Origin of the sequence: Paenibacillus chungangensis (assembly GCF_042675905.1) — a bacterium.
In the GTDB taxonomy this organism is placed as follows: Bacteria; Bacillota; Bacilli; order Paenibacillales; family Paenibacillaceae; genus Pristimantibacillus; species Pristimantibacillus chungangensis.
Window position 1 is genome coordinate 1 of sequence record NZ_JBHTJZ010000034.1, and the last position, 52,509, is coordinate 52,509.

43 protein-coding genes are annotated in these 52,509 nt (G+C 53.0%); 34 read left to right on the forward strand and 9 right to left on the reverse strand.

Annotation, left to right across the window (positions count from 1 at the left end; all coding sequences use genetic code 11):
• Positions 1-288: 288 nt before the first annotated feature.
• Both ACFQ2I_RS18270 and ACFQ2I_RS18275 read left to right on the forward strand, forming a co-directional pair.
• Positions 289-2,973: an Ig-like domain-containing protein gene (locus ACFQ2I_RS18270; protein ID WP_377566741.1), complete on the forward strand. Its 2,685-nt coding sequence runs from the start codon at positions 289-291 to the stop codon at positions 2,971-2,973.
• 42 nt (positions 2,974-3,015) lie between these two features.
• Positions 3,016-4,362, forward strand: coding sequence for an S-layer homology domain-containing protein (locus ACFQ2I_RS18275; protein ID WP_377566743.1), 1,347 nt, complete (start codon positions 3,016-3,018; stop codon positions 4,360-4,362).
• A 332-nt stretch (positions 4,363-4,694) separates the two neighbouring features.
• Here ACFQ2I_RS18275 and ACFQ2I_RS18280 read toward each other — a convergent pair whose 3' ends face one another.
• Positions 4,695-5,141, reverse strand: coding sequence for a Dps family protein (locus tag ACFQ2I_RS18280; RefSeq protein ID WP_377566745.1), 447 nt, complete (start codon positions 5,139-5,141; stop codon positions 4,695-4,697).
• Between the two features lie 689 nt (positions 5,142-5,830).
• Between ACFQ2I_RS18280 and ACFQ2I_RS18285 the strand changes: the two genes are divergently transcribed.
• The 5 genes from ACFQ2I_RS18285 (at position 5,831) to ACFQ2I_RS18305 (ending at position 12,078) form a co-directional block, all read left to right on the forward strand.
• Positions 5,831-7,513, forward strand: a complete 1,683-nt coding sequence (locus ACFQ2I_RS18285) for a ribulokinase (RefSeq protein WP_377566747.1) — start codon at positions 5,831-5,833, stop codon at positions 7,511-7,513.
• 161 nt (positions 7,514-7,674) lie between these two features.
• A complete protein-coding gene (locus ACFQ2I_RS18290; protein ID WP_377566749.1) occupies positions 7,675-9,033 on the forward strand; it encodes an FxLYD domain-containing protein in 1,359 nt (452 codons plus the stop codon).
• An 11-nt stretch (positions 9,034-9,044) separates the two neighbouring features.
• Positions 9,045-10,157, forward strand: a complete 1,113-nt coding sequence (locus ACFQ2I_RS18295; protein WP_377566751.1) for a S1C family serine protease — start codon at positions 9,045-9,047, stop codon at positions 10,155-10,157.
• Positions 10,158-10,570: 413 nt separating this feature from the next.
• On the forward strand, positions 10,571-10,708 hold the full coding sequence (locus ACFQ2I_RS18300) for a hypothetical protein (RefSeq protein WP_377566753.1): 138 nt from the start codon (positions 10,571-10,573) through the stop codon (positions 10,706-10,708).
• A gap of 965 nt (positions 10,709-11,673) precedes the next feature.
• Positions 11,674-12,078, forward strand: coding sequence for a hypothetical protein (locus ACFQ2I_RS18305; RefSeq protein WP_377566755.1), 405 nt, complete (start codon positions 11,674-11,676; stop codon positions 12,076-12,078).
• A gap of 32 nt (positions 12,079-12,110) precedes the next feature.
• Here the strand turns inward: ACFQ2I_RS18305 and ACFQ2I_RS18310 are convergent, their stop codons facing one another.
• A complete protein-coding gene (locus ACFQ2I_RS18310) occupies positions 12,111-12,722 on the reverse strand; it encodes a superoxide dismutase (protein ID WP_377566757.1) in 612 nt (203 codons plus the stop codon).
• A gap of 377 nt (positions 12,723-13,099) precedes the next feature.
• Here ACFQ2I_RS18310 and ACFQ2I_RS18315 point away from each other — a divergent pair, with 377 nt between their 5' ends.
• From ACFQ2I_RS18315 to folE, 6 genes are all read left to right on the forward strand, one after another.
• Positions 13,100-13,522: a GNAT family N-acetyltransferase gene (locus ACFQ2I_RS18315; RefSeq protein WP_377566759.1), complete on the forward strand. Its 423-nt coding sequence runs from the start codon at positions 13,100-13,102 to the stop codon at positions 13,520-13,522.
• 101 nt (positions 13,523-13,623) lie between these two features.
• The gene (locus ACFQ2I_RS18320) at positions 13,624-14,178 is read left to right on the forward strand and encodes a DUF402 domain-containing protein (protein WP_377566761.1); all 555 of its coding nucleotides are present in this window, start codon (positions 13,624-13,626) and stop codon (positions 14,176-14,178) included.
• A 16-nt stretch (positions 14,179-14,194) separates the two neighbouring features.
• Positions 14,195-14,629 (forward strand): ribonuclease HI, encoded by a 435-nt coding sequence (rnhA, locus tag ACFQ2I_RS18325; RefSeq protein ID WP_377566763.1) that lies wholly within the window; start codon positions 14,195-14,197, stop codon positions 14,627-14,629.
• A 3-nt stretch (positions 14,630-14,632) separates the two neighbouring features.
• Complete coding sequence (gene queG / locus ACFQ2I_RS18330; RefSeq protein WP_377566765.1) at positions 14,633-15,778, forward strand: tRNA epoxyqueuosine(34) reductase QueG; 1,146 nt, start codon at positions 14,633-14,635, stop codon at positions 15,776-15,778.
• Between the two features lie 87 nt (positions 15,779-15,865).
• Positions 15,866-16,087 (forward strand): YneF family protein, encoded by a 222-nt coding sequence (locus tag ACFQ2I_RS18335; protein WP_377566767.1) that lies wholly within the window; start codon positions 15,866-15,868, stop codon positions 16,085-16,087.
• A 41-nt stretch (positions 16,088-16,128) separates the two neighbouring features.
• The gene (gene folE / locus ACFQ2I_RS18340; protein ID WP_377566769.1) at positions 16,129-16,722 is read left to right on the forward strand and encodes a GTP cyclohydrolase I FolE; all 594 of its coding nucleotides are present in this window, start codon (positions 16,129-16,131) and stop codon (positions 16,720-16,722) included.
• A 127-nt stretch (positions 16,723-16,849) separates the two neighbouring features.
• Here the strand turns inward: folE and ACFQ2I_RS18345 are convergent, their stop codons facing one another.
• Positions 16,850-17,905: an alpha/beta hydrolase gene (locus ACFQ2I_RS18345; RefSeq protein WP_377566771.1), complete on the reverse strand. Its 1,056-nt coding sequence runs from the start codon at positions 17,903-17,905 to the stop codon at positions 16,850-16,852.
• Positions 17,906-18,234: 329 nt separating this feature from the next.
• On the opposite strand from ACFQ2I_RS18345, the gene ACFQ2I_RS18350 reads away from it, so the two are divergent.
• A complete protein-coding gene (locus tag ACFQ2I_RS18350; RefSeq protein WP_377566773.1) occupies positions 18,235-18,978 on the forward strand; it encodes an IclR family transcriptional regulator in 744 nt (247 codons plus the stop codon).
• An 82-nt stretch (positions 18,979-19,060) separates the two neighbouring features.
• Here ACFQ2I_RS18350 and acnA read toward each other — a convergent pair whose 3' ends face one another.
• Positions 19,061-21,772 (reverse strand): aconitate hydratase AcnA, encoded by a 2,712-nt coding sequence (acnA, locus tag ACFQ2I_RS18355; RefSeq protein WP_377566775.1) that lies wholly within the window; start codon positions 21,770-21,772, stop codon positions 19,061-19,063.
• Positions 21,773-22,063: 291 nt separating this feature from the next.
• Between acnA and ACFQ2I_RS18360 the strand changes: the two genes are divergently transcribed.
• From ACFQ2I_RS18360 to ACFQ2I_RS18395, 8 genes are all read left to right on the forward strand, one after another.
• Positions 22,064-23,320, forward strand: coding sequence for an amidase domain-containing protein (locus tag ACFQ2I_RS18360; protein ID WP_377566777.1), 1,257 nt, complete (start codon positions 22,064-22,066; stop codon positions 23,318-23,320).
• A 44-nt stretch (positions 23,321-23,364) separates the two neighbouring features.
• A complete protein-coding gene (locus tag ACFQ2I_RS18365) occupies positions 23,365-24,519 on the forward strand; it encodes a D-alanine--D-alanine ligase (RefSeq protein WP_377566779.1) in 1,155 nt (384 codons plus the stop codon).
• Positions 24,520-24,565: 46 nt separating this feature from the next.
• Positions 24,566-24,889, forward strand: a complete 324-nt coding sequence (locus tag ACFQ2I_RS18370) for a hypothetical protein (protein ID WP_377566781.1) — start codon at positions 24,566-24,568, stop codon at positions 24,887-24,889.
• Positions 24,886-25,908, forward strand: coding sequence for a UV DNA damage repair endonuclease UvsE (gene uvsE, locus ACFQ2I_RS18375; protein ID WP_377566783.1), 1,023 nt, complete (start codon positions 24,886-24,888; stop codon positions 25,906-25,908). The genes ACFQ2I_RS18370 and uvsE overlap by 4 nt, the downstream gene beginning before the upstream one ends.
• 46 nt (positions 25,909-25,954) lie before the next feature.
• Positions 25,955-26,773 (forward strand): sulfite exporter TauE/SafE family protein, encoded by an 819-nt coding sequence (locus tag ACFQ2I_RS18380; RefSeq protein WP_377566785.1) that lies wholly within the window; start codon positions 25,955-25,957, stop codon positions 26,771-26,773.
• 93 nt (positions 26,774-26,866) lie between these two features.
• Positions 26,867-27,724, forward strand: a complete 858-nt coding sequence (locus ACFQ2I_RS18385; RefSeq protein WP_377566787.1) for an inositol monophosphatase family protein — start codon at positions 26,867-26,869, stop codon at positions 27,722-27,724.
• A gap of 75 nt (positions 27,725-27,799) precedes the next feature.
• Positions 27,800-28,993 (forward strand): PQQ-dependent sugar dehydrogenase, encoded by a 1,194-nt coding sequence (locus ACFQ2I_RS18390; protein WP_377566789.1) that lies wholly within the window; start codon positions 27,800-27,802, stop codon positions 28,991-28,993.
• A gap of 114 nt (positions 28,994-29,107) precedes the next feature.
• Entirely contained in the window at positions 29,108-30,382 is a 1,275-nt protein-coding gene (locus ACFQ2I_RS18395) for a methyl-accepting chemotaxis protein (RefSeq protein ID WP_377566791.1), read from the forward strand.
• Positions 30,383-30,538: 156 nt separating this feature from the next.
• Here the strand turns inward: ACFQ2I_RS18395 and ACFQ2I_RS18400 are convergent, their stop codons facing one another.
• Positions 30,539-31,240 (reverse strand): FadR/GntR family transcriptional regulator, encoded by a 702-nt coding sequence (locus tag ACFQ2I_RS18400; RefSeq protein ID WP_377566793.1) that lies wholly within the window; start codon positions 31,238-31,240, stop codon positions 30,539-30,541.
• Between the two features lie 23 nt (positions 31,241-31,263).
• Positions 31,264-31,938, reverse strand: a complete 675-nt coding sequence (locus ACFQ2I_RS18405) for a FadR/GntR family transcriptional regulator (protein ID WP_377566795.1) — start codon at positions 31,936-31,938, stop codon at positions 31,264-31,266.
• A 319-nt stretch (positions 31,939-32,257) separates the two neighbouring features.
• Between ACFQ2I_RS18405 and ACFQ2I_RS18410 the strand changes: the two genes are divergently transcribed.
• The 5 genes from ACFQ2I_RS18410 (at position 32,258) to ACFQ2I_RS18430 (ending at position 38,158) form a co-directional block, all read left to right on the forward strand.
• Complete coding sequence (locus ACFQ2I_RS18410) at positions 32,258-33,190, forward strand: dihydrodipicolinate synthase family protein (protein WP_377566797.1); 933 nt, start codon at positions 32,258-32,260, stop codon at positions 33,188-33,190.
• 51 nt (positions 33,191-33,241) lie between these two features.
• Positions 33,242-34,171, forward strand: coding sequence for an ABC transporter permease (locus tag ACFQ2I_RS18415; protein WP_377566799.1), 930 nt, complete (start codon positions 33,242-33,244; stop codon positions 34,169-34,171).
• Between the two features lie 222 nt (positions 34,172-34,393).
• The gene (locus ACFQ2I_RS18420) at positions 34,394-35,074 is read left to right on the forward strand and encodes a carbohydrate ABC transporter permease (protein ID WP_377566801.1); all 681 of its coding nucleotides are present in this window, start codon (positions 34,394-34,396) and stop codon (positions 35,072-35,074) included.
• A gap of 21 nt (positions 35,075-35,095) precedes the next feature.
• The gene (locus tag ACFQ2I_RS18425) at positions 35,096-36,793 is read left to right on the forward strand and encodes an ABC transporter substrate-binding protein (RefSeq protein ID WP_377566803.1); all 1,698 of its coding nucleotides are present in this window, start codon (positions 35,096-35,098) and stop codon (positions 36,791-36,793) included.
• 24 nt (positions 36,794-36,817) lie between these two features.
• Positions 36,818-38,158, forward strand: coding sequence for a sialidase family protein (locus tag ACFQ2I_RS18430; RefSeq protein WP_377566805.1), 1,341 nt, complete (start codon positions 36,818-36,820; stop codon positions 38,156-38,158).
• A gap of 90 nt (positions 38,159-38,248) precedes the next feature.
• Here ACFQ2I_RS18430 and ACFQ2I_RS18435 read toward each other — a convergent pair whose 3' ends face one another.
• Positions 38,249-39,556, reverse strand: coding sequence for a glutamate-1-semialdehyde 2,1-aminomutase (locus tag ACFQ2I_RS18435; RefSeq protein ID WP_377566823.1), 1,308 nt, complete (start codon positions 39,554-39,556; stop codon positions 38,249-38,251).
• 39 nt (positions 39,557-39,595) lie between these two features.
• Positions 39,596-40,651 (reverse strand): LCP family protein, encoded by a 1,056-nt coding sequence (locus tag ACFQ2I_RS18440; RefSeq protein WP_377566807.1) that lies wholly within the window; start codon positions 40,649-40,651, stop codon positions 39,596-39,598.
• 360 nt (positions 40,652-41,011) lie between these two features.
• Here ACFQ2I_RS18440 and ACFQ2I_RS18445 point away from each other — a divergent pair, with 360 nt between their 5' ends.
• The 4 genes from ACFQ2I_RS18445 to bcp all read left to right on the forward strand — a co-directional run bounded on the left by ACFQ2I_RS18445 (position 41,012) and on the right by bcp (position 44,238).
• The gene (locus ACFQ2I_RS18445; RefSeq protein ID WP_377566809.1) at positions 41,012-42,085 is read left to right on the forward strand and encodes an ABC transporter ATP-binding protein; all 1,074 of its coding nucleotides are present in this window, start codon (positions 41,012-41,014) and stop codon (positions 42,083-42,085) included.
• Positions 42,082-42,876: an ABC transporter permease gene (locus ACFQ2I_RS18450; protein ID WP_377566810.1), complete on the forward strand. Its 795-nt coding sequence runs from the start codon at positions 42,082-42,084 to the stop codon at positions 42,874-42,876. Before ACFQ2I_RS18445 ends, ACFQ2I_RS18450 begins: the two co-directional genes overlap by 4 nt.
• Before the next feature lie 5 nt (positions 42,877-42,881).
• Entirely contained in the window at positions 42,882-43,673 is a 792-nt protein-coding gene (locus ACFQ2I_RS18455) for an ABC transporter permease (RefSeq protein ID WP_377566812.1), read from the forward strand.
• A 94-nt stretch (positions 43,674-43,767) separates the two neighbouring features.
• A complete protein-coding gene (bcp, locus tag ACFQ2I_RS18460; RefSeq protein ID WP_377566813.1) occupies positions 43,768-44,238 on the forward strand; it encodes a thioredoxin-dependent thiol peroxidase in 471 nt (156 codons plus the stop codon).
• A gap of 694 nt (positions 44,239-44,932) precedes the next feature.
• Here bcp and ACFQ2I_RS18465 read toward each other — a convergent pair.
• Positions 44,933-45,592 (reverse strand): hypothetical protein, encoded by a 660-nt coding sequence (locus ACFQ2I_RS18465; RefSeq protein ID WP_377566815.1) that lies wholly within the window; start codon positions 45,590-45,592, stop codon positions 44,933-44,935.
• 381 nt (positions 45,593-45,973) lie between these two features.
• Here ACFQ2I_RS18465 and ACFQ2I_RS18470 point away from each other — a divergent pair, with 381 nt between their 5' ends.
• From ACFQ2I_RS18470 to ACFQ2I_RS18480, 3 genes are read left to right on the forward strand one after another with little or no spacing between them, the layout of a single operon-like run.
• On the forward strand, positions 45,974-47,047 hold the full coding sequence (locus ACFQ2I_RS18470) for an AAA family ATPase (RefSeq protein ID WP_377566817.1): 1,074 nt from the start codon (positions 45,974-45,976) through the stop codon (positions 47,045-47,047).
• The gene (locus ACFQ2I_RS18475; RefSeq protein ID WP_377566819.1) at positions 47,044-48,438 is read left to right on the forward strand and encodes a DUF58 domain-containing protein; all 1,395 of its coding nucleotides are present in this window, start codon (positions 47,044-47,046) and stop codon (positions 48,436-48,438) included. The genes ACFQ2I_RS18470 and ACFQ2I_RS18475 overlap by 4 nt, the downstream gene beginning before the upstream one ends.
• Positions 48,425-51,544, forward strand: coding sequence for a transglutaminase-like domain-containing protein (locus ACFQ2I_RS18480; RefSeq protein WP_377566821.1), 3,120 nt, complete (start codon positions 48,425-48,427; stop codon positions 51,542-51,544). The genes ACFQ2I_RS18475 and ACFQ2I_RS18480 overlap by 14 nt, the downstream gene beginning before the upstream one ends.
• Positions 51,545-52,509 lie beyond the last annotated feature (965 nt).

The following is a 52,509-nucleotide window of genomic DNA, read 5'->3' on the forward strand; positions in this document are numbered from 1 at the left end:
TTTCGGCTTATTGGCCGCCCCAGCTCTTAATGACCTGGTGGCCGGTTTATTCAAGCATAGATTCTCACAATTACCAGTTAATCTCGTGAACTGCATAAGTCATGGTCTGAATTAGGAGTTTACACAATTTATTTTACAGTCCAAATATATGTCAAATTGTCATATGACAATTTGATGACAGCAGTCACTATGAAAAAGAGTAGGCATTTAGTAGGATTAGTAGGATTAAAAGTATAAAGTAAAATCGTTCGGTGGCAAATAATGCCGGACTACATTATGAGAGTGGGAGTGAAGAAGTTGGTTTACAATCGATCTTTAACCAAGTTTACGGCCTTGCTGTTGGCTATCGTGCTGATCTGCGGATCGGTAGCGTTCTTGCAGCCGCTTAAGGCGAATGGGGCTGCCAATTCCGCTGAGCCTCTGACGCTGGTATCGGGCACGGTGAATTACGGCAACACTGTTGTGACGCTGGACTTTAATGCCTCGGTATCGGATAGCGTGTACGGCATCGGTGGGGCGTATAACGGTATTGAAATTAAGCGTACGGGGGCTGCCTCTTATCTGCCGATTAGCAGCCAAGGTATGGTCTCCTTCGCGGACGGCGAAATCGTTCTGAATCTGAGCTCTCCTCTGCAGGGAGCCGATAACCTCATCCGCGTTGCCGCTTATTCCGTTGCAGCCGGCGTCGATAATCCGCTCAAGACAACGCAGACCGTAACAGTCGCAGCGACGGCTGCGCTTAACGTCGTCAGCACCGTGAGCGATTCGGAAGGCAAGACGTTCACGATTACGTTCGACCAAGAGGTGTCGAGCGCTGTAGAAGATGTTAAGGATTCGATCTCCATCAATGATGATAGTCTTGTGGATGAAGACAGCATTGAGCTGATTGGCGATCAACTGATTATTCGCTTGAACACCGCAATGGAAGGTTCGTTCACGATTGGAATCTCCAGAGGGGCATTGGTTTACGGCAATGAACTTCTTAACAAAGGTTTATACATCGATGTCGATACCGATTTTTCGTGGTACGATGCCTACTTTGATAATGGGGAGCCTATCGCATTCGAATTTAATGATCATGTGACCTCATTAGTAACGTTGGACGAATTGAAGAATGCCATTGTCGTCACGAGAGACGGCGATGCGGTTCCCGTCGGATCTGTTACAATTGAGAATGATGGCGATTGGACGTACCTCTACGTCAGCGTCGACAACGTCGATTCCGGCACTTATGTTGTGACGATTCCGGAAGGTCTGCTGCGGAGCAGCAACGGAATTCTGAATTCGGAGATATTGGAGACGTTCTCATTGGATTCGCAAGCTCCGAAGCTGGTTAGTACCGACAGCGTCTACGATTCCGAAACGGATAGGACGACCGTGACGTTGACTTTCGATCAATTGATTTATTGCAATAATCACTGTTCTGGCAATACCTATTACTGGATGTATAATTTCCAATATATCCGTAATAATCAAAATAATTGGTGGGAAACTCTTAACAACGCTAGCGCAAGCATAAACGGAAATGAACTAATTATTGTCATTAATTCAAATGTTCTTGATAATGGCATCAATGAACTTCAACTGAGAATTAGCGGTTCTGCCATTAAAAGCTCCAGCAATAACAGCCTACCTGAATTTTACTACCCTTCTATCGTCGAAATAGCGGATACCCGGTCTCCGTATTTCTTTAACGCGAGCATGACGAATGCGAATCGAGACGTCGTGTTCACTTTCGACGAAGCAATCAGCGACAACACGGAAGGGCAATTGAAGGATTCTATTACTTATGCCATCAAGAACGGCAGCCAACAAGCCCTTGGCGAAGATGTAAGCGCAGCAATCGAAGGCAATAAGTTGATCGTTCACTTCAGTGAAGCGTTGGACGAGCAGAACTATACCTTTATGCTGCAAGCGGGAACTATCAAGGATATGTTCGGCAACGTTTTGAATTCGGATGTGAATTATTATGTGTCTCCCGGAGATATTACGCCTCCTAAGCTCAACTGGGCGGACGTTTATCCGATAGCCGTTTTGAACGCTTATGCCTTCGAATTGGGTTTTAACGAGACAATTCGGGACAACACCGTAATCGACGGCGTGTCCATGCTTAAGGATTATATAGAAATTTCCTATGATGGTGGGGTTACATTTCAGTCATTGGGAGATGACGATTGGGTAAACTTCTACGAGAATAACTCATACATGCAATTGATTGTGCATTCTGCCATCAGCGAGCGTCCGGTTATTAAATTGAAAGGTGGCGCGATTGTGGACGTGCATGGCAATGTCACGGTCGAAGATCAGGTTATAGAGAGCTATGTTGATAGCGATGGAATAGATATGTTTGGCAACTTCTATTCGGATGCGGATTCCAGCTTCACCCTGTTTGCTCCGGATACAACTTGGGCGAACAAGGTATATAAGGTCGTCGTCCGTTTGCTGAGCACGAACGAGAGCTCAGCTCTGACATCGGACCAATATGAAGTGACGAACGATAAGCTCATCATCAAGAGCGGCTCCAACGCCATCTTCGAGAACGATCAAGAATACGAAATCAAGGTTTATGCTTACGGGTACGATGACGCTGTGGAGGCTGAAGGCACCGCGTTACCTCATAGCGAATCGTTCTACATGACGGCTCCGACGATGAATTCGAACGGCGGACTCACGGCGAGCACGCAACTGATCGCCAACAATAATATCGATTATCCGAAGGCAACTGTCGTCTTTCAGTTGATGAAGGGAACGATGCCGGTCGCGAATACGGTGGTAAGCGCTTATATGAACGACTTGGTTAACGTCAGCGCGAACTTTAACGTCAGCGACCCCGACAATAGCAATTACAGCGTTCGCGTATTCATCATCGATGGATACGATAACGGGGCCTCATCGGCGGGAACCCAAGTGGGCATGACTCTAACGCTGGCAGAATTCGAACAAAAGCTTATGGGAAACTACTATGGACCTTAACGTAATCAGGCAAGAAGGATTCGGGAAGCGAGGGATAAGCAAGTGAAACAACGGATAACAAGCCTGTTGATCACGCTAGTTCTACTAGTTGCGATCGTACCTGCGGCAGGGGCCGCTTCGGAAGTCGTTACGCTGGATGCCATCGCGGATACGACGGGTGGTTCCGCCGTAACGATCTCCGGCTCCACGTCGTTAGACGAAGTGAATATTAAATTATTGCGTCCTAACAGCACGATTTTATATTTCAATATCGTACCGGCCACCAATGGTGCTTTCTCCGATACGATTACGCTCGGTGACTCCGAGCCGACCGGCACGTACACCGTCGTCGCTGGGCAAGGAACGAAGATCGCGACGACAACGTTTTCCGTGTCTGCCGGACAATCTGGCAATAATGGGGGAGGTGGTATGTTCGCCGGCAGCTTCGAGCCGACCTCCACGACGAACGGCAAGCTGACGCTTGCCGCCGGACAAGCCGGCGATACGTCGCTCGGACAAGAGGTTACGGTCACGATTCCGAGAGGAGCGACCGATAAGCGTCTGGAGATAACCATCGAGAAGCTACTGAATACGGCTAATCTCGCCAATCATGGCGAAGTGTTCGCAAGCGCGGTGTTCGAGATTCTGAAGAACTTCTCCGACAACTTCCTGAAGCCGGTGAAGCTGACCTTCAAGTTCGACACGTCCAAGGTGAAGGAAGGACAGCGAGCTTCTGTCTTCTACTTCGACGAGCAGAAGCAGGAATGGATTGAGCTCGGCGGCATGATCAGCGGCGACACGATTACGGTGGAGACGAATCATTTCACGAAGTTTGCGGTGCTCGTCGTAGGCGAGAAGACAGAACCATCCGTTCGCTTCTCCGATATCTCGGGTCATTGGGCGGAGAACAAGATCGCACAAGCGGTTGAGCTGGGAATCGTGAAAGGCTATACGGACGGAACGTTTAAGCCAAACGCAACCGTTACCCGCGCAGAGTTTGCGGTGATGTTAGCGAATGCCATGAACCTAAGCGGCGATGGAGCGACGCTTGCCGGCTTCTCTGACTCGGCAAAGATCGCTGCTTGGGCGAAGACTTCGGTTGCGCAAGCCGTTGAAGCCGGCTTCATCACCGGATATGAGGATATGACCTTCCGCCCGGCCGCGGAAATTACTCGCGTACAGCTGGCGGCTATGATCGCTAGAGCCTATAGTGCCGATCTAGCTAAGGTTGACACGACCGGTTTTGCGGATGACGCGAGCATCGCGACATGGGCGAAGAGCGCGGTGTACGCGGTTAAGCAACTGGGAATCATTCAAGGCAAGGGCAGTAACCGTTTCGCTCCGAATGATACTGCAACGAGAGCTGAAGCCGTTACGATGCTTATTAATCTTCTGGATGCGAAGCAATAAAAACAATCATGCGCAAACCAAGCTCCCTCCGAATCAATCGGAGGGAGCTTGGCGTTATGGCAGGAGCTCTATCACCCTGACTGATCAAGGCAGCTGGTTATTACAGACCATGCGAAGTCGACCTCCGTCGAGAAGGTGCAGAGCGAGAAGCGAGATCAGATCCATCCCGCCGCGACGGCAATCGTGAAGACGATGTTAATATTGGTGGCCTGGCAATCATAGCTCTGAACTGGAGCTGAATATACCAATTCCACAACAACTGAACAAGACATTCCCAAATAAAAAAGCTGCAGCTTCGCGCGTTCGAGCGCAAGGCTGCAGCCTTTCCGATGTTAGCGGCCGTTGAAGGCGCTGAGCATCCAGACATGCTTCTCAAGCGAAGTATGGATGGCAAGCAGCATATCCGCCGTCGTCTCGTCTCCCGCCGATTGGGCGGCCTCCATGCCTTCCTTCAGCTCATCGATAATAAGCGAGAAGTCGTGAATGAGATGGTCCACCATTTCCTCTGCCGTCTCGTTGCCTTCCGCCTCTTTGATGCTGGACTCTTGCAGGTAGTCGCTCATTGTGGCGATCGGCTGTCCTTTAATGGCCAGCAAGCGTTCTGCAATTTCGTCGACATGCAGCGCCGCTACCTCATAGAATTCCTGGAATTTCTCATGCAGGGTGAAGAACTGCGAGCCTTTCACATACCAATGATAGTTGTGAAGCTTTATATACAATACACTCCAATTGGCAATCTGACGGTTCAAGTGATCCTGGATCGTTGTCGGTTTGTTCATAATTCATACATCCTTTCATAGGTAAGTGGTTGCGCTGTTCACAGCTAGTTCTTGTGTAGTCTTTGCCGTTTTTCGTTTGGCGATGCAATGACTTAGATCAAATCCTTATTTATAATTATTACAAATTAATAGTTGTTTGTCAAGGGTAGCTTCTACATTTAGTAACCGATCATTCTGAATCCTAAACAGAAAAAGGAAAACAGCCCCATATGCTTATCTCGTAGGTTGAAAATACGGATATGAGGTCCGCATTCTCAGAGCTAACAAGCATATGAGGCTGCACATATAGGATGGCCGCAAGAAGTCGATATATACGTGGAAAAACGAAAAAGATGCGTTCCCACCGTAGTAGAAAGCATCTTTCTCGGGTTAGCGCCGCTCTCGCGAAGCGTATATAGTAGAACAGGTTGCGGTAGCAGTGCCGTTATATTGTGAACTCTCAACATCATTAATTATACATGAATTACCTTTACCGGACTAGAGGTCAATGCAAATTTACCTAAAATTAAACGCGTTCTAAGGCGCTAATGGCGAAAATGACCGTAAAAAGGTATGATGGTGAAGACAAGCTATCGAACAGACTGCGATCATGCCAGAAGAAATGCTGGTGCTGAATAAAGCAGCATTCGTATTCATTGGCTTTGTGAAAGCGCTATTAAGGTCAAGATTAAAGGGGGATATCGATTCCGATGAGCAGCAACAATAAGTATGCGATTGGGGTAGATTACGGGACGCAGTCGGGACGCGCAGTATTAGTTGACTTGTCGAACGGGGCGGAGCTGGCTGATCATGTGACACCATACCGTCATCATGTTATCGATGAGGAATTGCCACAATCCCGGGTCAAGCTGAAGCCGGACTGGGCGTTACAGCATCCAGAGGATTATATAGAGGTGTTGGAGCAATCCATACCTGCCGTCATTAGGGAGACAGGCATTGCGCCCGAGGACATTATCGGGATCGGCATTGACTTCACGGCGTGTACGATGCTGCCAATTGATGAAACGGGGAGACCGCTTAGTCTGCTGCCGGAATACCACGACAATCCGCATAGCTGGGTGAAGCTGTGGAAGCATCATGCGGCCCAAGAAGAAGCGAATCGCATTAACGAGCTGGCGGCGAAGCGCGGAGAAGTATGGCTCGGGCGCTATGGAGGGAAGATCTCCTCGGAGTGGATGATGGCGAAGGCGTGGCAGATTCTGAACGAAGCGCCTGATATCTATGAGAGAGCGGATCAGTTCGTAGAGGCGGCGGATTGGGTCGTCGGACAGATGACTGGCCGCATCGTTCGCAATAGCTGTACAGCCGGATACAAAGCGATCTGGCATAAGCGTGATGGTTATCCGGCGGCGGACTTCTTCAAGGAACTGGACCCGCGGCTGGCTGACTTGACGGATACGAAGCTAAGAGGGGATGTCGTACCGCTTGGCTCCAAGGCGGGAGAATTGACGGAAGAGATGGCTGTTCGTATCGGCTTGTTGCCGGGAACGGCTGTCGCCACTGGTATTATTGATGCTCATGCGGCCGTGCTGGGCGTCGGCGTCGTAACGAAGGGCAAGCTGGTCATGGCGATGGGCACATCGTTATGCCATCTTCTGCTAAGCGACGAGGAGAAGGATGTGGAAGGCGTATGCGGCGTTGTAGAGGACGGCATCATTCCCGGTTATTACGGTTATGAAGCAGGGCAGTCTGCGGTAGGAGATCTATTCGAATGGTACGTGACAGAAGCGGTGCCCGCTTATGTACACCAGGCAGCGGAATCGGAAGGCGAGCATGTCCACGACTATTTGACACGAAGAGCTGCGGAGCTGAAGCCTGGCGAGTCGGGCCTCCTGGCGTTGGATTGGTGGAACGGTAACCGTTCGGTGCTCGGGGATACGATGCTGACCGGCACGATACTGGGCATGACACTCCAGACGAAGCCTTGGGAAGTGTACCGCTCACTGCTGGAAGCGACGGCGTTCGGTACGCGAAAAGTGATAGAAGCGTTCAAAAGCGGCGGTGTGGAGGTCGAGGAGTTGTATGCTTGCGGCGGCTTGCCCCAGAAAAACGCGCTTCTCATGCAGATTTATGCCGATATTACGAATCGCGAGATTAAGATTGCGTCCTCCAAGCAGACGTCCGCGCTCGGTGCGGCCATGTTCGGAGCGGTAGCGGCAGGAGCGAACAAGGGTGGCTACGATGGTATCGTAGAGGCTGCCGAGCGAATGGCTCATGTTAGGGAAGAGACGTTCAAGCCGATCCCAGAACATGTAGAAATATATAACAAGCTGTATGAGGAGTACAATCACCTTCATGATTATTTTGGACGCGGCGGCAACGACGTCATGAAAAGATTGCGTAATTTCAAGGAACTATCCTTGCATCAGTAGCGTATATACAGGACATGGCAGACCAATTCAAGCTGCTATGTCCTTTTTTTTTGCCGGTTTGACCTTCCCACTATTTTGAAATGGAGATTATTTACTGCATGATATAGAATAGAGGAATACATGAGATAGAGAGAACGACGGGTCTGGGAGATGAAAGAGACGTGTATTGTCATCATTGTATTAGAAGCTTTGCCGACGATGCTGTATTCTGCAGCCAATGTGGAAGGCGGCTGCATGCGCATAAAGTAATCGGGGCCGAAGAGAAGGCGATATGGACAGGAGTGCCGTCTGAAGAGACGATCTTGAAGGCGGAACACAATGACTTGAATGAAGCGTCTGCGGCCCAAACTGCTATGGATACGGTCGAGGGGGGAATTAAGGAGCAAGTAGCTAACATCGAGAGAGCAGAGCTGGAAGTGGCTTCCGGCGATGCGAACGCATCGGCGGTAGGCCGTAATGTGAGCAGAGATACGGCGATCAGCTGGGGTACTGTAGCTGCCTTGGCCTTTCTTGCGATAGGGATGTCCGTCACCTTGTACATTTATTATCAGTATGAGCAGAACATTAACGAGCGGGTGCTTAAGCTTCAGTCGGATGCGAAAGTCTCGGCGATGGGCGGCGACTATAATAAAGCGCTGAAGCTGCTTGCCGACGCTTCTGCGGAGCGCCCGAACTTTGCTGCGCTTGCGGCGGATCAGGCGATCATTCATCATGTGATGAAGCTGGAAGGAATGGCATCTGATATAGAAGATCAGCTTCTGTCGGGCCATATCCTTGAAGCGGAAAAACTGCTCGATAAGCTCATGAGCGATTTCAACGGACATAAGGAGCCGGTCTACGGCAAGCTGCGAGAGAAGCTGGATGGGCTGGATATGAAGCTGACGGTGTTGAATCTGGAGAACGAGCTGGGTGCGTTGACGAATGTGAAGGATCTGGGTGAAATGCTCAATGTAGTTAATGGACTCGCCGGCCAAGATGCATCGTCATTACAAGAACAGATTGTGAACAGAATCCGGACGATTACTTCCGATAGAGTAAGCGATCTGATCGACAGACGCAATTATTCCGATGCCCTTGAGACGATCAATTACGCGAGTACTTGGCTGAAGGACGATACGGTGCTGAAAAAGCTGGGTGAGAGTGTCAATAATGCGCAGCAGCGGTACGAGCAAGCGGAGCAGCAGCGGATTGAACAGGCAATGCAAAGGGCGGCGGAAGAGGATCTGGTCAATCAGACTGCGGCAGTGAAGCAGATTAATGCCGATCTGACATTGGATGAATTCGGAGATCTGACCATTGAAGGTACGCTGATGAATGTGGCAACCAGACCGATATATTCCATTAAGGTGAATTATATTGTAAAAAACAGCGCCGGTGAAAAAATAGCCGCAGGCACGGCTGATGCGACTCCCAATTATGTTGAGCCGGGCGAAGAGATGACCTATACGGCGACCGTATATGGAGCTCAGACGGATCAGGTTACGGTAGAGATGGATCATGCCACCTGGTACTTGGATTAGGGGGCGTAACGATGAATAGAAACAGATGGACCGGTTTAATTGGAGCCGCCCTTATTCTGGTCGGCGGATCAGTCACCGCCCTATATATGAAGGCACAGGTTCCTGCCGAGCTGCAAGGCGCGCCGCTGCTGGCGGTAGGGGAACAGAACAAGTCGCTGAAAGATATTATATTCCAGACGCAGAAGCACGTTGTCATGATTGAGACGGACACGGGCTCGCAAGGATCCGGATTCCTATACAATTCGGAGGGCGATCTGCTGACGAACGCTCATGTCGTGGCGGGAGTACGGCACGTCACGGTGAAAACGGCGGATGCCCGCGAGCTGGAGGGCGAGGTGATCGGCATCAGCACAGATACGGACATCGCCGTAGTTCGGGTTCCCGAGCTACAAGGGACCGAGCCGCTTCCGCTCGTCCGCTACGATAAAGCGGAGGTAGGCGATGAGGTGCTTGCGGTAGGCAGCCCGCTTGGCTTCCAGAATACGATTACAACGGGCATTATTAGCGGTGTAGACCGGAGTCTGCACATTGACCCTTACACCTACGAGGATCTGTATCAAGTATCAGCTCCGATTGAACCCGGCAATAGCGGCGGTCCGCTGGTAGACAAGAAGAGCGGAGCGGTGCTGGGCATTAATTCCGCCGGGCTGGAAGACAGCACCATCGGCTTCAGTATACCTATCGGGAATGTACTGCCTATGGCGGAAGGATGGTCGAGGGAGCCGATGACAATGCTCCCGGGCTTGTCTCTTCTGGACGAACCGGTGCAAGAGCAAGAGGAGACTTCGCTGGATCAGATGGCGGGTTATCTGGTTGCCCATTTCTATGACAGCTTGAACAATGGCGATTACGTCTATGCCTATTCCTTGCTGGGAGGGAATTGGAAGGAAGGAACCAGCTATGTGAAATTCCGGGAAGGCTACCTGATGACGCGTAATGTCGTCATTGATGATATGCATGTATCGACACGGGACGATGAGGCGACAGTGACGGCGCTGCTGTCGGTCGATGAGCGGAAGGACGGCGAATATGTACTGAGCAAGTATCAGGTGACGTATAAGGCGGCATATGAGAACGATCAGCTCAAGCTGTTGACTGGCACAGGCAAAGCAATCAAGAAATAAGATGAAGCAGGCTCCGCCAGTAATCGCACTGGGGAGCCTGTTTCTTTTGACTTATGGTTGCTCGACGGGATAGAACGGATACGCAGGAGCAGACGAAGAAGTCGTCTGTCTGGGGGATCCGGGCGGACGCGGCGGCGGCCCGGGAGGTCCAGGTGGCCCCGGATGCCAAGGCCCGGGTCCGGGAGGTCCAGGCGGCCCCGGATGCCAAGGCCCGGGTCCCCACGGTCCAGGCGGCCCTGGATGCCAAGGCCCGGGTCCGGGAGGTCCAGGCGGTCCCGGGTGCCAAGGGCCAGGTCCCCACGGTCCAGGCGGCCCTGGATGCCAAGGCCCGGGTCCGGGGGGTCCAGGCGGTCCCGGGTGCCAAGGTCCAGGACCCCACGGTCCCGGCGGACCCCAAGGCCCTGGTGGTCCCCATGGACCAGGCGGAATCAATCCGGGAATTAACCAAGGTAGAATCGGCCGCTGTTCACCACCGCAGCCGCAGCCGCCGGTATTGGAAAGCGGGTACGCATGGGGAGAGAACGGCAGTTGCCCATTGCCGTTATAAGTAGAGTTTGTCATAAAAGGTATCCATCTCCTTTTCACCAGATGTAGGCGATTATCCTCCTGCATTGTATGCGGTATGTGCCTAATCCGTGTAATGAATCAGCCAACTTTGCCGAACTAAGTCAGATGGAGCAGAACTGAGCAGCGCCCATACTGAAGGAGCTTTTGTCGCTAGAGGCTATGAAGTATTTTAAAGGGGGGCAATGCGCAGGTATGAACATCGACAACGTCATTAAGCTGGCAACGAACGGTGTCAAAAAGCGAGCAGAGGATCTACCTCGCGGTTTTCGTTCAATGACATAGAGTATATAAAGTTCGAGTTGATTAACAGAAGCGCGCGAGCCGAAATAGTGTATGAATCCTACACTGGAGCGCTGAAAAGTGGGATGTAAGCCGGACTAGTGTAGGAAACCTACACTGGAGCGCCGAAAAGTGGGGTGCGAGCCGAAATAGTGTAGAAAACCTACACTGGAGCGCCGAAAAGTGGGGTGCGAGCCGAAATAGTGTATGAATCCTACACTGGAGCGCTGAAAAGTGGGGTGCGAGCCGAAATAGTGTATGAATCCTACACTGGAGCGCTGAATAGTGGGGTGCGAGCCGAAATAGTGTATGAATCCTACACTGGAGCGCTGAAAAGTGGGATACGAGGCGAAATAGTGTATGAATCCTACACTGGGGCGCTGAAAAGTGGGATGTAAGCCGGACTAGTGTAGGAAACCTACACTAGAGCGCTGAAAAGTGGGATGCGAGCCGAAATAGTGTATGAATCCTACACTGGAGCGCCGAAAAGTGGGGTGCGAGCCGGACTAGTGTAGGAAACCTACACTGGAGCGCTGAAAAGTGGGATATGAGCCGGAAAAAGGAAAGTGTGCGAACGGTGGGCTACAAGCGATGTAACCTCGGTTGGAGCACAGAAAGTAGTTAGAAGTGAGGCTGCAGGCGATGTGACCTTGGTTGGAGCAAGGAAAGTGTGCGAACGGTGGCTGCGGGCGATGTGACCTCGGTTGGAGCAAGGAAAGTGTGCGAACGGTGGGCTGCGGGCGATGTGACCTCGGTTGGAGCAAGGAAAGTGTGCGAACGGTGGGCTGCAGGCGATGTGACCTTGGTTGGAGCAAGGAAAGTGTGCGAACGGTGGGCAGCAAGCGATGTGACCTTGGTTGGAGCAAGGAAAGTGTGCGAACGGTGGGCAGCAAGCGATGTGACCTCGGTTGGAGCAAGGAAAGTAGCTAGAAGTGAGGCAGCAAGCGATGTACAATCGGTTGGAGCACAATGTCAGATGGCCAGCGTCCATTTGGCAAGTGCCATCACGGCCATCACTGCCCCCCGAGCGCCTACCGTTCCTTGCGGGGGCAAATATAAACGGCGTTGTCCATAGAGGACAACGCCGTTTATATTGGTTGATTGGGCTTACTTGACAGCAGCCTCGTAGCGCTTGTTAACCTCGTCCCAGTTCACAACATTCCAGAATGCCGAGATGTAGTCCGGACGTTTGTTCTGATACTTCAGATAGTAAGCGTGTTCCCATACGTCCAGACCAAGGATTGGCGTCTCGCCTTCCATGATCGGGCTGTCCTGGTTAGGCAGGCTGTATACTTTCAGCTTGCCGTCTGCAACAGCAAGGAATGCCCAGCCGCTGCCGAAGCGTGTAGTAGCTGCCTTCGCGAAGTCAGCCTTGAACGTCTCGAATCCACCCAGCTCACTGTCGATCGCAGCGGCAAGTGCGCCAGTCGGAGCGCCGCCGCCGTTCGGGCCGATTGTCTCCCAGAACAGGCTGTGATTGGCATGTCCGCCGCCATTGTTGCGAACCGCTGTGCGAATGCTCTCAGGTACGCTGTTCAGATCGCTGATCAGCTCTTCAACCGATTTCTCTTGCAGCTCAGGAGCGGAATCCAACGCAGCGTTCAAGTTCGTCACATACGTATTATGATGGCGCCCATGATGGATTTCCATCGTAGTCGCATCGATATGAGGCTCCAATGCATTATGCGCGTAAGGCAAAGCAGGCAATTGATGTGCCATTCGTTAACACCCTCCCAAAAGATATGTAGTTCGATCATCATTATTATCTCGTATCCGATTGGATAAATCAACATTAATGTTGAAAAAGTCACAGGCGAGATGGCTATGATATTCACAAACAAAATTCACCAAAAATAGTATGCCGCTAATGAAATAAAGCCATACATTTGCACTGTAAAAAACAATGAGCTTTCACACATACAAAGACTAAAGATGAACGAAAATCAGTGAAAGCGCTTAAATATAAGCGTTTTCACAAGAAAAAGCGTGTTTTTATGATATTTTTTGAAAAAAGTTAAGATTTCAAGAAGGAAAACGATTTTTTTTGTCGTATTATAAACGGGTACTAACTATGACAAGTGAAAGGTGTTAATCTTATGAACGTACGCTCCTTCCAGTTATCTGATTACCAGCCGTTAACTGCATTGCTAGAGGAAGTTTTGTCAGAAGAATGCTACGGGCTGACAATGGAAGCCTTTGCGCGTCAATTGTCATGGGATAGCGAGCTTGTGTTGGTCGCTGTCGAACACACAGAAATAGTCGGTATGATAATCGGCACAATCGATCAAAATAAAGGATATTATTATCGCATTGCGGTCTCTCCGCATCATCGCAGCAAGGGAGTTGGGAAGTCTCTCATATCAGGGCTTCGTCAGCGCTTCCAGCAGCGCGGCGTCAGCAAGATTCTGATTGCGGCTGACGAGCATAATGAACCTGTGCTGCCGCTTTATGAGGCGATGGGGTATGCGACGACGGATTTCTTCCGGTCCTTCCAGAAGCTGAGCATCGTAGCGGGGTAGAAGACAATTCGGCCATTCGTTCATTTATAGAGCATATCCGCATCGCTTATTGTTATGGCGATAGGATATGCTTTTCTTATATTGGATTGAGGAGTAAGCTTATGGAACATTATGAGCAATGCGTTATTAAAAGTTTCAAGCATAATGGCCATATTCACCGGCTATGGGAACAAAATTGGCTTGTTCCGGAATGGCGGCTCGCTGATGCGCAGCGGCAGGAATCCGCAATCGTCGTCATTAACCGGCAGACTCCGATTCAGGAGGCGAGCGGCAAGCAATGGGTGAGCCGGGTGCCTGCAGTATCCTTCTTCCTGCCTGGACAATGGTTCAATGTGGTGGCGTTGATCGAGGAAGAAGGGGTCCGATATTATTGCAATATTGCTTCCCCGCCCTATCGTCAGGAAAGTGTCGTCACCTATATCGATTACGATCTGGACGTCATTCGCACGATAGACGGAAGTCGTTACGTAGTGGATCAGGATGAATATGAGCGGCACAAAACACTTTATCATTACCCGCAGCTCGTGCAGAATAAGGTGAAGGAAGGGCTGTATACAGTGCTTGATCGCATCGATCACAATCAATCGCCATTTGGCGACGATACAGTCATGGCTTATTATAGAGATTGGTGCGTCATGCATGGCGATTTGGAGTAAGGGAGGCAGGATAGGAATGAAGGATGTCATCATTTATACGGACGGTGCATGCTCCGGCAATCCCGGTCCGGGCGGCTGGGGCGCTGTGCTGTTCTATGGATCGCACAAGAAGGAGATTTCCGGTGGAGCGAAGGATACGACGAATAACCGGATGGAGATTCAAGCGGTCATAGAGGGCCTGACTCTATTGAAAGAAGCTTGCCGCGTTACGGTATACAGTGATTCTGCCTATGTGGTCAACTGCTTTCAGAAGGGATGGATTCATGGCTGGTTACGCAATGGCTGGAAGAATAGCAAGGGGGCGGCAGTGGAAAATCAGGATCTGTGGAAGGCGCTATGGGAACTGATGAGCAAGCATAAGGTGGATTATGTGAAGGTGAAGGGGCACAGCGACAACGAATGGAATAACCGCTGCGACGAGCTAGCGCGGGAAGCGATAAGGCGGTTGTAGCGAATGTCAGACAGATGGTGTGAGCTGAAGCGGGAGATGAAGGAGGCGGCTTCCGGGTTAGGTATAGATGCAATCGGCGTCGCCTCCGCCGATCCCTTCCTGACCTTGAAGCAGCGTCTGATCCGCCATAGGGAGCTGGGGAGGGAGTCCGGCTTCGAAGAGCCGGACTTGGACAGAAGAACGGAGCCTTCCTTACTCTTCGACAATCCGCAGTCCATTATCGCGATAGCGGTCGCTTATGCCTCGAAGCTTAAGGACCCGCCGAAGTCAGAGCCCGGCGCTCGCCGCGGCATCATGTCCCGATCGGCCTGGGGCGAGGATTATCATACAGCTCTGCGGGAGCGGCTGGCAAGGCTGGAGCAATGGCTGAAGGAACGAGTGCCGGAGGCGCGATGTGAGAGTATGGTCGATACCGGCGCTCTATCGGACCGTGCTGTCGCCGAGAGAGCCGGCATAGGCTGGAGCGCCAAAAACTGCGCGGTCATCTCTCCCGAGCTGGGATCGTGGATATACTTGGGGGAGATGATTACGAACCTGCCTCTACCGCCGGACGAGCCGGTTACAGAGGGCTGCGGCAGCTGTACGAAGTGCATCGACGCTTGTCCTACAGGAGCGCTGGTCGGCCCGGGAGAGCTGGACGCGCAGAGCTGCGTCTCCTTCCTCACCCAGACGAAGGGGATGCTGTCTGATGAATATATGCGCAAGATCGGCAACCGGCTGTACGGCTGCGACACTTGCCAGATCGTGTGTCCTGTCAATCGGGGCAAAAACTGGACGCATCAGCCCGAGCTGCAGCCAGACAATGAACTGGCCAAGCCGTTGCTGTTGCCCCTGCTGTCGATGAGCAACAGGGAGTTCAAGGAGAGGTATGGACGCACCTCTTCCGCGTGGCGAGGTAAGAAGCCGATTCAACGCAATGCGGTCATCGCGCTTGGCAATTTCAAGGAAGCCGCGGCGGTTCCTGATTTGATACGCGTCTTGATGGAAGATCCTCGCCCCGTGCTGCGGGGAACGGCAGCTTGGTCGCTGGGCAGAATCGGGGGCGCGGATGCGGAAGCGGCATTGCGCCAAGCGGCAGTTCACGAGGAAGATGCGGAGGCGCTTGAGGCTATCCGTGAGGCTGTGCGACAATTAGAGAGGAATGGATAAGCCCGTTTCTTCTGTTTTCATTGCGGAAGCGGGCTTGTTCGTGCTATTATACTGTGATGTGACATTACAGAAGGGGTCTGATGGCAGATGGAATGGTACAATATCGTAATTCCCATTATCACGTTGATTGTAGGAGCGATTGCAGGCTTCTTCGTCGGTGTATTCTACTTGCGCAAGCAGCTGGAGCGGATGCAGAGCGATCCAGAGATGCTGCAGCGCATGGCGAAGCAAATGGGTTATAATCTGAACAACAATCAGATGAAGCGCGCTCAGCAAATGATGAAAAATCAAAAAATGCCTCGCAAGTAATAGAGGGAATCAAATAGATAACCGGAAGGAGATGTCTGGAAATGGCGGGAAGGAAAGATTACGTCAATTCGAAGGTAACAGAAAACCGGGAACAAATCGAGCATCATATTAAAGAAATATTAAAGCTGATCGGCGAGGATGTTGAACGCGAAGGGCTGCTGGAGACGCCAGCACGCGTCACTCGCATGTATGAGGAAATATTCGCAGGCTACGACGTGGACCCCAGTGAGGTGCTCGGCGTCACATTCGATGAGCAGCACGAGGAGCTCGTTATCGTGAAGGACATCATCTACTATAGCCAATGTGAGCATCATATGGCCCCATTCTTCGGCAAAGCCCATATCGGCTACATTCCAAGCGGCAAAATTGCCGGGCTTAGCAAGCTGGCTCGGCTAGTAGAGGCTGTCAGCCGGCGCTTGCAGGTGCAAGAGCGGATCACCTCCCAGATTGCAGATATTCTGGATAAGGAGCTTGCGCCCAATGGTGTTATGGTTGTCGTCGAAGGCGAGCATCTGTGCATGTGCGCACGAGGCATCAAGAAGCCGGGAAGCAATACGGTGACGTCGGCGGTCAGGGGGGAGTTCCGTTCCAATGCGGCGCTTCGCTCAGAATTCCTGTCGTTGCTGAAGCAATAACGAGAATTGGTATAGAAGCTTGGACGTTCCAGGGCGAGAGTGCTGCGAATGTCCAAGCTTCTTGCCTATTGCAGTAAACTCCGACACCGTGTCCCAATTGTGGTGTAGACCAGCATTAATGCTGGACTTAGGCATATTCCGCTTCCGATTCCAGCTTCTGCTCCACCTGGCTCAGGAACAGGGCCGCGCGCTGAATATATTCTTTCGGGTTCTTGCGATAGAGCAATTCATGGTAGCCGTTCTCGACGATCCAGGAGCGGGACAATTGCTCCTTTTGGTTGGCCGCTATCGTCTCGGCAGTGACTTGAGCCGCCTTGTCGTCATTCGTTCCGTGCACGATGAAGATCGGAATATCGTACTGATAATTCATGATGGCATCCACCGGCAATGCATCGAAGGAAGTCCCCGTCCATAGATGAAGCATCGATTCCAGCAGAGGCAACGAAGGGAATTCCGGCAGCGCCACGTAACGGGTCAAATTATCGAACAGTGCTTTCGGACTGGGCAGGAATAAGCTGTCGAGTATCATGGCGTCGATCTCGTCGCTTGCTAGCGCTGCCTGAAGAGCGGTGCCGGCTCCCATGGAGAAGCCCCATACGACGACTTCTTGGGCTCCTCTGGTTTTGGCGTAGTTGACGACTGCAAGCAGCTGCGCCGATTCCTCGCGCCCGCCTGTCGCCGGAGCTTTATATTCTTTAGAGGCATAGCCATAATCGAAGAGCAATACATTATAATCCAGTCTATGCACGAGCTTCGTCAACTCATACATGGGCACCCAGCTTTCTTCGCGATTGGCGCCGTAGCCGTGGCTGAATACGATCGTTCGATTCGCCTCATTCGCGTGTCCCGCCTCGGAAGCGGGGATATACCAGCCGCTTACGGTTGTATTGCCACTGTGACTGGGAATAATGATCTCTTCATAGGCCAGGCCGATCGCTTCCTTGGGATTGGAGGCGAGCGGGGGCACGAACGGATAAGCGAGCGTCCAGGCGACGAATCCGTGGAACAACAGGACGGTGATGAGGCACATAGCGGCGATGGAGGCGAGAATGGCGGCAAGCAGATGTCTCTTCCTGGTTCCGGTTGTTGCAGCAGGATTGCTCCGAGTAGGGAAAGTTGGCAGGGCTCTTGTGTTTCCAGCAAGGCTTCCATCTAAGGAGTGCGGTGTGATCATGGTGTTCATGGACAATCCCTCCCTTGGCATTAGTCGAAAGGTCGTGTGGCAAGTGTTATGAAAGCGCTATTAATTTCTGATACTTCTATCCTATGCAGGCAGCAAGGGCCTGTCAATTGATGTCGATGTCTTGTTAGAGGGCTGTAACGGCGCTGTAATATTGTATCCAGTTCTTTACGGTGAAGAGCGTTTGGAGTATACTAAATGAGAATTAATTTCAATAATTTTGCAATTGTGTTTCGTCCCATGAAACGTATATGATACATAGATAAGAACCTGCTATTGAGGAAGATATAAGGTTATTCATCATCAATTATGGATTGCAAGGAGCTGCTGGTATGGAGGAAGGGAAATCTACAGTGCGGGCTGTAGACAGGGCGCTGGATATTCTGCTTTGCTTTACGGTGAAGACAGACTGGGCGATGTCGGAGATCGCAGAGCATGTCGGTCTGCATAAGAGTACGGTTCACCGCATGCTGGCTACACTGGAGGATAAGGGCTTTATCACGCGTGATGCGGCAACGGACCGTTATCATCTGGGGCTGAAAGTGTGGGAACTGTCCGCTAATCTGTCCAGATCAGACGACCAGGCGACGATATGGCTGCCGGAGATGGTCAGGCTGCGTGACAGGCTGGGCGAGACGGTGAGCATCTATGTTCGCGACGGTACGGAGCGTATTCGGATGCAAGCGGTGCAGAGCAATCATCCTGTCCGCAGGGTAGCTCCGGTAGGGGTTAGGCTGCCTCTCTATGCAGGTGCCTCCAGCAAGGTGCTGATCGCCTATAGCGATCAGGCGACGCAGGAGAGTATGATGCGTGCTCGCACATGGATGACTGCTGTGGATACGGAGCATTACAGAGAGCAACTGCAGGAAGTGGCGGCTCAGGGCTTCGCGACCAGCTTCGAGGAGAGAGAGCTGGGCGTGGCTGCATTGTCTGCTCCGATCTTCAATCGGGAAGGCAAGCTTGCAGCGGCGTTATCCGTGTCTGGTCCCTCCAGCCGCCTGACGGAAGCGGTAATGCAGAGCTATGCTCCTATCGTGATGGAGGCGGCCAAGCGTATGGGGACGATGATAAGGTGAACAGGAAAGCCCTGAGACATCATAGATGTCTCAGGGCTTTCTCAATTCCCATACTTCCGGCAAAGCGGAAAGAATGGCGCTATTACATATTGGCAATCATCTGGCGCAATACCGTCTGCAGGATGCCGCCGTTGCGGTAGTAATCTACGTCAACGAGGGAGTCCAGACGGACAATGACAGTGAACTCGAAAGTAGAGCCGTCTTCGCGAGTAGCCGTTACGTTCAGTGTCTCGCCAGGCTTCACATCATTCGATAGTCCGGTAATGTCGAACTTCTCGCGGCCTGTAATGCCAAGCGTCTTCCAGCTTTGACCTTCCAGGAACTGCAGCGGCAGAACGCCCATGCCGACGAGGTTGGAGCGGTGAATACGCTCGAAGCTCTCCGCAATAACAGCTTTCACGCCCAGCAGGTACGTGCCTTTCGCGGCCCAGTCGCGGGAGCTGCCTGTGCCGTATTCTTTGCCCGCAATAACGACCAAGTTCTTGTCTTCGCTCTGATACTTCATGGAAGCGTCATAGATGGACATCACTTCATCTGTAGGCAGGTAAGTCGTTACGCCGCCTTCCGTACCCGGAGCAACCTGATTGCGGATGCGGATGTTGGCGAACGTGCCGCGCATCATCACTTCGTGGTTGCCGCGACGGGAGCCGTAGGAATTGAAGTCCTTGCGCTCGACGCCGTTGTCGATCAAGTACTTGCCGCCAGGGCTTGTCGGCGTAATATTGCCTGCAGGAGAGATGTGGTCCGTCGTGACGGAATCGCCCATCAACGCCAGCACATTCGCCGAATGGATGTCGGAGATGTCAGCCAGCTCGGAGCCCAGATTCTCGAAGAACGGCGGGTTCTGAATATAAGTGGACTTCGCATCCCACTCGTAGCTTTCGCCTTGCGGTACGTCGATTGCATTCCAGCGCTCGTTCTGCGTGAACACATTCTCGTACTTCGCGCGGAACATATCGGGATTGAGCGCAGTGGCGACCGCTTCTTTGATCTCGGCGTTCGTCGGCCAGATATCCTTCAGATAGACCGGCTGGCCGTCTTTGTCGTGGCCAAGCGGCTCGTTCGCCAGATCGATGTTCACAGTACCGGCCAATGCGTAAGCGACGACGAGTGGCGGAGAAGCCAGATAGTTCGCTTTCACTTGTGCGTGAACGCGGCCTTCGAAGTTGCGGTTGCCGGACAATACGGCGGCTACTGTCATGTCGTTGTCGGCGATTGCCGCGCTAACTTCATCAGGAAGCGGACCGGAGTTGCCGATACATGTCGCACAGCCATACCCTGCTACGTGGAAGCCTAGCGCTTCAAGCGATTCCAGCAGTCCGGCTTTCACCAGATAGTCGGTAACGACCAGGGAACCAGGCGTCAGCGAGCTCTTCACGTAAGCAGGCTTCGTGAGGCCGCGCTCTACCGCTTTCTTCGCGACAAGGCCTGCACCCAGCATAACGCTAGGGTTGGATGTGTTCGTACAGCTCGTAATCGCCGCGATGACGACCGCACCTGTACCCATCTTGGACTCTTCGCCGTCCTTATGCTTAACAGGTACAACCTGTTCGATCTTCTCTTCGTTCAAGCCGTATCCGCCCTTGTCGATCGGCGTGCGGATGATGCTGTTGAACGCTTCCTTCATGTCTGTCAGCTCGATGCGATCCTGCGGACGCTTCGGACCCGCCAGGGAAGGTACGATTGTGGACAGATCCAGCTCGATGACGTCCGTGAATACCGGATCAGGCGTCTCGTCTGTGCGGAACATGTCTTGCGCTTTGTAGTAGGCTTCAACAAGCTCTACTTGCTCTTCGCTGCGGCCAGTCTGACGCATGAAGTCCAGCGTCTCGCTGTCGACAGGGAAGAAGCCGACGGTTGCGCCGTATTCCGGAGCCATGTTCGCGACAGTCGCGCGGTCAGCCAAGCTGATGTTGGACAGACCAGGGCCGAAGAACTCGACGAACTTGCCGACAACGCCTTTCTTGCGAAGCATCTGAACAACAGTCAGCGCAAGGTCGGTTGCCGTAGCGCCTTCCGCCAGGCTGCCTGTCAGCTTGAAGCCGATCACTTCTGGCATAACGAAGTACAGCGGTTGGCCCAGCATGCCGGCTTCCGCCTCGATGCCGCCTACGCCCCAGCCGACAACGCCAAGACCGTTGATCATCGTCGTATGGGAGTCGGTTCCGACCAGGGAGTCCGGATAGACGACTGTCTCGCCGTCTGTTGTCTTCGTAGCAGCGACAGATGCCAGGTATTCCAGATTCACTTGGTGAACGATGCCTGTACCCGGAGGAACTGCGCGGAAGTTGTCGAACGCCGTCTGCGCCCAGCGAAGGAAGCGATAGCGCTCCTCATTGCGCTCGAATTCCACTTTCGTGTTATACTCCAGCGCATCCGGGCTGCCGAAGGCGTCAACCATAACGGAGTGGTCGATGACAAGATCGACAGGTACGAGCGGATTAATCTTCTTGGGATCTCCGCCTGCCTTCTTCACGGTGTCGCGCATAGCCGCAAGATCCACCACTACAGGGACGCCAGTGAAGTCTTGCAATACGATACGAGCCGGGATGAAAGGAATCTCCTTGTCCTCGCGGCCGCTTGCCCAGCTGGCAAGCTGCTTGACGTGCTCAGGTGTGATGGCGCGTCCGTCGAATTGGCGAACGGCCGCCTCCAGCAGCACTTTAATGGAGAAAGGCAGCTTGGACACATCGCCCAGGCCTTGCTCCTGCAACCCGTTCAGACGGTAATAGTTATAAGTCTTGCCGCCTGATTGGAGAGTCGTGCGAACGGAAAACTGATTTTGTTTAGTCATCGCTATTCTCCTTTGCTGAATGAATGGGAGTCGGTTTCGTTTGTTTCATCAGATGAAACTCAATTTCAAAAACCTTATACCTCTAGTATAGCTTTAAAAGGGCTTCGTCGTAAAGTCCATTCTGTCTATTCCAATGCTTCCAAAACCGCGGGCAAAGCCATTATATTCACTGCGCCTACCTATATACTGTCCCCAATCACCAACATCTCATGAAAATGATTCCAATGTCATATAATGAACCAGTATTTCTATGTCAACCAAACTGCAAGTCTGAAGCGGAGGGGATCGCGCATGGCAAAGTCAGGCGGGCGGGGCCCGCAAAAAAATCGGCAGCATCGTACAGGCAAGCCGGCTGCTTCGGAGAAGAGAACGGCTTCCGCGGCGCAGTCGCGCCGATCAGGGCAGGCGGCCATTCATAACGTGAGCGGCGGCATAGAGCCCGTCAAGCAACTGGAGCGGAAGAAGGTGAAGCTAAGCACATTGCTGGAAACTTCCGCTTACAGCGGCGGACATCAGGGTGGGGAGCATAGCTGGAAAGCCGCGATTGATCGTTATGTCAGCTTGTACAACCAGGCGGAGACGGAGCAGCATGCCCGTGCGTTGTCCGACTATATTGAAGACGATATCCACGAGGCGCGTCTGTCCTCGAAGATGGCCCGTCTGCGCGAGCGCGATCTGCTGCGCGGCGTGCTGCCGGCAGGCAGTCAGACGGAAGCGCAGTTGTTGCGTGTGAACGAGTCCGGGAGCGAAGTGTCTGTTCAAGTGCGATTGCATATAAAGCGGAGGATGGAGCATTCCGGACGTTATTATATGGAAGAACGTTATGAGCTGGAGCGACTGTGGCTATACGTGACGGAAGGCAGCTGGAGCATCAGGCAGGTCGAGCCGCAACTGGCAGAGCGGCGGTCGCGCTACGGCAGCGCGGCACATCAATGGCTGGCGGAATCGGAAGCCTCCGCCAACGACTCTCTTATTCTGACCCCATCCTTACCCTATCTCAATTATGACCTGCTGCCCCAATTCAAAAACAGGCATAACGGAATCCGCTACAGGAGAGATTTGGCTGCGGCCTATGCGGACAGATGGTGGAATGAAGGGAATCCCGCTTTTGAACTGTTCGAGGTGAATTGCACGAATTATGTCTCGCAGTGCATCTTTGCAGGCAATGCTCCTATGAACTATACTGGTAGAAGAGAAAGTGGCTGGTGGTACAAGGGAAGAATGAAAGGCGGGGAATGGTGGAGCTACAGCTGGGCCGTCTCGCATGCCTTGACCAATTACTTGGCCGCTCCGCGCAAGACCGGGCTTCGGGCCATTGAGACGGAGTCGGCGCGGGAACTGCAGCTCGGAGATGTTATCGTGTACGATTGGAACGGCGACAACCGATTCCAGCACAGCACGATCGTAACGGCCTTTGACGCGGCGGGAGAGCCGCTCGTTAATGCCAATACAGTAGCAAGTCGCCACCGTTATTGGGATTATAAGGATTCCTATGCGTGGACGGAAGGAACAAGATATCGCTTTTTTCATATACCTGATCTGTTGTAGTGCATTCATATGTAGTTATTCATTCATACCGGGGGATTGCGGACATGAGGAACAAAGTAAGAGTAGGCATTGTATACGGAGGCAAGTCGGGGGAGCATGAAGTATCGCTGCTGACTGCGCTCGCCGTCATGAAGGAGTTCGATTACACGCAATATGAGATAAAACCATTCTATATTACCCAGCAAGGAGAATGGAAGGCCGGCGCTGCGTTGAACGCGCCTCCTGACAGCGTGGAAACGCTGCGCCAAGGCAACGCATCGTCTTCCTCCAGCAGTCTGGCGCCGTTGTTCAGCATGCTGGACGGAGGCGGCAAAGCGACTGAGGCGAGCATCAGCAGCAATAAGGAAGTAACGCAAGGAAATGCCAGTCACGAAGCGCCGATCGATGTGATGTTCCCGCTGCTTCACGGCACGTATGGGGAGGACGGCACAATTCAAGGACTGTTCGAGATGGCGAATATCCCTTATGTCGGCGCGGGCGTGCTGGCGTCTGCAGTGGGCATGGATAAAGTGATGATGAAGAAGGTGTTCCAGCACGAGGGGCTGCCGCAATGCGTCTTCTACTACTTCACGCGCTCGCAGTGGCAGAACGACTCTTCCCTCCATATTGAGGCGTGTGAAGCGGCGCTCGGTTATCCGTGCTTCGTCAAGCCGGCCAATCTGGGTTCCAGTGTGGGCGTGTCCAAGGCGAAAGATCGCGAAGAACTGGTGCAGGCGGTACAGTATGCTCTTCGCTTCGACCGCAAGGTAATCGTGGAGGAATTCGTGGATGCGCGCGAGATTGAAGTTGCCGTGCTGGGCAATGACGAGCCGGAAGCTTCGGTGCCGGGCGAGATTGCTTCATCCAATGAATTCTATGATTATAAAGCGAAATATATCGACGGCAAATCCGCAATGATCATCCCCGCGGAGCTGACTCAGGAGAAGACGGACGCCGTAAGGGACATGGCGGTTCGCGCCTTCCGGGCGGTGGACGGTACCGGACTGGCTCGCGTCGACTTCTTCCTGCGCAAGGCGGATCAAGCGCTGCTGATCAACGAGTTGAACACGCTGCCGGGCTTCACCCCGTTCAGCATGTACCCGCTCATGTGGAAGGAGAGCGGACTGCCGTATAAGGAACTGCTGGCCAAGCTGATCGAATTGGCGCTGGAGCGTCACCGGGAAAAGAGTTATATTCAATATTCTGACGAATCGCTGTAATGGTGAAGCAATATAGATCTAAATTTAGAGGAAACGGGGAATAAAGATGGGATTCGAGACAGAGTTCAATTCCGTGTGCAAGTTCAAGTCGGAGCAAGAGCTGTATGAATTGCTGGAATACGGAAAGGGTAAAATGGTAAAGAGCGGATTCCGAGTCTACCCCACCGGCCAGAAGGTGATTGCCTACAATCCAAGCAATCAGGCGATTGCAATTGTGCGAATTATGGCATCCGTTGCAGAAATCAATTTTCAAGGGGAAGAAGTGACGGGAGTGGAGATGGAATTGGTAAGAAAGCTGACCGAGGAAGAATCCAGTGTGCAGACGGCGCTGGCCCATGAGATGTTCTTCGGCGAGCGTGAGCAGCAATGATCGTCCGTCTCGGCTTCGTCGCGATGAGCCTGATGCTGGAGAATGCATCGCCATCGCGCACGATGACCTACGCTACATTGTCGAAGCTGGCGGATCGCGAAGCGGGCATTCGAAGACTAGAGCATATCGCGGAGGAGAACCTGCATAATACGCTACGTATTCTGAAGCATAGTCATGCGCACGACATTGCCATGTATCGGCTCTCTTCCAAGCTTATACCGCTTGCGACGCACGACGCACTGGAAGGGTGGGACCCTTATGCAGTGCTGGAGCCTTCCTTCCGGAAGATCGGCGACTATGCGCGCAAGGTCGGCATACGCCTCTCCTTCCATCCCGATCACTTCTGTGTGTTCAGTACGCCGAGGCCGGAGGTGCTGCGCAAGTCGGAGCATGATCTGATTCATCACGTGCGCATGCTGGAGGCGATGGGAGTGGATGAAGCTAGCAAGTGCAATATTCATATGGGCGGCGCTTACGGTGATAAAGCGGTGTCTAGCGAGCGGTTCATCGAGCAGTTCGGCGCATTGGACCCCAGATACAAGCATCGTGTGACGCTGGAGAACGATGATAAGACCTTCCAGGTGAAAGAGACGCTATCGGCGGCGGAGGCCGTCGGCGTGCCGATGGTGCTGGATATTCATCATCATGCGGTCAATCCCGGCGATACATGCGAGGAGGAGCTGACGGAAGCATTATGGCCGCGCATCCAGCGCACTTGGGAACTCGAGCGAATAAGGCTCGGTATGGAAGCTGCGAGTGAGCTCCCCCCCAAGATACATGCGTCCAGCCCCAAGAGCGCGACTGATCCGCGAGGTCATGCGGACAATGTTCAGGCGGAGCCGCTGCTTCACTTTCTTCGGAAGGTGGCGGGGTCGACCGAGCGGCTGGACTGCATGCTGGAAGCGAAGAGGAAGGATGCCGCATTGCTGCAGCTAATGGAGGACTTCAAGGCATTGGAGTCGAACGGACAAGGAGTCAAGGTGCTGGATGGCGCCAGTGTGGAGATTGAACCGTACTGACGCTTCCATGAGACCAAGACACAATTGAAGTAGGTGACGACTGAAAGTGGAATGGCTATTTCTTGTGCTGCTGGGAGTGGCGGCTGCCATGTTCGGCAGCATCGTCGGCCTTGGCGGCGGCATTATTATCGTGCCGGCTTTACTGTATATAGCGCCTTCATTGATCGGACAACCTGTCGATCACGGAACGGCTGTCGGCATTTCGCTGACGGTGCTGGTCGTGACCGCTCTGTCCTCCTCTAGGACTTACGCCAAGCGGGGGCTCGTTGACTTTCGCAGCGCATGGCTGTTGTTCGTGACGAGCGGTCCCGGCGCGCTACTTGGCTCGGCGCTGACAGGTCATATGAAGGCTGGTATATTCCAGTTGACATTCGGCATCTTCATGCTGTTCATGGCTGGACTCCTCATTGCCCGCGATTATATGAAACCGTTTGCCAAGGAGTGGTCGCGCAAGCGTACGGTCACCGATGCGAAGGGGCAGGAATATACTTACAGTTACGGCATGCTTCCGATGCTCTTGATCGGCTTTGGCGTCGGACTAATCTCCGGTCTGTTCGGCATCGGCGGCGGCTCCTTATTCGTACCGATGATGGTGCTGTTGTTCGCATTTCCTCCTCATATCGCGACGGCGACTTCGATGTTCGTCATCTTCCTGTCGTCCATTCTGGGCAGCGGCATGCATATCGCGCTAGGGGAAATCAATTGGCTGATGGCGGCTGCGTTAGTACCAGGTGCATGGATCGGCGGCAAGCTGGGAGCGGCTATAGCGATGAGGATGAGTGGGAAAGGCTTGCTCTGGCTGCTTCGCGCAACGTTGCTTCTGCTATCGATTCAGCTTATAGTAGAAGGGATTACAGCGCTATAGGGGATGACTCATTCATTGTTCGAAACGTATACCGTTATCATGCGTATATACTAAATCGATCTCAATTAAGGATAGAAAGAAGAGTGATAGAGCGTGAACGAAGAGCATAACGCCTCTGTGGTAGGCGGCAAGAGCTTCACCGCTGTCGCTATCAACTGTGCCTCCAAGGCAGGAGAATGGATCAAGACCAAGCTTGGCAACTATAATCAATTACAGTCGAAATATTCCTCGCAGGATCTCGTGACAGAAGTGGACAAGGGCTCGGAGCGGCTTATTCGCAATCTGATTGCGACCCACTTCCCCCACCATTCCTTCCTGGGCGAAGAAGGCGTGGAGCCGGGACCGGATGCTTCGGTGAAAGCGCTGGAGGAAGCCCGTAACGCCGAATATTTATGGATTGTCGATCCCATTGACGGCACGACCAACTTCGTGCACGGCTTTCCGTTCTTCTGTATATCCATCGCGCTTGCCCATCATGGCGAAGTGATTGTAGGCGTTGTATACGATCCGATGCGGAATGAATTGTTCGTCGCAGAGAAGGGCAAGGGCGCTTACGTACACGGCCGCAAGATGGGCGTTGCTAGTGAGGAGAGACTGCGGGAGAGTCTGGTTGCGACGGGATTGCCGCCGGATCAGCAAGCTGCGCTCCCGCTTAATTTGCGAGGAATCAATCAGCTTGCTCCCAAAGTTCGCAACTTGCGTATTGCGGGTTCCGCAGCGCTGCATATGGCGTATGTGGCCGCCGGGCGGCTAAGCGGATTCTGGGAGATCGGCCTGAATAGCTGGGATATGGCTGCAGGTTCGCTACTTATCCAGGAGTCCGGCGGGACGGTGACCGATATGAACGGCGAGCCATACAGTCTGGCGGTAAGGAACGTGACAGCGAGTAATGGACGCATACATGACGAACTGCTGACGGCGTTGAAGGAAGCGGAGACATCAGCAGAGTAGCAGAGGGAGACAGCTGTAAGGGCTGTCTCTTTCGCATAGAATGGCACATGTGCTAACGGAAGGGAGGAGATCGATGTGGCAAGCAACAGGTGCAAGCGGCTGGCCGCACACGCTGGCATAATCATGCTGATCGTCATAGCCGTGCTGGCGGCAGGCTGCCGGGATCGAGGCGGGGACAGCGGCGGCATGGCGGAGGACGTTAGACCGCAGCCGTCCGCCTCGGCGGATGAAGGCGAGAAGTCGGCGGAGAATGTGGAGGAGGAGCGTGCGCTGGAAGACGAAGGAAGCGAAGCGAGGGGCGAACCTTACCGGATTGAAGCGGAAGGACTGGCGATTCCATGGTCGATCGATTTCCACGGCGACGATATTTATATGAGCGAACGGGAAGGGCGGGTGATAACGGTTCGCAAGGGGACGCTGGTTCGGGAGGAGCTGCAGCTCGCCAAGCCAGTTCACCATGACGGAGAAGGCGGCTTGTTGGGCTTCCTGCTTGCGCCGGACTTCGCGGAATCCCGTCAAGCCTATGCTTATCATACGTATCGGGAGCAAGGGCAGGCGAAGAATCGTATCGTACTCCTTCTACATGAAGAAGGGGGATGGCAGGAGAAGCGGGCGCTGCTGGAGGATATACCGGGCAGCCTGTACCATAACGGAGGAAGGCTCGCCTTCGGACCGGACGGCATGCTGTACGCCACGACCGGCGATGCGGCGGAGAAGTCGCTGGCGCAGGACAAGTCCAGTCTGGCGGGTAAAATATTGCGCATGCTTCCGGACGGAGGCATTCCGGAAGATAATCCGATAGCGGATTCCTATGTATACACCTATGGGCACCGTAATCCGCAAGGCATGGCGTGGACGGCGGAGGGCGTCATGTACAGCACGGAACACGGGCCGTCCGGAAGTGTAGGCGGACATGATGAGATTAATCTCATAGTTGCTGGAAGCAACTACGGCTGGCCGATGCTCATAGGGGAGCAATCGCAAGAAGGAATGATTTCCCCCGTATATCATACCGGGATGGAGACGATCGCCCCTTCGGGCATGTTGATCGATGCGGAAGGAAGACTGCTGATTGCCGGCTTGCGCGGAGAGGCGATCTACCGTTATTCGCCGGACACCGATACGATGGAGAAGCTGCACGAAGGAGAAGGGCGTATTCGTGATGTGAGATTGAAGGACGACCGGCTCTATTTCATTACGAACAATAAGGACGGCCGAGGCTTCCCCGCTCCCGAGGACGACAGATTGATTTCCATCACATGGCCATGATGTGCCAATCCCTCCGACATCATCTAGCAAATAGTGACAAAAATCACAGTGGGTGCTAGGATGGTAAGGTAAGATAAAGTGAATCATACCATCTTTGTCGGGAGGATTTCGGTTATGAAGCTGCGGTTCGGTATTGTAGGAAAAATGGTGCTGGGCATTACGGCATGTTCCATCGTGACGTATAGCACAAGCGCCTTCTTTTTACTTGTATTAATGGATATATTCCCTGAAATTCCGGATATGGTCTTTATCGTCGGCACGTTGGCGATGGGTATATTCTGGACGGGCTTATTCGGCTATATTGCGACGAAGATGCTGCTGAAGCCGCTGCAAGCTGTTACGGCGGCCGTGCAGGAAGCGGCAACGGGCAATCTGAACGCCGTGAACATTCCGGTGAAGTCGAAGGATGAGATGGGACAACTGATCGAGTCGCTGCAATTCATGATGGGGCAGTTCAGCATGATCGTGAAGGGAATTAAGGAGAATTCGATGCTGACGGATCGCCACATCCAGGAGCTGCAAGGCGCGATTACGCAATCCGCTGTTCAATTGGAAGGTCTGGCGAATGAATCGGAGAAGATTACGACTGGAACGGGGGAGCAGGCTGAAGCGGCGGGACGGCTCAATGAGTCGGCAGATGCGCTCTATCAGTCCTCGCTGGATATGCAAGAAGAAGCGCTGCAGACGAAGCAGAGATCCATACATATGAATACAACAGCAGATCAGAGCGGTGAAGTGTTCCGCTCGCTAGTAGACGGCATGCACCATCTGGAAGAGCTGAACAAGAGCGCCATGGACGTAGTGAAGAAGATGAGCTTGCTGGCGGAGCAGATCGGCAGCATCTCCGAAGTTGTCGGGGATATTGCCGATCAGACGCATCTGCTGGCGCTGAACGCCGCTATCGAAGCGGCCCGCGCCGGTGAGGAGGGGAGAGGCTTCGTCGTCGTCGCGCACGAAGTGAAGACGCTGGCTGATCGAAGCGGCAAAGCCGTAGATGAGATCCGCCAGCTGGTGGAGCAGGTAGAGACCGGTGTCGGCAATGCGGTCGGTTATATCGAGAAGCAATACGAGGTGTCCCATAAGGAAGCAAAGCAAGGCGAGCAGTTCGCTGTCGCTTTCATGGAAGTGAAGCGGGAAGCGGAGCTGGTAGCCAGAGCGGTGGAGATGATGGCTGTCGGGCTTGCGGAACAGACGCAGCAGGTAGAGTCCTCCCGCGAGCAGACCGGCAAGGTGGCGGGCGCGGCGGATCATATTCGGGGCGGCGCTCAGCATATCTTCGCAGCATCCCAGCAGCAAGCTGCCGTTATGGAGGAGATTGCCGCTTCCACCGACGAGCTTCGGGCGAAGTCTACCGACCTGCTGCAGAAAGCGGCGTATTTCCGTACCTGACCGATGCTTGGACAGATGCCCAGAAGCACAATAACAATAAGAGCCGGCTCCTTTATCAGGGGCTGGCTTTTTTGTGCTGATAACTGTCTCAGCCGGCAGACTCCTTGCAAGCTGAAACAGCCTCATATTTGCCGACTTTACGTTCATATGAAAGACTTATAGCGACTCATTGACGGATTGCAAGTATTGCTTGGAATAATTCAAGTGGCTTGTCAGCAGCTGCTTGCCCTTTGCCGCATCTCGTTCACGCAAGGCTTCTACAATTTGCAGGTGATCGTTTACCGATTTGTCGCGCTCTGTGACGCTCATGTGATCATGCGGAACATTCGCGAAATACTCGATAATGAGATCAGTCATTTGAACGAAAAGCTTGTTGTTGGTAGCCTTAAGCAGACCGCGATGGAATTCGATGTCCGCATCTTGAATCGATTTCGTGTCTGTAAAAGCTTGCATCCGCAGCGCCAATTGCTTCAGCGCCTCCAAGTCTTCGTCGCTTGCACTCTGCACGGCCTGTTCAATAGCAGTCAATTCAAAAATTTGCCGCAATTCAAGCAAGTCGCCACGTGTTTTGTTGCCGAGCTTCCACATGAAAATCATATGTTCAAAGAGAGAAGTCAAATTGCTGTCGTCTTGCACATAAGCCCCTTCACCATGTCTGATAGTGATAATACCCGTGCTTTCCAGAATGCGAAGCGCTTCACGAAGCACGGTTCGGCTGACATTCAACATCTTGACCAGATCTCGTTCAGAGGGAAGCTTCTGACCCGGTTCAAGCTGATAGTTTAAAATATATTCTTTTAGATTTTCGCTCACGATTTTGCTGAGCGTTAAACGTTCGTGTTTCTGAATCGGTTTCATGGATGTAACCACCTAAATAAATTCTATTTCAAATAATGGTACAGCGGTTGAAGGTGTGCGAGCATGCATTGCTTGGCTCTTGGAGCATCTTTCTTCCGAATCCAGTGAAGGATTAAGCTATGCTGTTCATAGGCTTGTTCATAATCGCTCAAATGGTTAATCTTATCAAGCTGGCTGAGGCTGAAATAGTGGTGTACGACCTGGCTTAATTGACAGTAGGTGTCATTGCCGGTTGCCAGAAACAAAGCATGGTGAAATTGGAGATCTTCATGCTGCGGCTTTTCATTCCGTTCGATCCTCCCCAGAAGCACCTGGTTCCAGTGATCGATCGCATCGAGCTTGTTCGTATCGTAATGTGCAATCGCTAGATCAATAGCGCCGAGCTCAAGTATAGATCGGGTATCGAGCAGTTCCTTGAAATTGTTGCCGCCAATCTTCCAATGGAAAGCGATTTGTTCAAAGATTGACCTGACCGATAGCTCTCCGACAACGATGCCTTGTCCTGATTTGATTTCTATAATTCCCATCATCTGAAGCGATTTCAAAGCTTCTCGAACGACCGCGCGGCTTACACCCAGCGTTTCTATCATTTCTTTCTCGGCAGGAAGGCGGTCTCCTGGCTGCAACTCATGTTCGACAATATAATCTTTAATCCGGTCATAAACGATATCCACGAGAGATGTTTTTTTGATATGCATTGTCCACCACGCTTCATAGTGTGTTCATTCAGTGGTCATACTACCTGCTAAGATCGTAAGTGTTGGCAATGGAATTGTCAATATCTGAAGCGCTTAGCGGAAGCTCTTATCCATTGCAAAATGCAGCAAGATAACGATTAAAACAATAAAACTAGAGTTAAAAAATGTATTGACAGCGATTACAAACATGCTGTAATCTTATCGATAAAGCTGGTCTGACCAGAAGATTGAAGTATGAGTGAGGTGCGTATGTCGCCAATTCGACAGAGAAGGACGTACGCATGGCACAACATGAACATCAAAGAAATGGGGTGAAGGAATGACAGTTAGGGAATGGGATACAGAGAAATATAAGGGCGTCTTCGTCGCAATGTATTCGGCTTACGACGACACTGGAAAGGTGAGCAAGGAACGAGTAAGGAAATTAGCACGTTATTATGCGTCTACCGGTGTTAAGGGATTGTATGTGGGTGGAAGCTCTGGCGAGGGCATTCTTCATTCGACAGAAGAAAGAAAACAAGTTCTGGAAGCGGTTATGGAGGAAGTGGCGAAGGAGCTAATCATCATTGTTCATGTAGGAGCGAATTCTACGAAAGAAAGCGTTGAGCTGGCTGTACATGCTGAATCGGTAGGTGTTGACGCCATTTCTAGCGTCCCTGCCATCTACTACCGATTATCGGAAGCGTCTGTCGAGCGGCATTGGCAGGAAATGATAGACAGTACCTCTTTGCCTTTCATCATCTACAACATCCCGCAAACAACGGGCTTTCATCTGTCCCAAACGTTGTTTAAGAAAATGGCCAGGCAAGATAAAGTCATCGGGATCAAAATGTCCGGGGAAAGCGTGTTCGAGCTTCAACAATTTAAAGCAAATGCCGAAAAACCGCTTCTGGTCTATAACGGGCCGGATGAACAATATTTGGGCGGTAGAATTATGGGCGCGGACGGTGGAATCGGCGGAACCTATGGGGTCATGCCTGAATTGTTTTGCCGGTTGGAACGGTTTTACCGGGAGGGCGAAATTAATAAAGCTCAGCAGTTGCAAGGCAAGATTAACGCAATCATCAGCAAGCTGCTGAGCTTCCCGTCTCTATACGGCGCATGCAAAGCTATTCTAAGCCTAAGAGGGATCGAGACGGGAGTTCCGAGATTGCCGCTATTGCCGATAGGAGAGGCGGATTCGGAACGATTAATTGAGCTGAACGGAGAAATTGAGAAGCTTACGGCCTCTTATACCTCTCTCCAAGTTTGAAGAGGGTGAGGCCGCTGGATGAAATCACTATTTTATAGTGGGAGTGGAACCATGTCCAAAAAAACTGAAACGGTTCAAAGAACTACGCTACAGCCAATGAAAAAAATGAAATTGCTTTACCTCATGCTGCTGCTTCCCGTCATTATGTTATTTGTTTTCAACTATCTTCCTATGTATGGGGTTCTCATTGCGTTTAAAGATTTTTCACCAGGACTTGGGATTTGGGGGAGCGCTTGGAATCAATTCGATCATTTTACTAGGCTTTTCTCGGACTTTTTATTTATCAGAGCGTTAAGCAATACCCTTTGGATTAGTATTTTAAAAATCATCATTGCTTTCCCCGCACCGATTTTATTTGCACTGCTGCTTAATGAAATCCGAAATCAAAAATTTTTAAAGGTTACCCAGTCAATCTCTTATTTGCCGCACTTTATGTCGTGGGTCATTTTATCGGCCATGATTATTGAAGTGTTCTCGCCCCAAAGAGGAATCGTAAACTTCATCATCACTTCCTTTGGCGGAGATCCGATTCACTTTCTATCCAGCAAGCTTTACTTTATTCCGGTGCTCCTATTGACAGATATTTGGAAGGAAGTCGGCTATGGTGCGATTATTTACCTGGCGGCGATTGCATCTGTCGATCCTTCGCTCTACGAAGCGGCCGACATGGACGGTGCAGGCAGATTCAAAAAAATGCTTCATATTACTCTGCCATCCATCATGCCTATGGTCATTATTTTATTCATCCTTCGATTAGGCGGCATTCTGAATGCGGGATTCGATCAAATTCTGAACTTGTACAACCCGCTTGTCTACGAAGTAGCCGACATTATCGATACCTACGTATACCGCAGCGGTCTTGAGCAATTCCAATTCGATTATGCTACCGCGGTCGGATTGTTCAAGAACATCATCGGCGTCATTTTCATCTTGGGTGCGAATGCGATCATCCGTAGAAAAAGCGAGCATGGTATCTGGTAGAAAGGAGGAAAACATATGGCGAGCGCAAAAAAATTCTCGCTCTTCGAAATGGTTTTAATGGCAGGCTTCGTTGTGTTTTCGATTCTTGTTCTGTATCCCTTCTGGTAGACATTCGTTCTGTCGTTCTCGGATCCGGTGGCGGCTTCGAGCTTAGGATTAAATCTATGGCCTGAACAATGGATCATGGACGCCTATCGATTCGTGTTTGGTTATGGGGATATTATGCAAGCCTATGTCAACACAATTGTTCGTACGCTGGCAGGAACGCTTTTGATACTTGGATTTACCGTGCTGGCAGCGTATCCGCTATCTAAGCGTGATTTGCCGTATCGCAACACAATTACCATTTTCTTCTTAATTGCAATGTTTTTCTCAGGGGGAATTATTCCAGATTACTTGCTAGTGAAGAATCTGGGACTGCTCGACACCAGATGGGCCCTTGTATTACCGTCTGCGGTGAATGTGTTCTACATCATTATTATGAGAAATTACTTCATGACGATCGATAAGGGGATTGAAGAATCGGCGGTCGTGGATGGCGCAAGCTACTTTACGATACTTACGAAAATCATCATGCCGTTGTCCAAGCCCGTGCTCGCTACGATTGCTCTGTGGGCGGCTGTATACCATTGGAATGAATGGTTCCATGCGATGGTGTACATACAGGATTCTTCGAAAACCGTTCTTCAAATCATTGTCAGAGATATGCTGACAGCACTTGATCTCTCGCAATCGTCCAATGCCGGCGCCATCGGCGGCGGAGGGGGAGCGACAGAGAATTTATTGTTGAGCAATGTGCGCGCATCAACAGTCATTATATCCATCGGACCCATCGTTATGGTGTACCCATACGTTCAGAAGTATTTCATCAAAGGCATAATGATCGGTTCGCTTAAGGGATAATCCAAAAGGAGGAGAAGAAAAATGAAGAAGAGAATGCGATATGCCGCGGTGGTTATGCTATCGGCCGCAATAGCGATTACGGGCTGCAGTAATGAGGGCGGACAGAATACGGAAGTGAAAGCTGATCTGACGAAGCTTCCGGAGCCGGGGGATTTCTCGGAGAAACTCACATTGCAGCTATCCGGCTCCATAACGAAAGGGAAAGCCGAGGACGGTAGCTATGTTCAGAAAAGGCTGGAGGAGCAATTCAATATTCAGATTGTGAACACCAAAGTAGATACGTGGAATGCCGATCAAGTCAATTTAATGGTAGCTTCAGGCGACTTGCCTGATACATTCGCCTTTACGACAAGCGGAAAAAATGCGCAACAGCTGTATGATTCCGGATTAACGAGAACGATTCCCAAGGAGATGCTGGAAAAATACGCTCCTCGTTATATGAAGATGCTGTCTGAAAATCCGCCTGGACCCATCATGAACCTGAAGAAAGGCACAGATAATGAATACTTGCAATTAATCGGTCAATACTCCCATGTTGACGGATTGGCTTGGGGACCGACGCTCCGCCTGGACTGGCTGGAGAACTTGGGTATTGAACCTCCGGGCGAGATGAAACCGGTTGGACCGAGCGGCGGGCGCGAAAAGATTCTCTTCACGGAAGGCGCTTATACGATTGAAGAATTAGAAGAAATTTTGAAAGCCTTTACTTTTAATGATCCGGATCAAAACGGAAAAGATGACACTTACGGCCTCCTGCCGGCTAACAATAACTTGAACTGGGCCGGTACGCTAATGGGCAGCTTCGGGATCTATAGAGGCTACAATTTCGTTGAGAATGATAAACTCGTCGTCACCGAGATCTCGCAAAAGTATAAGGAATTCCTGAAATTGATGGCCAAATGGTATGATATGGGTATTATTGATCCGGAGTTCACGACGCTGGACGAAAAACTGGGCTGGGAAAAATACAAGCAAGGTAAAGTCGGCTATTACATTACACAACCTGCATATATCGCAATGGATGACTGGGCCAAAGGAAGAGCGCCTCAAAATATTGTAGAAAACCCGGATTCTACGGCAAAGGTGCTGGCAATGGCGCCTGAGATTGGAAAGGACGGCCAGCAAGGCTTAGGAGCTTATCTGCCTGTTACGAATTTGGCCGATGCGTTCTACGTGTCGAAAGATGTGACCGATGAAGAACTGGCAAGGATTTTGCAAATCTTTGATTATATTAATCATGACGATGAAGCCAGATGGACGCTATACGGTGAAGTGGGCGTTCATTCCAAGTGGGAAGGCGAACCGGAGAAATCTGCTCTGAAAGTGCTTCCGGAATATGCGCAGGAAGAAGGCAACTCCGGATTCTGGGCTTATAATTTCCGCACGTACAGTAAAGAAAGAGTGAAATGGTTCACTTCTGAATATACGCTTAAATTGAAAGATGAGTTCTACGCTCGAGAGGATATTAAAGAGAAGATGCTGATTCGTCCGTACAAATGGGATATCCTGAATGAAACCAACTTGCCAGAGATCTCCAAGCGTTACAGCGGACAACTGAATACGATTGTGGATGAGTTCCGAATGAAAGCGATCGTCGGGGAAATCGATATTGACAAAGAATGGGATAAATATGTGGAAAGCTGGATGAATAATGGCGGGAAAGAAACGCTTGCCGAACTGGAGAAGGCGCCGAAAGTATCTGATCTGTTAGCCGAATAATCAAGCAAAAGGGAGATTGCGCGTATGCCGAACATTGAAACGCAAGCTTTATTTTACCCGAACTTGGCTCAGTCAAGAGCTTACCGAATCCCGTCTATGATTACGACGAATAAAGGAACTGTTATTGCGGGCATTGATGCAAGAATCGTTGACCAGACGGATAATCCGAACCAGATTGACGCTTCTATTCGAAGAAGTGAAGATGACGGTCGAACATGGGGACCTGTGCAAAAACTGGTGTCATTCGCCGGGGAAGGATTGGACGGTGCGGCGGCGATTGATACGGCGCTGCTGCAGGACAGTCATACTGGCACGATCTTCATGCTTTATAGTCACACGCCAGGCGGAATCGGTCTGCGGGCAAGCGAACCCGGTATAGGATTCGACGCGCAAGGTCGCAGAGCGCTGTATGATGAGGAAGGGAACGTATATTTCCTTGAACAGAACGGCGAGGTCGTGGACTCGCAAGGGCAAGCTACCGATTATAAGGTGGATACCGAAGGATATGTGTTCAAGTGTGGCGAGCCTCGGGGGAATATGTATTATAAGAAGGGGATTGATCCGAGAGAGAGTCTGCTCGAAGCGAGAACATCATTTTTGCAAATCATCCAAAGCGATGACGACGGGCTTACTTGGTCGAAGCCAAAAGAATTGAATGGTATGGTGAAAGAGGAATGGATGCGATTCATCGGATCCGGACCAGGCTGCGGCATTCAGTTGAAGCACGGTAATCATGCCGGCCGACTGTTATTCCCGATCTATTTCTCCAACGAGGCGGGGCATCTCTCATGCGCATGTATCTATAGTGACGATCACGGAGTCACTTGGCAACGCGGTGCGTCACCGAATGATGGAAGAGAATTGGACGGCGAAGCGCTCTCGGCGAAGACAATCTCCGAAGGGAAGCAGTACTTGACGGAATCGCAAGTTATCGAATTGCCGACAGGCGAGTTGAAGTATTTCCTGAGGAATCACTATGGTCTTCAACGAACTGCGGTAACCGTGAGCGGAGATGGCGGAGAGACCTGGGGTGAAGTGACGTTCGATCATGCGCTTATCGATCCCATCTGCCAATCCAGTGTCATTCTGTATCCCGATCTGGGCGACGGCAAGGTGCGTGTGCTCTTCTCCAATCCGGCCGATGAGAAGACGCGAGTCAAAGGCACGGTTCGCTTGAGTGAAGACGGCGGGGAGACATGGCCTTACAGTAAAGTGATCGAAGACGGCTATTACGGTTATTCCTGTCTAACGGTGTTGAAGAGCGGAGAAATCGGAGTTCTGTATGAACGTGTATATGACTATAGCGATTGGAATAACATGGACATTCAATTCGGCACCTTCACATTGGATTGGTTAAAATCATAGTTGCTAACCTGGCACTGGCGCGAGAACTCCCCTAACCGGAGTTCCCGCGCTTTTCCATTCTCCTGGTTGAGGAGGAGAATGATGCATGACTCAGGCTAGGGAGGCCATCGCCTTGCGGGCGGCTTCAATCGTGGCGTCGATGTCCGCATCCGTATGAGCGGTCGTCAGGAACCACGCCTCGTACTTGGATGGCGCCAGATTGATACCTTGCTCCAGCATGAGCCGGAAGAAGCGGCCGAATCGTTCGCCGTCGGTGTCCTGAGCCTCGTCATAGTTGGTGACGGGATGGTCGCAGAAGTGCGCGGAGAAGGAGCCGCGAATCTGATTGATCACAAGCGGAATACCATGCACATCCGCCGCCTGCTGCAGACCGCTGGCCAATCGGGACGCGAGCCGGTCCATCCGGTCGTATACGCCCGGCTCTTGCAGCACCTCCAGGCATGCGATGCCTGCGGAGATGGAAGCGGGGTTGCCCGCCATCGTGCCCGCCTGATATGCGGGACCGAGCGGCGCAACTTGCTCCATGACGTGGCGGCGTCCGCCGTAGGCGCCGATCGGCAGGCCGCCTCCGATGATCTTGCCCAGCGCGGTCAGGTCCGGTTCGATTGCCGCATGGTTCTTGAAGGCGCCGAATGTCTGAGCCGAGCCATAGTGGAAGCGGAAGGCGCTGATCACTTCGTCGTAGATGACGAGCGCGCCGGCTTCGCGCGTCAGCTTGCACAGCCCTTCCAGGAAGCCTTCATGGGGCATGACCATGCCGAAGTTGCCGACGATTGGCTCCACCATGACCGCTGCCGTATCGTCGCCCCACCGCTCCAGCGCCTCCTTCAGTGCGTCCAGATTGTTGAACGGCACGGTAATGACCTCATGCGCGATGCTCGTCGGAATGCCCGCGCTGTCGGGAATACCAAGCGTGGAGGGGCCCGAGCCGGCGGCTACGAGCACCAGATCGGAATGGCCGTGATAGCAGCCGGCGAATTTAATAATTTTGCTGCGCTTCGTATAGGCGCGAGCGACTCTTATGGTGGTCATAACGGCTTCCGTGCCGGAATTGACGAACCGCACCTTGTCCATGGAAGGGATGGCTTCCTTCAGCATGCGGGCTAGCTTGATCTCCAGCTCCGTCGGCGTACCGTACAGGGTGCCGTTCTGCGCCGCGCGAATGATGGCTTCCGTAATATGAGGATGGGCATGTCCGGCAATGATGGGGCCGTAAGCCGCCAGATAATCGATGTACCGGTTATCGTCCACGTCCCAGAAGTAGGCGCCTTCGGCCCGCTTCATCGTGACGGGGGCACCGCCGCCCACCGCCTTGAAGGAGCGGGAGGGGCTGTTGACGCCCCCTACGATATGCTCCAGCGCTTGCTCGTATAGCGCGTCCGATGTTGGTCTGTTCATAGTCACGGTATTGAACTCCTTCCGTGTAATTCATTGTTGTTAGTTGGTCGTGCTTCCGCTGTTCCCGTCAGTCCTGCCGCTCTCCCCGTCAGGAGATGCGGACTGTTCCGGCTCCGGCTGCGACTCGTCCTTCGACAGCACTTCTTGCACGTAACCGAGCAACGCATCCTCGCTGCGAATACCGATGACGTCCGAGCCGTTCACTCTCTCTTCCTTGACCAATTCCATTGGCGGAATTTGCGCTGTGCCACCCATATTCATATTCACGCCCAGTTGTCCCAGCTTAAGCATATCGCTAACGGACATATTGGTCTCGATATAAGGGGAGACGCTCTCCAATATTTCCTTCATCCGTATAATGTTCCAGGTGGACTGCAGCTTCTTCGCTACAGCTGTCAAGAAGTTGCGCTGACGCTCCGTTCGGGTATAGTCGCTCAATGCATCGTGGCGGAAGCGGACGTATTGCAGCGCTTTGTCGCCGTCCAGCAGCTGATAGCCCTTCTTCAGATCGATATCGTAGCGGTTCCCGTCCGCATTGTCGCGGTAGCGCATGTCCTTCTCCACTTCGAACCAGACGCCGTCGATCGTATCGACAAGCGATTTGAATCCCTCGAAGTCGGTGTAGATGAAGTACTGAATGTCCAATCCGAGCAAATTGCCGACCGTCTTCATAGCCAGCGGCGGACCGCCGAGCGTAATGGCAGAATTGACCCTGCCTTTTCCGTATCCTTCAATATTCGCATATGTATCGCGCAAGATAGAGAAGAGATGGGCCTTCTTCGTGACGGGATCGATCGAAGCGACCAGCATGGAGTCGGAGCGAGCAGGCTCGCCTTCGGCTGCGTCACGGGCATCTCCGCCCAGCAACAAGACGTTGACGCGTTCCTTGCCTTCCCACTTCGGAATTTCGACAATTTTATCAGGGGCTTGCGTAGGGAATCTCGACTCGTCAGGCGACTTCTGGAAGTTTTCCAATTCTCCGTATATACCTGCGCCCCAATAGACGGCGCCTCCGATTACCAACGCTACAACTACTGAGAGAATAATAAAAAACCATTTCCATTTTGATCTTTTCTTTTTTGACCGCGTACTCATGTTGTGAGCTGGTCTCCTTTCAAAAATGCTTTGTGAAGCTATCGTTTGATTGATTGAAGGCGTAAGGCAAAGCCCAAATAGAATGGAAATCTTTCTGACGATTAGACGCCAAGCAGCTGCTTAAGTTGCATGATGCTTAGAAAGCTTCGGCCTAAAAACATATGGATGGGCGAGTCTCACATGTATATTTACCTTCAATGCTTACAACCAAAACATTTACGCTTTACAAGAAGTAATGTATCATTACATATCATAAAATTATATCGTTAGGCGCGGATGACATGCAAGTTTTATCATATCGGGCCAAATTATATCGCTATTTCCCAGGAAATGTCGAGCGAGAGGAGCTAGAACAGCATCATGCATGCAATTGATGTGAAGGATCTGCGCAAACAATTCAAAGTGCAGAAGAATCGCGAGGGCTTGTCCGGCGCGCTGAAGGATCTATTCAAGCGCGATTATCGGGAAGTGACGGCAGTGAAGGATATTTCATTCCAAATTCCGCAAGGGGAGATATGCGGTTATATTGGAGAAAACGGAGCAGGGAAGTCGACGACGATCAAAATGCTGACGGGCATTCTGGTACCGACGTCCGGCGAATTGAAGGTGAATGGCTTCATTCCTTACAAGGAACGGGAGAAGTTCGTAAACGGTATCGGCGTCGTCTTCGGACAGCGCTCTCAGCTGTGGTGGGATATCGGCGTCATCGAATCGTTCCAGCTGCTGCGCAAGGTGTATCGCGTGCCGGAAGCGGAGTTCAAGAAGCGGCTGGACAACCTGGTGGAACGGCTTCAGTTAGGCGACTTGCTGAATCGTCCCGTCCGCAAGCTGAGTCTGGGGCAGCGGATGCGCTGTGAGCTGGTGGCGTCCCTGCTGCATAATCCGTCCATCCTGTTCCTGGACGAGCCGACGATCGGGCTGGATATCGTCGTGAAGACGGAGATCAGAGACTTCCTGCTGGAGATGAACAGGCAGGAAGGAACCACAATTCTGCTTACGACGCATGATCTGCAGGACATCGAGGCGCTCTGCTCGCGGGTCATCATGTTGGACGATGGACAGATCATATACGACGGCGGGTTGGACGAGCTGAAGACAAGATGGAGCAAGGGGAGAGAGATCCAATTCCAGTTCGGCAGCCACACATCGCTGACGAAGCTGCAGGCGTTGACCGCGGGGCTGGCTGTCAGCTGGACGATTGACAACGATGTGACAGCGAAGATGTTCGTGCCGCATGAAGTCAGCGTATCGGAGGCAATGGGCAGAGTAGTCGGAGGCGCGGAGATCCGAGATATCAAGATTTTCGAGACGAACACAGATGAGATCGTCAGAGGCATCTACCAGACGGGATCGGCCGAAGCGAGCAGCGGAACGGTAGCGAAGCAACCTGCGGAAGCGATGGAAGTCAAGAAGGAGGAAGTGGCGTCGCCATGATGAGCGCTTATCTTGATTTTATCCGTATCCGCTTCCTCATGATGCTGGCCTATCGGGTCAATTATTATAGCGGAATCGTCATCTATGCCATCAATATCGGCGCGTATTACTTTCTCTGGCAAGCGATCTATGGCGATCAGGAGACACTGGCGGGCTTTACGGTGGCGCAGATGACGACGTATATTGCAGTGTCCTGGATGGCGCGCGCCTTCTACTTCAACAATCTGGACCGGGAGATTGCGAATGAGATACGGGACGGCAGCGTCGCGATTCAGATTATTCGGCCTTATAATTATTTACTGGTGAAAATGATGCAGGGCTTCGGCGAGGGCTTGTTCCGCTTGCTGCTCTTCATGGTGCCCGGCCTGTTCATCGTCTGTCTTGTCTTCCCGGTGAAGCTGCCGGAAGAGCCGTTCGTCTGGGCAATTTATCTCGTCATGCTGTTCTTTAGCTTCTTGATCAATTCCCAGATCAACATCTTGACGGGGCTGTTCGCCTTCTTCGTAGAAAATAACGAGGGCATGATGCGCATGAAGCGAGTGATGGTAGACTTGTTCTCCGGCGTCGTCGTGCCGATCGCCTTCTTCCCGGGCTGGCTGTCGGGGATCATGGAATGGCTGCCATTCCAGGCGATCACATACTTGCCCAGCTCCGTCTTCACGGGACGGACGCCGCTGGGCGACGCTGCGAACGTACTGGGGCTGCAGGTGCTGTGGTTCGCACTGCTGCTGCTGCCCATCTGGCTGACATGGCGGGCGGCGCGCAAGCGTCTGTTCGTGCAAGGAGGGTAACAGCGATGAGATACGCATCATTATTTGCGGAATATCTGAAAAACTATGCCAAAACAAGGTTAACCTATCGAGCGGACTTCTGGATCGAGGTCATCTCCGACTTGTTGTTCCAGATCATGAACCTGATCTTCATTCTGGTCGTCTTCCAGCATACGCCGTCGCTCGGCGGCTGGTCGCAAGACGAGGTTGTGTTCGTGTACGGCTTCTTCATGATTCCTTACGGCATCTTCAGCACATTCTTCGGCATATGGAATTTCAGCGAACGTTACGTCGTGAAGGGCGAGATGGACCGGGTATTGACTCGACCGGCACACAGCCTGTTCCAGGTGCTGCTGGAGAATGTCGATCCCCCTTCGCTAATGGGCTCCGCCGTAGGCGCGAGTATTATGGCGATCTGTTGGAGCAGACTGGACTTGCCGTTCCATGTCATGGACCTGCTGATGCTAGTGTTATTCGTCATTGGAGCGGTGCTGATCTACGGAGGGATCTATACAGCGCTTAGCGCGATATCCTTCTACTCTGATTCGCCGACGGGTATCGTGCCGCTCATCTACAACATACAGAATTACGGGCGTTATCCCGTGAATATCTACAACAAGGCGATTCGCTTCATGCTCACATGGCTGCTGCCTTTCGCGTTCGTCGGAGTTATTCCGGCTTCCTACTTCCTGGAGAAGAAGGCGGACGATCTGTCGAATCTGGCGATGCTTACGCCAGTGATGGGCCTTGTCGTCTTCACGCTGGGGCTGGCGCTATGGAACCATGGCGTGAAGCGGTACCGGGGAGCGGGCTCGTAATAGATAACGCGTGCCGCAATGCTCGCTAACTCGCCAGGACTTGCTGCCAATAATCAATAAGCGCGTAAGCGTGGACCTAGAGAGGAGTCTAGTGATGACTATGGAAACAGGGAAAAAAGCGCCGAAGTTCAAGCTTCCGGCGTCAAACGGAGAGACGGTATCGTTAATGGAACTGCGAGGGCAGCATGTCGTCATCTTCTTCTATCCGAAGGACATGACGCCGACCTGCACGCAGCAGGCATGCGATATGCGCGATGCGTACAGCCTGTTCCGGGAGGAGAACACTGTTCTGCTTGGCATCAGCACCGATAGCGTGAAGTCGCATCAGAACTTCGTTGCGAAGAAGGAGCTTCCCTTCCTGTTGCTGGCGGATGAGGAGCACAGCGTATGCGAGAAGTATGGCGTATGGCAGCTGAAGAAGCTGTATGGACGAGAGTACATGGGCATCGTGCGCTCTACCTTTCTCATTGACAAGGAAGGCAACCTCGTCCGCGAATGGCGTAAGGTGAAGGTGAAGGGCCATGCCGAGGAAGTGCTGGCCTCTGTGCGCGAGCTGAACGGGTAAGTTGTTGGTTGCCTCTGAGGCAGCAGGGGCATCAGGGGCAACAGGCGGTCAAGGACAGCCGGGCGCGTCAGAAGCAAGAGGCGATTAAGGACTGGTGAGCGCGTCAGAAGCATGAGGCGATTAAGGACTGGTGAGCGCGTCAGGGGCAGCGGTTGTTCAGTGGCTGCTGCTGGCCTGGCATAAGTGACGGCGATTGTTGAGCGTCAGCCGTTGGCATCATAGTAAACGACTGGATAGCGGCTGACCGCCGACGTCCCTGTTCGCCCTAAATGGATTTGGTGTAACTATTTTGTGCTCCAGTTGTGATATGTGAGTCATGTAATGGATTTCCTACAGTTAATCTAGCGGATAATCGTGCAATTGGTCGAAAACGTGCAAAGTAACTGTAGGTTTTCCATCTAAATTAGCTGAATCTCCGCTTTTACTGCGATATAATGGCATGAAATACAGTTGCTTACCCAAGAAGGGAGCATCCCCATCCAACTAATGCCTTGTGCAAGCCTCCTCGCCCCGCTCCTCATGCAGGCTGCACATATGGTTCTCCGAGAACGCCTCACGCTAGCTCAGTACGAGCAGTGGATCGAGTAAAGTGGTACGCGCAATAGATGGAGTAACGTGGTACGACACTGGAAGAAGTGAAGTGTGACCGCATCCCCACTCGGCAGTACTACCTTCGCACTTGTGCGCATTAGAGTTACCCTGCTTCAGCTCCATACTTTCCAAATTGCAAATCAAGCGGTCCGCCTGTCGATCCGTGCAGAAGCAGTCGCGGCATTCCTTCGTCCGAACGCACGATCTCTCCGAACATGCCGACATATGGAGGCAGCATCTCATCCTCGTTCCGTTCCAATTCTCCTCGCACATACCGTTCTGCTTGCATCTTGTCGTTCCAGAAGGTTACAGCGTCCAAGTGGGCGAATGCAGCGCCTAATTTGTAAAGCAGCCGCTCGCGTTCCTCATTATCATTCGGCGTCTCCTTCACGTATACGACAGTTCCACTCACACCTTCTTCCAGAACCTCGTAGTCCGGCATTTGTCCGTCTGTCATCACCCGCAGCATGTCCTCTCTGCGCTGCAGCTTATCGTTCAACTCCTCCAGCAAATCAACGTATTCTGCCTTCGCTTGTTGAAGCCCCCGATTATCCGCTTCCAATTGTTCGATGTCCAGCAGTGCCTGCTCAAGCATGGATGCCAGCTGTGCATTCGACTCCTGAAGCGCCGACTCTAGCTGTCGATGAGCGGAAGCTATCTCGGTCAATTGCTGTCTGTACTCGCGATCGGATAACAGAAGCCCCGCGCCGAACGCGACAACAATCGTAACGAAGCTGATGATGGCTGTAACACTCTTCTCCAATGGGCAGCCCTCCACTTCACAATAATATCCATCATATACGTTCGCCTGGTGATAAGTGAATCCGATGCGAGGAAAACGTTTCGCCCCAGCCGCGCTTGTAGACGAACAACCAAAATCAAATGTTCCTAATTTCCGTTATTTTCTCTAGTACCGGTGAAAGCCCGTAGTGGACGAGATAATAATCTGCCGACAACGGATCACGCGCGCGGAAGCGGAACGAGAGATGAGGTAACTCTAGTAAATCCTAAGTAATGGCGTGATAGAGGGACGAGCGCAGCCGAATCATCGTGCCGGACAAGCAGTCTAGCAGGTCTAAATGATAGGAAAGCTGGGGAGAATGAAGCTATAGACTATTCCTGTTGTTTAGGAGGCGAGAAGGATATGGTTTCTCCCGATTTTTTGGACAAAATGCGTGAGCGCAATGGTACGGTTTATAAAGTGGAAGACGATCATACCGGTGGGTTGCAGCATTGGCCGGAGGCGCCGCAAGTGCTGCTGCATCGAATGCAGCTGAAGCTGGAGCATGTGCTGCTGGGCAAGCAAGCGGTGATCAGACAGACGATTACAGCGCTGCTTGCAGGCGGGCATGTGCTGCTGGAGGATATTCCAGGCGTAGGCAAAACGGTACTAGCGCAAGGCATTGCGCGAGTGATGGGCGGCGAGTTCCGACGAATTCAGTTCACCTCGGATATGGTGCCCGCCGATGTTATTGGCGGGGTAGTGTTGGAGAGAGGAAGCGGTGAGCTTGTCTATCGACCAGGACCCATTATAGCCAATGTCGTGCTGGCCGACGAGATTAATCGGACTTCGCCGCGCACGCAATCGGCCCTGTTGGAAGCTATGGAGGAGAGAACAGTAAGCATTGAGGGCGAGACGCACAGGCTTCCCGATCCGTTCATGCTTATCGCGACGCAGAATCCACTCAGCTTCCAAGGCACGAGTCCACTGCCGGAAGCGCAGCTGGATCGCTTCCTGATGCGACTTAGCATCGGCTATCCGGAAGCGGACGCTGAGGAGCGTCTGTTGGAGCAATATGCCGAGGGCAATCGGCAGGACCCCGCCCGACTGCGCCCTGTCATCACGCCTCCAGAATGGCTGCGGATGCAGAAGGAAGCGGCACAGACGCATATGCATCATGCGCTTATGGAATATATGGTCAGGGTGGCGGAGGCGACACGCCGATCGCCGGAACTTGCGCTTGGCTTAAGTCCGCGGGCGCTGCGGGATTGGCTGCGTGCTGCACAAGCTGGCGCTTATATGGAGGGTCGAGGCTACGTCATTCCGGATGATCTGCTGGCGACAGCCGAACCGGTGCTTGCGCATCGGCTGGCATTCAGAAGCGGAATGAGTGGAGCCGAAGGAATGCGGGACGGCTCCCTTCTGGCGGCAATCGTGCGCGAGACGCCATTCCCGCGCGAAGCAGGAGCCGGCTTCGGAGGCAGGCGAGCGAGATGAGAGAATGGGATGAGTGGGACGTTGATTATAGGAAGGATGCAGAAAGTGTGTGGGAGAGCGGTCCGCGCTATAGAACCCGCAAGCTGGCCTGGAGCGTCATTGCGGCAGGGTTGCTGGGAAGCTGTGCGGCCGTGCTATTGCGTGGCGGGGCGGTGGAATGGTTCATGCTGGTCGTAATGGGAAGCATTGCGGCGCTTAGCGGGGGCATACCTCTTGCCGTTGCGGGAAGTCTGACCGTGGAGCGCAGCTTGCGCCGTTCGGAGATGATGGCCGGCGAATCCAATGTGTCGACATTGACGGTGCGCTGCAACTGGCCGATTCCCGTTGTGTGGCTGGCCGTGCAGGATGAATATGTGAACGGCAGCGATATAGAATATAAGTCACGTGGGCACTGCGCGGTGGAGACGCCCCTATTCCGGAAGCAATGGGTGGAGAGCTATGAGATGACCACGCTGCGAAGAGGCGAATATGACTTCCAGCCGGTAACCGTGACGGTAGGCGATTGGCTCGGCCTAACGGCGATCAGACGGACGTTCCGATTGGAAGGGAAGCTGACGGTACTGCCTAAGGAGTTGCCGGACTCGTGGATGGATACATTGACGGAAAGTGGGGAATGGGAACTTGGAAGGGGAACGGTGCATGAGAGGCCTTTCCGCAGGATAAGCGGCGATCTCGGCGAAGGCGGGAGCGGTAGAAGCGGTCTTCCATTCATGCATCGACAAGCGGGTTATGGACCGGATACTCGTCCTTATCGGGCGGGCGATTCACTAAGCAGCATCGATTATCGCGCAGCTGCCAGAGGACGCGGTTTATATACGAAGTTGAGAGAGGAAGCGGGAGCCGGCACAATCGCTATCGTCATCGATCAGCGCCGAATTGCGTACGGCGATAATGCGGCGTTATTCGACGCTTGTATCAACTGGGCGATTAAGGCGGTCGACCATGCTTTGAGACGGGGAAGTGATGTTGTTGTTGCAACAGCTGAATGGTCCTGTCGCTTGAGCGCCGATTCCGCCAGAGGAGAGGACGGCAGCATGATAGAGCTGCGCCGCAGACTGGCGAAGCTTCGGGGTGACCGGAAGTCGGCGATGCGCGGCTTGTGGCTCGACGAGAGAAGCGGGCTGCCGGCGGGCTGCCTGATCCAGGTTCACACAGGCGACTGGCAAGCAGCGGGTGATTGGAGAGAGCTGGCAAGGACGATCGGGGAACAGCAATGCAGGCTGCAGCTCCATGTGGCCTCCGGAGAGTCGAAGCTGACGGGCGCGATGCGCGAGGCGGAGCAATCGCTCCGGCATGCCGGAATCGGTGTAATCTGGCGGGCTGTTCATCTTACCGGGGAGGACTCCGCAGGCGGGACGGAGGAAGGAGTGAGAGCATATGCCTTGGGATAAGGAGCTCACGAGTGGCAATGACCGCGATCGGGATATCGGGGGATCGGGGAGCAAGGACCGTGATAAGGATGCTGGGGATGCAGGTGGCAAGAACGACAACAGGGACGATGGCGGGAGTTCAGCGAGGGGAATTGACGGAGGTGCTTCGCATGAAGACGGCGGCGAAGCCTCCCTTCTATATCGGATTGTAACGAGCCTGCTGCTGTTCAGCCTTGTGGCGGAATGGCTGCTGCCATGGTCGAGTACCGGACAATGGACCGTTATCCACCATCCCGAGCCGCTATTGCTTGTCATCGGGTGCACGATGATCGCAGGGCTGTTCAAGCTGCCTTGGGGCATGTCCTTGCCGCTCAATGCCATCATCTGTCTGCTGGCGATGATGCTGCTTTACAAGAGCGCCGGACAATCGGGATTGGATTGGCTTGTCGGCTTTCCGGCCTTGTTGTTCGAAGATGCGGAGCGAATTGTGAATTCCGGTGTATGGGCGATGTCAGGAGAGATGCGAACGCTTATGCTGTTCGCAGGCTGGTCGATGCTGGCTCCGGCGCTGCAAGCGCTTATGTGGCTGCGGCAGACGGCGCTGGGCTTCGCTGTCGTTACGCTCCTGTACTTGATTACGCTTCATATATGGCTGGGGATGGATGTACTGGGAGGCTTGACTCGGGTTGTAGCGGAAGGGCTGCTGCTCACGGCAATGATGACGGTACCCCGGGTGCGCAGAGTGATGGAGGCAGCTTCCCGCGAACCGCAGAGACTCAGCGGACAGTGGGTAGCAGGCTCCATGTTCCTCGTGCTCATGGTTATCGGCTGCTCACTCTTGTTCACAGTGGGGAAGGAGAGGGAGCTGGCGCCGCCCAATTGGACGGTCCCGGTTGTGGATACGCTTAAGCAAGGCTTGTCTGTTCTGGGTGGAGACGGTTCAAGCGGCGTGACAATTAGGGATGCCGGCGCCGTTCCGTTCGGACAGGCGTTGTCGGGATACGGCTTCGACGACAGCAGGCTGGGCGCTCCGCTTGCCAATAGCGATGAGCTGATTTTTCGTGCGGTAACGCCGGTAAGAAGTTATTGGCGGGGCGAAGCGAAGAGCACGTACGATGGGAAAGGGTGGAGCAGCGATGGTGGGGAGCTGTCGCTTCATCCTATCGGCAAGCTGCTGCCGAATGAGCGCGAAGCGATGGCGAGTGCTCCTGAGAAGGAGGATAAGAAGCTGTCAGAGCTTGCGAACCATGGCGTCTGGATTGAACAAACGATACTTATAGAGCGTCCTGAGCCTTCCATGCCCCTGTTCGCCGCAGGCGGGGACGGGCGGGTGACGGATATGACCGCTGTCGATCCCAGACGGAAGCTTGGCAGCTATGTGCGCAATACGCTGCAGGGCTCTCTCTATCCGCCCAGCAGCACCTTGAAGGTGGAGCGCTACACGGTGGAGAGTGCGCTACCTGTTACGGACGAGATGGAGCTACGCCAATTGGAAGGTGGGCAGGAGGAGCAAGGGGAGGAGCGGGACGCGATGGAGCCCGTTCATGACGATGTCATTACGCCATTCCTGCAGCTGCCCGAATCCATGCCGCCGCGCGTCGCGGCGCTGGCTGCCGAAGTGGCCGGAGGCGGTGTAACAAGTCGATACGATCGGGTGAAGGCTGTTCAACAATATTTGAAGACGTCGTACAGCTACTCGATTGAAAACAGCGCAATGCCGGCCGAAGGCGAAGATTTCGTAGACCACTTTCTCTTCATCCAAAGGGAGGGCTATTGCGTTCACTTCTCTACGGCGATGGTAATTATGCTGCGGACGCAAGGGATCCCCGCCCGTTGGGTGAAGGGCTTCACATCCGGCGAACCGGTCCCGGAAGCGGAACCGAAGATGGAAGCGAATGGCTTGTTATCCGACAAGGCGGGGGAGTTGCTCGAGATACGGGGGAAGGATGCGCATGCGTGGGTCGAGGTGTACTTCCCTGGCGCCGGCTGGGTGCCCTTCGATCCAACGCCGGGATTCGACGGCGTTGCCACAGCTTCCAACGCCGCCGCATTGGGAGGGAACGGCACGCTGGCGGCAGCGGGCGGAGCATCCGCTGCCGGTATGGTGAGCGAGCTGAGCCTGGCGGAGCTCGCCCACGGGGGAGTCGCGGCGCTGGCAGCGGCGGCGCGAGGGGCGGAAGCCCTCGCGGCTGCGACGCAGCACGCCGCCGAGCGCGCAGCGGCTTCGCCGGCCGCAGCTGCCGCCGCAGGCGGAGCCGCGCTGGCGCTGATCGTCGCGACAGTGCTCGCGGCGCGGCGTAGCAGGCTGCGCCTACGGCTGGCGCTGCGCCGTTACAGCGCGGCATACGCGCGGCTTGCTACGCTGAGCGAGGTGGGCGGTGCCGCAGGCGGTGCAATCAGCTGCGCAGCGGGCGGCGCAAGAGCGGACGGCGATGAATGCGGCACTGCGTCCGCATCCATCGTTGCCCCGGCCCCGCCAGCCTCTGCAGTGGCTGCACCATGGGGCGCTGCCGGGCCCGCGCTTGAAGGCGCCCCGGAGCACGCCACTCGCGCTAGCGCCGCTGCGGAATTGCCCGCGCGCGGGCTCGCCGTGCCGGCCCCTGCTCGCACCCACACCGCCGTATCGCCGGCGCATGCGTCCGCCCTGGTTGTCGCGCCGGTCTCGCCGCGTGCCGCCGCATCGTCGCCGCGTGCCGCCGCATCGCCACCGCGTGCCGCCGCATCGTCGCCGCGTGCCGCCGCCCTGGCGTCTAGCCGCGCCCGGCTGCCGCGCCGCGGTGCGCTTGGCGAGCAATCTGCCGCCGAGCAGCAGCGAGCGGCGCTCATCGCCGTCGCGGCCGCGCTCTTCGCGCTGCTGCGACGACGCGCGCCAGCCCCGGCGCAGCAGCAGACCGCGCGCGAAGCCGCTTTTGCGCTGGGCGCCGGGCTGCAGCCCGGGCAGCTTGCCGAGCTACTGCGTCTGACGGGCTGGCTGGAGGAAGCCAGCTTCGGCCGCAAGGGCCGCTGGGCGGGTGCGCCATCGCCGGAGGAGCTGCGCGAGACTTGCCGTCGTTTATTGGCGGTCGGAAAGCCAGTCCGGCAAAGCGTGAGGCGGCATGGTTGCTTGCCTGAGGACAGCCACACTTAGCTTATAGTCTGAGACGCTGGAAGATGTTCGTGTTCGATCATATAGCTCATGCGGTAATGTTGTATCTTTATAATCATGTGGCCGCATGAAGACAGTTAACTGGATTTTGTGTCATTAAAAATGCTGTAATCGTCCTTCTCGCTAGCTGCAGATGGAATAAGTACAGTTAAATTAGATCAGATCGCGTAGTAACCCAACATTCGGTCAAATTAGTATCATGAAATCCAGTTAATATGGACAAGTATGCCATTTTGGTATAAATAACAACATGAAATCCATTTGAATAAGCAAGATAGACATCTTGCTCTTCTCGTCAGTTGAATTCGCCTATTTTAATCTCGAGCATTGCTTAAAGACGATGAGTGGTCAGTAGCGGCAGTTGATGGCGGGTGGAATGGTTGTATCGGCTAACAGCAAAGCATTGACCAGATTGATTAACGGAGGGCTTGTGATTGCCCGCTTTCTGCATCGATCACTTCGGCGACGCGCAGGCCGAACTGGAGCGCGCTCTATTAAGCTTGTCCGTACTGTTGAACGGGTTGCTGATTGCTAAAGATTGTTCCATTCCATGTTCAGCTTGGGAGATCGGAAGAAAATGAAGAAGGGGCGTCCCTGTGTCATTTATGACATTTCGGACTCCCCTTCTTCATGTATGCAGATCATAATACTTTGCGATATGAAGAGAGAGTAACTTTGTCACAGCGTATGTATACGCTTGGATGCGTGGAAAAGGTTGCTGGGAGAGAACGTAGTGTAGCTGGCCTACATTGGAGCGCGGAAATTGGGCTGGCGAGCGAAAATAGTGTAGCTGGCCTCAGTAGCGTTGCATAAAAACTAACACAATAATTAATCTGAATTGCCAGAAAATAATTTCCCGTGGACAAAGGCCAAAAACGTTAGGGGTCTTCATGTCAGATAGCCAGTGTCCATTTGGTAATATTTGGTGTCAAAGAGCTGCATTATTG

Bases quoted from the DNA above. Each gene is read 5' to 3' on its own strand.
- ACFQ2I_RS18280 (WP_377566745.1), bottom strand. From the start codon at position 5,141: ATGAACAAACCGACAACGATCCAGGATCACTTGAACCGTCAGATTGCC.
- ACFQ2I_RS18285 (WP_377566747.1), top strand. From the start codon at position 5,831: ATGAGCAGCAACAATAAGTATGCGATTGGGGTAGATTACGGGACGCAG.
- ACFQ2I_RS18295 (WP_377566751.1), top strand. From the start codon at position 9,045: ATGAATAGAAACAGATGGACCGGTTTAATTGGAGCCGCCCTTATTCTG.
- ACFQ2I_RS18300 (WP_377566753.1), top strand. From the start codon at position 10,571: ATGGACCAGGCGGAATCAATCCGGGAATTAACCAAGGTAGAATCGGCC.
- ACFQ2I_RS18310 (WP_377566757.1), bottom strand. From the start codon at position 12,722: ATGGCACATCAATTGCCTGCTTTGCCTTACGCGCATAATGCATTGGAG.
- ACFQ2I_RS18315 (WP_377566759.1), top strand. From the start codon at position 13,100: ATGAACGTACGCTCCTTCCAGTTATCTGATTACCAGCCGTTAACTGCA.
- ACFQ2I_RS18320 (WP_377566761.1), top strand. From the start codon at position 13,624: ATGGAACATTATGAGCAATGCGTTATTAAAAGTTTCAAGCATAATGGC.
- rnhA (WP_377566763.1), top strand. From the start codon at position 14,195: ATGAAGGATGTCATCATTTATACGGACGGTGCATGCTCCGGCAATCCC.
- queG (WP_377566765.1), top strand. From the start codon at position 14,633: ATGTCAGACAGATGGTGTGAGCTGAAGCGGGAGATGAAGGAGGCGGCT.
- ACFQ2I_RS18335 (WP_377566767.1), top strand. From the start codon at position 15,866: ATGGAATGGTACAATATCGTAATTCCCATTATCACGTTGATTGTAGGA.
- folE (WP_377566769.1), top strand. From the start codon at position 16,129: ATGGCGGGAAGGAAAGATTACGTCAATTCGAAGGTAACAGAAAACCGG.
- ACFQ2I_RS18345 (WP_377566771.1), bottom strand. From the start codon at position 17,905: ATGAACACCATGATCACACCGCACTCCTTAGATGGAAGCCTTGCTGGA.
- ACFQ2I_RS18350 (WP_377566773.1), top strand. From the start codon at position 18,235: ATGGAGGAAGGGAAATCTACAGTGCGGGCTGTAGACAGGGCGCTGGAT.
- acnA (WP_377566775.1), bottom strand. From the start codon at position 21,772: ATGACTAAACAAAATCAGTTTTCCGTTCGCACGACTCTCCAATCAGGC.
- ACFQ2I_RS18360 (WP_377566777.1), top strand. From the start codon at position 22,064: ATGGCAAAGTCAGGCGGGCGGGGCCCGCAAAAAAATCGGCAGCATCGT.
- ACFQ2I_RS18365 (WP_377566779.1), top strand. From the start codon at position 23,365: ATGAGGAACAAAGTAAGAGTAGGCATTGTATACGGAGGCAAGTCGGGG.
- ACFQ2I_RS18370 (WP_377566781.1), top strand. From the start codon at position 24,566: ATGGGATTCGAGACAGAGTTCAATTCCGTGTGCAAGTTCAAGTCGGAG.
- uvsE (WP_377566783.1), top strand. From the start codon at position 24,886: ATGATCGTCCGTCTCGGCTTCGTCGCGATGAGCCTGATGCTGGAGAAT.
- ACFQ2I_RS18395 (WP_377566791.1), top strand. From the start codon at position 29,108: ATGAAGCTGCGGTTCGGTATTGTAGGAAAAATGGTGCTGGGCATTACG.
- ACFQ2I_RS18400 (WP_377566793.1), bottom strand. From the start codon at position 31,240: ATGAAACCGATTCAGAAACACGAACGTTTAACGCTCAGCAAAATCGTG.
- ACFQ2I_RS18405 (WP_377566795.1), bottom strand. From the start codon at position 31,938: ATGCATATCAAAAAAACATCTCTCGTGGATATCGTTTATGACCGGATT.
- ACFQ2I_RS18410 (WP_377566797.1), top strand. From the start codon at position 32,258: ATGACAGTTAGGGAATGGGATACAGAGAAATATAAGGGCGTCTTCGTC.
- ACFQ2I_RS18415 (WP_377566799.1), top strand. From the start codon at position 33,242: ATGTCCAAAAAAACTGAAACGGTTCAAAGAACTACGCTACAGCCAATG.
- ACFQ2I_RS18420 (WP_377566801.1), top strand. From the start codon at position 34,394: ATGCAAGCCTATGTCAACACAATTGTTCGTACGCTGGCAGGAACGCTT.
- ACFQ2I_RS18425 (WP_377566803.1), top strand. From the start codon at position 35,096: ATGAAGAAGAGAATGCGATATGCCGCGGTGGTTATGCTATCGGCCGCA.
- ACFQ2I_RS18430 (WP_377566805.1), top strand. From the start codon at position 36,818: ATGCCGAACATTGAAACGCAAGCTTTATTTTACCCGAACTTGGCTCAG.
- ACFQ2I_RS18435 (WP_377566823.1), bottom strand. From the start codon at position 39,556: ATGAACAGACCAACATCGGACGCGCTATACGAGCAAGCGCTGGAGCAT.
- ACFQ2I_RS18440 (WP_377566807.1), bottom strand. From the start codon at position 40,651: ATGAGTACGCGGTCAAAAAAGAAAAGATCAAAATGGAAATGGTTTTTT.
- ACFQ2I_RS18445 (WP_377566809.1), top strand. From the start codon at position 41,012: ATGCATGCAATTGATGTGAAGGATCTGCGCAAACAATTCAAAGTGCAG.
- ACFQ2I_RS18450 (WP_377566810.1), top strand. From the start codon at position 42,082: ATGATGAGCGCTTATCTTGATTTTATCCGTATCCGCTTCCTCATGATG.
- ACFQ2I_RS18455 (WP_377566812.1), top strand. From the start codon at position 42,882: ATGAGATACGCATCATTATTTGCGGAATATCTGAAAAACTATGCCAAA.
- bcp (WP_377566813.1), top strand. From the start codon at position 43,768: ATGACTATGGAAACAGGGAAAAAAGCGCCGAAGTTCAAGCTTCCGGCG.
- ACFQ2I_RS18470 (WP_377566817.1), top strand. From the start codon at position 45,974: ATGGTTTCTCCCGATTTTTTGGACAAAATGCGTGAGCGCAATGGTACG.
- ACFQ2I_RS18475 (WP_377566819.1), top strand. From the start codon at position 47,044: ATGAGAGAATGGGATGAGTGGGACGTTGATTATAGGAAGGATGCAGAA.
- ACFQ2I_RS18480 (WP_377566821.1), top strand. From the start codon at position 48,425: ATGCCTTGGGATAAGGAGCTCACGAGTGGCAATGACCGCGATCGGGAT.